The sequence below is a fragment of the Acidobacteriota bacterium genome (assembly GCA_016196035.1).
Taxonomy (GTDB): domain Bacteria; phylum Acidobacteriota; class Blastocatellia; order RBC074; family RBC074; genus JACPYM01.
The window spans coordinates 1-57,671 of sequence record JACPYM010000010.1; the positions used below are offsets into that span (position 1 = coordinate 1).

General features: G+C 58.2%; 37 protein-coding genes and 1 pseudogene (1 of these 38 running past the window's edge). 23 read left to right on the top strand and 15 right to left on the bottom strand.

All coding sequences use genetic code 11. The features are described from left to right. On the bottom strand, positions 1 to 4,212 hold a 4,212-nt coding region (locus tag HY011_03780; GenBank protein MBI3422033.1), incomplete at its 3' end, for a VCBS repeat-containing protein. A 626-nt stretch (positions 4,213 to 4,838) separates the two neighbouring features. Between HY011_03780 and HY011_03785 the strand changes: the two genes are divergently transcribed. The 9 genes from HY011_03785 to HY011_03825 all read left to right on the top strand — a co-directional run bounded on the left by HY011_03785 (position 4,839) and on the right by HY011_03825 (position 19,292). Then, on the top strand, positions 4,839 to 5,528 hold the full coding sequence (locus tag HY011_03785; protein MBI3422034.1) for a GntR family transcriptional regulator: 690 nt from the start codon (positions 4,839 to 4,841) through the stop codon (positions 5,526 to 5,528). A 117-nt stretch (positions 5,529 to 5,645) separates the two neighbouring features. Then, complete coding sequence (locus HY011_03790) at positions 5,646 to 9,206, top strand: carboxypeptidase regulatory-like domain-containing protein (protein ID MBI3422035.1); 3,561 nt, start codon at positions 5,646 to 5,648, stop codon at positions 9,204 to 9,206. Positions 9,207 to 9,312: 106 nt separating this feature from the next. Further along, positions 9,313 to 10,617, top strand: a complete 1,305-nt coding sequence (locus HY011_03795; GenBank protein ID MBI3422036.1) for an MFS transporter — start codon at positions 9,313 to 9,315, stop codon at positions 10,615 to 10,617. After that, positions 10,589 to 11,413 carry an FAD:protein FMN transferase gene (locus HY011_03800; GenBank protein MBI3422037.1) on the top strand — a complete coding sequence of 275 codons (825 nt, stop codon included), beginning with the start codon at positions 10,589 to 10,591 and terminating at the stop codon, positions 11,411 to 11,413. Before HY011_03795 ends, HY011_03800 begins: the two co-directional genes overlap by 29 nt. Continuing rightward, the gene (locus HY011_03805; GenBank protein ID MBI3422038.1) at positions 11,414 to 12,670 is read left to right on the top strand and encodes a Gfo/Idh/MocA family oxidoreductase; all 1,257 of its coding nucleotides are present in this window, start codon (positions 11,414 to 11,416) and stop codon (positions 12,668 to 12,670) included. A 232-nt stretch (positions 12,671 to 12,902) separates the two neighbouring features. Next, entirely contained in the window at positions 12,903 to 14,861 is a 1,959-nt protein-coding gene (locus HY011_03810; GenBank protein MBI3422039.1) for an FAD-dependent oxidoreductase, read from the top strand. 10 nt (positions 14,862 to 14,871) lie between these two features. Then, the gene (locus tag HY011_03815; GenBank protein ID MBI3422040.1) at positions 14,872 to 16,044 is read left to right on the top strand and encodes a mandelate racemase/muconate lactonizing enzyme family protein; all 1,173 of its coding nucleotides are present in this window, start codon (positions 14,872 to 14,874) and stop codon (positions 16,042 to 16,044) included. Between the two features lie 126 nt (positions 16,045 to 16,170). Beyond that, on the top strand, positions 16,171 to 17,064 hold the full coding sequence (locus tag HY011_03820) for a dihydrodipicolinate synthase family protein (GenBank protein MBI3422041.1): 894 nt from the start codon (positions 16,171 to 16,173) through the stop codon (positions 17,062 to 17,064). A gap of 1,646 nt (positions 17,065 to 18,710) precedes the next feature. Then, the gene (locus HY011_03825) at positions 18,711 to 19,292 is read left to right on the top strand and encodes an orotate phosphoribosyltransferase (GenBank protein ID MBI3422042.1); all 582 of its coding nucleotides are present in this window, start codon (positions 18,711 to 18,713) and stop codon (positions 19,290 to 19,292) included. A 40-nt stretch (positions 19,293 to 19,332) separates the two neighbouring features. Here HY011_03825 and HY011_03830 read toward each other — a convergent pair whose 3' ends face one another. The 4 genes from HY011_03830 to HY011_03845 form a co-directional block, all read right to left on the bottom strand. After that, positions 19,333 to 20,421: a UDP-N-acetylmuramate dehydrogenase gene (locus HY011_03830; GenBank protein ID MBI3422043.1), complete on the bottom strand. Its 1,089-nt coding sequence runs from the start codon at positions 20,419 to 20,421 to the stop codon at positions 19,333 to 19,335. Positions 20,422 to 20,448: 27 nt separating this feature from the next. Continuing rightward, entirely contained in the window at positions 20,449 to 21,072 is a 624-nt protein-coding gene (locus HY011_03835; GenBank protein ID MBI3422044.1) for a sigma-70 family RNA polymerase sigma factor, read from the bottom strand. A gap of 212 nt (positions 21,073 to 21,284) precedes the next feature. Beyond that, the gene (locus HY011_03840; protein MBI3422045.1) at positions 21,285 to 21,857 is read right to left on the bottom strand and encodes a hypothetical protein; all 573 of its coding nucleotides are present in this window, start codon (positions 21,855 to 21,857) and stop codon (positions 21,285 to 21,287) included. Continuing rightward, positions 21,854 to 22,138, bottom strand: coding sequence for a helix-turn-helix domain-containing protein (locus HY011_03845; GenBank protein MBI3422046.1), 285 nt, complete (start codon positions 22,136 to 22,138; stop codon positions 21,854 to 21,856). The genes HY011_03840 and HY011_03845 overlap by 4 nt, the downstream gene beginning before the upstream one ends. A 184-nt stretch (positions 22,139 to 22,322) precedes the next feature. Here HY011_03845 and HY011_03850 point away from each other — a divergent pair, with 184 nt between their 5' ends. The 9 genes from HY011_03850 to HY011_03890 all read left to right on the top strand — a co-directional run bounded on the left by HY011_03850 (position 22,323) and on the right by HY011_03890 (position 37,805). Then, positions 22,323 to 24,338 (top strand): winged helix-turn-helix domain-containing protein, encoded by a 2,016-nt coding sequence (locus HY011_03850; protein ID MBI3422047.1) that lies wholly within the window; start codon positions 22,323 to 22,325, stop codon positions 24,336 to 24,338. Between the two features lie 185 nt (positions 24,339 to 24,523). Next, positions 24,524 to 25,255 (top strand): tRNA pseudouridine(38-40) synthase TruA, encoded by a 732-nt coding sequence (gene truA, locus HY011_03855; GenBank protein ID MBI3422048.1) that lies wholly within the window; start codon positions 24,524 to 24,526, stop codon positions 25,253 to 25,255. 164 nt (positions 25,256 to 25,419) lie between these two features. Then, entirely contained in the window at positions 25,420 to 26,226 is an 807-nt protein-coding gene (locus tag HY011_03860) for an isoprenyl transferase (GenBank protein ID MBI3422049.1), read from the top strand. Positions 26,227 to 26,291: 65 nt separating this feature from the next. Continuing rightward, on the top strand, positions 26,292 to 27,116 hold the full coding sequence (locus HY011_03865) for a phosphatidate cytidylyltransferase (protein ID MBI3422050.1): 825 nt from the start codon (positions 26,292 to 26,294) through the stop codon (positions 27,114 to 27,116). Positions 27,117 to 27,204: 88 nt separating this feature from the next. Next, positions 27,205 to 28,404, top strand: coding sequence for a 1-deoxy-D-xylulose-5-phosphate reductoisomerase (locus tag HY011_03870; protein ID MBI3422051.1), 1,200 nt, complete (start codon positions 27,205 to 27,207; stop codon positions 28,402 to 28,404). A gap of 386 nt (positions 28,405 to 28,790) precedes the next feature. Beyond that, positions 28,791 to 29,891, top strand: coding sequence for a hypothetical protein (locus HY011_03875; GenBank protein MBI3422052.1), 1,101 nt, complete (start codon positions 28,791 to 28,793; stop codon positions 29,889 to 29,891). 343 nt (positions 29,892 to 30,234) lie between these two features. After that, positions 30,235 to 33,891, top strand: a complete 3,657-nt coding sequence (locus HY011_03880; GenBank protein MBI3422053.1) for an RHS repeat protein — start codon at positions 30,235 to 30,237, stop codon at positions 33,889 to 33,891. 315 nt (positions 33,892 to 34,206) lie between these two features. Then, a complete protein-coding gene (gene rseP, locus HY011_03885) occupies positions 34,207 to 35,544 on the top strand; it encodes an RIP metalloprotease RseP (protein MBI3422054.1) in 1,338 nt (445 codons plus the stop codon). 440 nt (positions 35,545 to 35,984) lie between these two features. Then, positions 35,985 to 37,805, top strand: coding sequence for an amino acid permease (locus HY011_03890; GenBank protein MBI3422055.1), 1,821 nt, complete (start codon positions 35,985 to 35,987; stop codon positions 37,803 to 37,805). Positions 37,806 to 38,025: 220 nt separating this feature from the next. Here the strand turns inward: HY011_03890 and HY011_03895 are convergent, their stop codons facing one another. The 10 genes and pseudogenes from HY011_03895 to bshB1 all read right to left on the bottom strand — a co-directional run bounded on the left by HY011_03895 (position 38,026) and on the right by bshB1 (position 51,730). Then, complete coding sequence (locus tag HY011_03895) at positions 38,026 to 39,312, bottom strand: hypothetical protein (protein MBI3422056.1); 1,287 nt, start codon at positions 39,310 to 39,312, stop codon at positions 38,026 to 38,028. A gap of 872 nt (positions 39,313 to 40,184) precedes the next feature. Next, positions 40,185 to 41,597, bottom strand: a complete 1,413-nt coding sequence (locus tag HY011_03900) for a hypothetical protein (protein MBI3422057.1) — start codon at positions 41,595 to 41,597, stop codon at positions 40,185 to 40,187. A gap of 56 nt (positions 41,598 to 41,653) precedes the next feature. Beyond that, positions 41,654 to 43,645 (bottom strand): annotated as a pseudogene (locus HY011_03905) (N-6 DNA methylase). Positions 43,646 to 43,676: 31 nt separating this feature from the next. After that, complete coding sequence (locus HY011_03910; GenBank protein ID MBI3422058.1) at positions 43,677 to 44,711, bottom strand: SIS domain-containing protein; 1,035 nt, start codon at positions 44,709 to 44,711, stop codon at positions 43,677 to 43,679. A gap of 69 nt (positions 44,712 to 44,780) precedes the next feature. Next, positions 44,781 to 47,642, bottom strand: a complete 2,862-nt coding sequence (locus HY011_03915) for a DUF4127 family protein (GenBank protein ID MBI3422059.1) — start codon at positions 47,640 to 47,642, stop codon at positions 44,781 to 44,783. 79 nt (positions 47,643 to 47,721) lie between these two features. Further along, entirely contained in the window at positions 47,722 to 48,732 is a 1,011-nt protein-coding gene (locus HY011_03920) for a M48 family metalloprotease (protein ID MBI3422060.1), read from the bottom strand. Between the two features lie 19 nt (positions 48,733 to 48,751). Then, positions 48,752 to 49,237: a MogA/MoaB family molybdenum cofactor biosynthesis protein gene (locus HY011_03925; protein ID MBI3422061.1), complete on the bottom strand. Its 486-nt coding sequence runs from the start codon at positions 49,235 to 49,237 to the stop codon at positions 48,752 to 48,754. A gap of 68 nt (positions 49,238 to 49,305) precedes the next feature. Beyond that, positions 49,306 to 49,746 carry an NUDIX domain-containing protein gene (locus HY011_03930; GenBank protein ID MBI3422062.1) on the bottom strand — a complete coding sequence of 147 codons (441 nt, stop codon included), beginning with the start codon at positions 49,744 to 49,746 and terminating at the stop codon, positions 49,306 to 49,308. Between the two features lie 18 nt (positions 49,747 to 49,764). Further along, positions 49,765 to 50,901 (bottom strand): N-acetyl-alpha-D-glucosaminyl L-malate synthase BshA, encoded by a 1,137-nt coding sequence (bshA, locus tag HY011_03935; GenBank protein MBI3422063.1) that lies wholly within the window; start codon positions 50,899 to 50,901, stop codon positions 49,765 to 49,767. Between the two features lie 79 nt (positions 50,902 to 50,980). Continuing rightward, positions 50,981 to 51,730, bottom strand: coding sequence for a bacillithiol biosynthesis deacetylase BshB1 (bshB1, locus tag HY011_03940; protein ID MBI3422064.1), 750 nt, complete (start codon positions 51,728 to 51,730; stop codon positions 50,981 to 50,983). Between the two features lie 663 nt (positions 51,731 to 52,393). On the opposite strand from bshB1, the gene HY011_03945 reads away from it, so the two are divergent. The 5 genes from HY011_03945 to HY011_03965 form a co-directional block, all read left to right on the top strand. Further along, positions 52,394 to 52,810 carry a FixH family protein gene (locus HY011_03945; GenBank protein MBI3422065.1) on the top strand — a complete coding sequence of 139 codons (417 nt, stop codon included), beginning with the start codon at positions 52,394 to 52,396 and terminating at the stop codon, positions 52,808 to 52,810. A gap of 150 nt (positions 52,811 to 52,960) precedes the next feature. Beyond that, entirely contained in the window at positions 52,961 to 56,158 is a 3,198-nt protein-coding gene (locus HY011_03950) for an efflux RND transporter permease subunit (GenBank protein ID MBI3422066.1), read from the top strand. A 90-nt stretch (positions 56,159 to 56,248) separates the two neighbouring features. After that, positions 56,249 to 56,626, top strand: coding sequence for a hypothetical protein (locus HY011_03955; GenBank protein MBI3422067.1), 378 nt, complete (start codon positions 56,249 to 56,251; stop codon positions 56,624 to 56,626). A gap of 100 nt (positions 56,627 to 56,726) precedes the next feature. Next, positions 56,727 to 57,146, top strand: coding sequence for a cupredoxin domain-containing protein (locus HY011_03960; GenBank protein MBI3422068.1), 420 nt, complete (start codon positions 56,727 to 56,729; stop codon positions 57,144 to 57,146). Between the two features lie 81 nt (positions 57,147 to 57,227). Further along, positions 57,228 to 57,671, top strand: the 5' portion of a protein-coding gene (locus HY011_03965) for a hypothetical protein (protein ID MBI3422069.1). It continues 39 nt past the right edge of the window; 444 of the gene's 483 nt are visible here — the first part of the coding sequence; it begins with the start codon at positions 57,228 to 57,230; its stop codon lies off the right edge, out of view.

Here is a 57,671-nt window from a genome sequence, read left to right on the forward strand (position 1 = left end):
CCCGCTCGACAAAATCGGGATGTCGCCCGCCTGTCCCCAGACTTGCACCAGATAGGTGCCGTTCGAACTACGCAAGACATAAAACGTGCCGTTGTTGGGCCGCCAGACGCCGATGTCAACTTTGCTGTCGCCGTCATAATCGCCCGGCGTCGGCAGGTCTGTGCCCACACCCCAGGCTTGTATTTGCGTCGCGCCATTCGAGCTTTTTTGAATCAGCCAGTCGCCCGTCGCGCGCCGGAAGACGGCCAGATCGGTCTTGCCGTCGCCGTCATAATCGGCGGGCACGGGTTGATCGTTGAATTGTGCCGCGCTCGATCCCCATTGGGTGATTTGCGGCTGATTGTCCGACGAACGTTTGATGTACCAGTTGCCATCGCTGGGCCGCCAGACCGCGATGTCGGTCTTGCCGTCGCCGTCATAATCGCCGGGCACCAACAAATCGCTCGCCAGGCCCCAGGCTGTGATTTGATAGCCATTGTCAGACGAACGCTTGATATACCAATTGCCGTCGCTGGGCCTGAAGACGGCGGCATCGGTCTTGCCGTCACCGTCATAATCGCCCGGCACCGGCACATCGCCCGCCGTGCCCCAGGCAATCACCTGGTAGGCGCCATCCGACGAACGTTTGATATACCAATTGCCGTCGCCGGGCCGCCAGACAGCCAGGTCGGTTTTGTGGTCGCCGTCATAATCGCCCGACCAATTGCCGTCGCTGGGCCGCCAGACTGAAATATCGCTCTTGCCGTCGCCGTCAAAATCCGCTTTGGCCGCTTGCACCAGCAGCGCCGCATTGACCGTGGCGGTTGAATTCAATGTGCCATCCGCCTTGGGCAACGTTGTGGGGCTGGCGGGTGCGAGGCTCTTTTCAGCCGTCCGGTTCAACGTTTCGTTGGGGGCCGCCGCGCCGCCGCTATTCTGCCCGCTATAGACCACCTGCTTGACCTGGTCGGCCTGATTATAGGCATAGCTCAGCCCGAAGACTTTCCCGGCCAGCCCGCTGAAGGTGCGCGTCTCGCTCTGCAATTGGCGGAAGCTGTTATAGGCGTAATTCGTTTGCCCTTCGCCATCGGTCATCCGGGTGCGCGCGCCATACTCGTCGTATTGATAACCCACGCCCGGCGTCGCGTCGCTGTAAGCCAGCGTCGTGGGCAGATTGCGTTTGTCGTAGGTGTAGGTCGTCGTCTTGCCGTTGGCGTTGGTCACGGACGCCAGCAAATCATTCGTGTTGTAGGTATAGTTCACCTCGCCCGCTTCCGGCGTCGTCTCCTTTTTCAGCAGCCCATAACCGTCATACTCGAAGGTGCGCGTCTGCGTCGGCAGGTTGCCGGCGTTATAAGTCGCCGTGTGCGTAATCATTGTCAGCCGGTCTAACTCGTCGTAGCTGTACACGGCCCTGCTATAGACGCCATCCGACGCCTGCCCGTTTGGTTCCACGGCTTCGGCCAAACGGCCAAAAGTGTCCGTCTTGGTTTCGGTGTAATTGCCCAACTCATCAGTCACACGCTTGCTCATATTGCCCGCACAGCCACAGCCTTCATAATCCACATGCACTTCGTTGTTATCCGGCTTCTTGGCCATGATCATGCGCGAAAACGTGTCGTAACTGATCGTGGTAAACAGCCAACTGGCCGAGGCGTCTTCCGCCGCAGGAGCAAAGCTGCCATTGATCGCCAGTACGTTGGACGAATCTTTGACGCGCCCCAATTTGTCGTAGGCAAACAACTGCCCGGCATATTTGCCGCTCACGGCGTCCGGGTGGTCGCTGGCTTTTTTGAATGGATGGCCCGCACCGTCCATCAAGTCCCATTTGAAGCGCACCTTACCCGACTCGATCTGTTGCTTTGTCCCGACGACTAACAGGTTGTCCCAGTAATGGGTCTCGACAAAACCACCATCAGGTCGAGTCGTCTTTTTCGGACGATCTGTGCCAGCGTCGTACTCAGTCTCGACCACTTGTTGCCACTGAGTACCGCTGGGGATGTTGAACGTCTTGCGCACATTGCCCGTGTAATAGTCGTACCAGCCGCCGGACTTGAACAAAGCGGGGTCAGTCGTCGTGAAGGGGTACACGTGCGTCGGCCCTACGTTCGCCGGTTTGTTTGCATAATTGTCCGCGTAATCAATTTGTTTGCGATTGCCTGCCGCGTCGGCTTCGCCGCGCAGGTTGCCGTTGGTGTCGTAAAAGACCCGCTTGAGGGTGCGCGTTTGGTTGGTATCGGCCACATTGGTTTGCACCACGCTGGTCAGATTGCCGCGCGTTGTAAAGGTGTTGCTGTAGGCATTCTCGTGTTGAATCACACCCGGTTCGTCTTTCAAGTATTCGGCTACCTGATTGTTGGAATCAGTATAGCTGCCGGTCTGGTCATAAACGTTTTGCACGCGTGACAGCAGCGTACCATTGCCCTTAAATACCGACACTTGCAACGGCAAGCCCAGCATGCGCGTCGCCGTTTCAGGCAACCCCGGCAAGGGCGGTAGATCATAGTTGAGGTAGGTCGTTTCGGTGTAACGGTACACACCGCCACCACTCTCCGGTTGGTCGTTCTGCCGCACCGGCAACCACATCCCATAAAATTGATCATACACCGTACTGCTTTTGCGGATCAGCGGCGACCCGCTGACCGACAGGTCCCAGATTTCCGAGGCCACCACGCGCGGATTGGAACGATAGGATAACCCGCTGTCCTGTTGATAGGTGGTAATGACGCGCTTGAGATAATTGTCCGCGCCGTATTGATAGGTCTGCAACTCCGTGGTCAACCCGTTGAGGATCGCTTGATATGTGCGTTCGCTGTTATCCGTCACGCCCCGTCCGAAATTGCCGAGAATATAGTTGTAAGTCACACCTTGCCAGTTTTCCGCCCACTCCGTCCGCGAGAGCAAAAGCGTCGGCGCATAGTATGTGTCATACCCAAACACGGTTGACGCGACTTGCCGGGCATTCTCTTGCCCGATCGCCGGCGTCCATTTGGAGATTCCCGCAATTTGCCCGTAGCTGTTAAAGGTGAACCGCATGCTCGCGCCCGTCGGATAGCTGAGGCGTGACAGCAGCCACACTTGCGGGTTATTCGACAACGCCGGATCAGTCACGCCGAAATTGGTTTGCAACGTCACCGGCGCATAATCCAGCCGCACGAAATAAAAAGCCCCTGCGGGACGCTCCTGCTTGATCCCGGTCAGGCGATTGTCGGTGTACTCAAAATCAATCCGCCGTCCCGCCGTGTCCGTCACAGAATCCAGCACCTTGCGCTCGTTGCCGGTCACAAACGTCAGCGTCTTGTAAACGATGGTGAGGTAGTTGCCATTACGGTCGGTAATCCTGGTCGGCAGCAACAGAAAATCATAGTTGCCGGACGACATCGAACTGTCGCCAAAAAGTACCTTGGTACCATTGGGGAAGCTCAAAACATGGCTGGTTTGATCGAACTGCAAATAGGTGCCGTCATAACTTTCCAACAACGTCGTCGGCCCATCCACCGCCAAGTCATGCCGCGTGCCATCCGGGGCCAGATAGATCGCGCTGGCTTTGCCCGTCACGCCATTGGCATACAACTGATTACCGGCGCCCCGGAATTGAATCGCCCCAAAGCCCAAGCGCCAGCCCGGCGCCGGAAAACCGTGATCCACATTGAAGGTCGTCCCGGCGCTGCTGGTTTGCCAAAGGTTGTTGCTGTAACTCAACGCCAACCCCACCCCCAAACCCGCGCGCCCGGCCAGATTCAAGACGGGCACACTGAGGTTAAAGCGCCGCTGCAATAAATCCACTGACAGGCCGCCCGTGACCGAGTTGCTCACCGTCGGATCAGGCGCTTGCAAGGGCAACGCGCCGACCGGCCCCGCCGCATTATCCGGTTGCACCGCGGCGGTCAAATAATTGTCGTAGCTATTCGCATTGACCGGCTTGGGGTCTTCATAACTCGCGTCGGGCCGGCTGCCTGGCTGATACGCATTGGGCGCGGCGGGTGTCGTGCCGCGCAAAGTGTCCAGATTGACGCCTGTTTGAAACAGGCCGGTCAGCTTGCGCCAAACCAAGGCCAATGCTGCTAACTGCGGGGGGGGGCTGAAGTTACGTGGATGTAGCTGATTCTTGGGCGTGGCGGCCCGGACGGCTTTGGGCTGTAGGGCCAGCAGCGGCGCGTAAAACAGACTGACGATCAACAAGGCGGTCAAAGTGTTTTGTGTGGCGGATGCACGAAATTGGCGTTGGCGCATGACTCACTCCCCTTGGCAAAGACTGACGAGAACAATCTATGTTACTCGCGGCAGTTACACTTCGACCTCTATAGGCACAAGCGAAGCTGCTGCCCGATAACACAATGTTACTTTTGCTGATGCAATAACCTCCGGCTTACCGTGCCGGATTTGAGACAGAAGCGAAAAAGAACAGGTTAAGTTAAAAGTTGTTTGGCCCGAATTGTTGAATTGCCTGCTGCGTTACACGGCTTGGGTGCACAACGCATTGGGCTGGCTTATACGCCTATGTTACTCGTCTGTCAATTGGAAAAATTTACGCAGTCGGAGTAGTTTCCACCACTGCGTTTCTGTTACTTCGTTGGGTGTTACACCGGCAAGTAAAATTTGCCTGTCAGCGTAGTGGCGCTGGCAGTGCGGTGCTGGCGTGAACCACGTGTGTCCCGGCGGAACATTCAAAGGTGGCTGTCTGTGTCGCTGGAAAGCGCGGTGTAGCTCGCAACCCTGCTTCCTGCTGAAAAATTTACAGCGGATCTTTTTCACACGCGCCAATTGACAGAACGGTTAAGCAGCTAATATATTAGCTGCTTAAATATGTACTGCTGAATTTTGGATTTGGAGCAAGCCAGGTTTGCAAGGGAAACGACATGGCGACGGCGGAACCTTTCATCATCAATAAAGCGAGAATCAGCGATCAGGTTTACGACTACTTGCGCGGTGAGATTTTGACGGGGCGTTTTGCGCCGGGCCAGCGGTTGAATCTGGAAGAACTGGTTGAGCGGCTCAAAATCTCGAAGATGCCGGTCAAAGAGGCCATCGGGCGTTTGGCGGTGGATGGCTTGCTGGATGTGCAGGCGCAGCGCGGCACCTTTGTCAGCCGGGTTGATCCGCGCGAATTGCAAGAAACCTTTGCCGTGCGTTGTGCGCTGGAGGTGCTGGCGGGTGAACTCGCCGTCGAGCGCATCAAGAAAGCTGACCTCGAAAAGTTAAGCAAGCTAATCGCCGAGATGGAGCAGTCCACCAGTCAAACCGATGTGGGCCGTCATCTGGAATTGAATTTTCAGTTTCACGGGTTGCTGGTTGAACTCGCAGACAATCGCAAGCTGATCGAGATGTATCACCGCTTGCGCACGCCCATTCAAATCGCAGGCATTCATTATCGTTCGGAAAGCTGGGTGGAGCGCGTCGCGCAGGAACAAAAGGAACATCGCGCCATCGTGCGCGCCTTACAACAAAAAGATGCGGGGGCCGTGGCGCGCGCCATCCGCGAACATCTCAAACGTGGCGGGGCTTCTTTGCTGGCAGAAGTAAAACGTTCGATCAAGCAGGATTCCTAACCGATCCCATCAATTCAACGCAACGCGCAGCAGGCGGTTTCAACCGGGAGCGTACTTTGGCGAGTGGCGGCCCCGATGAAACCGGGCTTGCTGTGCGTCCACCAATGGAGGCACAAGATGAAGCTGTTCCACCTCGTTTCCCATCGGCGAGCATTACTTAAAGGCTTGTCCCAAGGGCTGTCAATGCTGCTGCCAATGTTGCTGCTGGCTTTGCTGCTCAGTTCCACGGCACTGGCTCAACGCGGACGCGGCACCATCCTCGGCACGGTGACCGATGCCGGCGGCGCGGTCGTGCCGGGCGTGACCGTGACGATCACCAACACGGCGACCAATGTGGTGACGACGGCCATTACCAACGATGATGGCAATTATGTGACGCCGAATTTGCAGGTGGGCGCGTATTCCGTGGCCGTCACCAAGCAAGGTTTCAAAAAAGCCCTGCGCAGCGGCATCACGCTGGAAGTGGATCAGCGCGCCGAGATCAACCTGACGCTCGAAACCGGCGCGGTCAGCGAAACCATCGAAGTCAGCAGCCAGGCTTCACTGGTAGACACCACGACCGCGACTTTCGGCAAGGTCATTGAGAATCGTCGGGTGGAAGAATTGCCGGTCAATGGCCGCAACGCGCTCAGCCTGGTGTTGCTCGCGCCCGCCGTGCAATCCGGCATTGGGCCGACGGCTTCCGGTTTCGCGGATCGCGGTACCCAGATTTCTTTTATTCGCATCAACGGCAGCCCGTTTGCCGCGAACAATCTGGTGGTTGACGGTCTGAGCAGCGTCAATGCGTATGTGCCTGACGTGAATATCAACCCGAACGTAGATTCGGTGCAGGAGTTCAAAGTCCAGACCAACACGATGTCGGCGGAATACGGCTTCACGCTGGGCGGCGTGGTCAACCTCGTCACCAAAGCTGGCACGAATGCCTATCACGGCACGCTCTATGAATTCTTCCGCAATAACGCGCTCGACGCCAATTCGTGGGCGAATAACCGCGCGGTACGACCGATTCAACCGTTGCGTTATAACCAGTACGGCGGTTCGATTGGCGGGCCGCTTCGCCTGCCCGGCAAAGTGTTTGGGCCGCTGGGTTATGACGGCCGCGACCGCAGCTTTTTCTTTTACAACTACGAAGGCTATCGCTTCGTGACCAACGCTTCGGGTTTTTACACGCTGCCGACCGAGGCGTTTCGCAACGGCGACTTTTCCAAACTGGCCGATGCGACCGGCAAACCGATCATCATTTACGACCCGGTGACGACGCGGGCGAATCCGGGCGGCAATGGGTTTCTGCGCGATCCATTTCCGAACAACATCATTCCCGCCAACCGCCTCGATCCGGTCTCAAAGAACATCCTGAAATTCTATCCGCTGCCCAACCGCACGCCGGACAATGCCTTTACCAATCTGAACAATTACTTCGGCGCGGTCAGCAACAAGCGCACGCTGAGCAATCACACCGCGCGCTTTGACCATCGCTTTTCCGAAAAGAACAACTTCACGGCGCGCTATTCGTTTTATAAGCAGTACACCGATCAGGGCACCTCGAATCTTTATCCTGACCCAGTCATCCGGCAGCGCTTCGATCCCTTCCGTGGGCATAACGTAGTGCTGACCGATTTGCATAACTTCACGCCGCATCTGATTCACGAAATCCGCCTGGGCGTGGCGCGGCAAATCTTCGATTTCAAAGTCGCCAGCGCGGGTGATGGCTGGCCGCAACAACTTGGGCTGCCCGCCATCGTGCCGCCTGACACCTTCCCGGCGGTCAGCAACGGCTTGCCCGGATTTCAAACCGGCACCGTGGGCAAACGCGGCAGCTCGGTTTGGCAGTTGTTTGATTCGCTGACCTGGTTGCGCGGCAATCACACGCTGAAATTCGGCACCGAATCACGGCTGACACAAGCCAATAATCTGCAAAAGAGTTCGCCTTCAGGTTCGTTCAACTTCCCGACCACGCTTACCGATAACGCCGCGCCCGTGGCCGGCAATCGCATCAACACGGGGAATCAATTTGCCACATTTTTGCTGGGCACAGTCGGCAGCGCGTCGGTGACGACGCACCTGGGCGAATCCGAAGTCGGCAAAGCTTATGGATTTTACGGCAACGATGACTGGAAGATTCGCCGCAATCTGAGCCTCAACCTGGGCTTGCGTTACGATTATCAGCAACAACCATATGAACGGCGTTGTGGCACTTCGATGTTCAACCCGTTCGTGACCAATCCGACCAACGGATTGAAAGGGGCGACGCAATACGCCTGTGTGGATTACGGGCGCACCTTCTCTGAGACTGATAAAAACGACCTGGCCCCGCGCGTAGGCTTTTCGTGGGATGTGCGCGGCAATCAGAAAACCGTCGTGCGTGGCGGGTACGGCATCTTTATGGCGTCGGTGTTTTCGTTTTATGTGGGCAATTTCGACAGTACCAACGGCTTTGCCGGAACCTCGACCGCCTACAATCCGCCGAATGGCAACAACCTGCTGACGGCGTTCCAATTCAAGGACGGGTTCCCCTTCGTTCCCAACCAGCCGCAAGGCGCGAAGCTGGGGCCGAATCTGTTTGCGACTTCGAGTACTTCCTTCCGCGAACAAATTGCGCGCACGCCCATGTCGCAGCAATGGAATCTGTCGTTGCAACAGCAATTGGGCGGCGGTTTTTTGGTTGAAGTCGCCTATTCGGCCAACCACGGCACGCATCTGCTGACGGGCAATTACGATTTGAATCAGGCTGATCCGGCGCTGGTGCGGCAATTCGGGTTGGCGGGTCAGTTGACCAACAACGTGGCCAATCCATTTGTGGGCAAAGTACCGGGTGCGTTTGGCGGCGCGACCATCACACAAGCGCAGGCGATACGCCCCTTTCCTTATGTCGGCGGCATCACCGTGCAATCGCCGCATCAAGGCAACTCCATCTATCACGCACTGTTAGTGTCAGCCGAAAAGCGTTTTTCGAAAGGCTTCACGCTGCTGGCGTCCTATACCTTCGCCAAGCTGATCAGCGATTCGATCTACAACGGATTGAACTTTATCGGCTCGGAAGGTGGCAACGAATTCGGCTACCAAAACGGTTTGTACAACCGCCGCGCCGAACGCGCCGAAGACCCCTCCAATGTGCCGCACCGGCTGGTGGTGAGTGGATTGTTTGAACTGCCCTTCGGTGCAGGCAAACGTTTCGATTTCAAAAATGGCGTGGCGAACAACATCCTGGGCGGCTGGCAACTCAACACTATCACAACGATTGTGCAGGGCACGCCGCTGGTCGTGCGCGGCGCGAACAACGGCTTGGCGAATCGTCCCGATTGGGTTGGCAGCTTGGAATTGCCCAGCGGATTCACCGACGCCAACCCGCAACGCGGCGTGCAATGGTTCAACACGGCGGCGTTTCTGAATCCGGCGTTGTATACCTTTGGCAACACGCCGCGCGCGATCAGCCAGTTCCGCAATCCGGGCGCGGTGATCGTTGATCTGTCCGTATTCAAGACCTTCAGGATCACCGAAAAGCTGAAGCTGCAATTCCGCGCCGAAGCGTTCAACGCGCCAAACCACGTCAACCTGGGCACACCGAATACATCATTTGGCGCAGGCCCGAATGGGCAGAATAACAATGATGCGTTTGGGCGCATCACCGGTTCGCGCGATCCGCGCTTGATGCAGCTTGGGCTGAAATTGATTTTCTAAGCGCATTTCTTTGTCAGTGGGGGGAGATAGAAATCGCCTTGCGATGGCTATCTCCCTTTTGGTTAAACAAGAGAAGAGACGAATCGGTAGAATTGCTTCATACCGAATGAACAAGCCAGTCAACAACCTGCGTTGGTGGATTGCCGGGCTGGTCTTTCTGAGTACGGTCATCAATTACATTGACCGGCAAACACTAGCGGTGCTATCGCCGACCCTGACCAGGGAATTGCATCTGACGGATATTCAGTACGGCTGGATTTCACAGGCCTTTCTGATTCCCTACACGTCTATGTATATCGTCGCAGGCCTCCTGTTGGATCGCTACGGTACCAAGCGCGTGTTTAGCCTGGCGGCGGCGTGGTGGTCGCTGGCGGCGATGTTGCACGCGGCGGTCAGCAGCGCGGTTGGCTTCGGCGCGTTTCGATTTTTGTTAGGCACGGCGGAATCGGCCAACTTCGTTGCCGCGCAAAAGGTCGCGGCGGAATGGTTCCCGCCCAAAGATCGCGGCACGCTCAACGGTCTGGTGCAGGCGGGCAGCGTGACGGGCGCGATACTGACGCCGCCGCTGGTCGTCTGGCTGGCGGCGAGTTATGGCTGGCGCTACGCGTTTTTGATCACCGGCGGCGTTGGTTTGTTATGGGTGCTGGCGTGGCAATGGTTTTATCATCTGCCACAGGATCATCCGCTGATCACGGAAGAAGAGAAGGCGTTGATCAATGAAGGGGTGCCCGCCAACAGCGCGGCCAAGCCTGGCTGGCGACAGTTCTTTCGCTATCCGCAAACCTGGGGCTTGATCCTAGCCCGCGTGATTTCCGATCCGGTTTGGTGGTTTTATCTTTTCTGGCTGCCGAAATACCTGACCGAAGCGCGCGGCCTGACGAACAAACAGATGGGACTGGTGCTGTGGATTCCGTATCTGGTGTCGGATGTCGGTTCGATTTTCGGCGGCTGGTATTCGGGCAAACTGATCGTGCGCGGCCAGGGCATCGTCAAGGCGCGCCAGACCGTGATGCGGTGGTCGGCGTTGCTGATGCCGCTTGGCATACTGCTGGTCTGGCGTCCGCCGATGCCGCTGACGATGGCGTTGATCAGCCTGAGTCTGTTTGCGCATTCCAGTTGGAAGACCAACTTGGTGACGCTGACGGTGGACATCTTCCCGCGTCAGGTAATCGGTACCGTCCACGGTATTGTGGCGATGGGCGGCGGCATTGGCGGCGCGATCATCACGCCGCTGGCCGGTTACATCATCGCGTGGTACGGCTACAAACCCTTGTTGCTGGTGATGGGGATTTTGCATCCGCTGGCGTACCTATGCACGCATCGCTTGGTGCGCGGCGAAGCGGTGTTGTTCGGCGAAGTGCGGCCCGCGCCTGAGATTCCAGATGGAAGCCCAAGCGTTGTACAAAATTGATTGCCAGCGCGCCTGTGAAGCGATGGGCACACGCTTTGAACTGTTCTTGCGCGGTGCGGACGCGGAACATCTGGATTCCGTCGCCGTTGCCGTGCTGGAAGAGATTCAGCGCTTGGACGCAACGCTTTCACGCTTTGACCCGCGCAGCGAAATCGCCCGCCTCAATCGTGACGCGGCACGCAAACCAATTCGTGTTGATCGCGAATTGTTCGCGCTGCTCGCACGCTGTCAACAGGCGCGCGTGTTGACCGGCGGATACTTTGATGTGACCAAAGGCGCGGCGTTAGCGCTGGAAGCGGAAACCGGTTCGGTGCGGTTGTCGCCGGCGGAGGCGTATATTGATTTGGGCGCGGTGGGCAAAGGCTATGCGCTGGATTGTGGCCGCGCAATTCTGCAACGCTTCGGCGTGACGAGCGCGCTGTTGCACGGCGGCGCGAGTTCCGTGCTGGCGGTTGGCGCTGATGCCTGGCCCGTTGCGTTGCGGCATCCGCAAACGCCCGAACACAGCGCCGGGCGCATTGCCTTGGCCGAGCGCGCGCTGTCCTGCTCTGCCGTGCGGCACGTGGGGCAGGCGCAATCCGATGTGGTAAATCCGCTGACGGGCGCGGCACTCAACGGCGATGACGCCTGTGTGGTGCTGGCGGCAAGCGCCACAGAGGCCGAAGTCTTTTCAACCGCCTTGCTGGCGATGGGGCGCGCGGCGGCGGCGCAATATCTGGCCGCTCACGCAGAATTGAATTTGGCTGTGGGCTGGCTTGAACCGAGCGGCACGGTCTGTTGGTTAAAGGAAACCTGAATGACCCTCACGCGCAGAACCTTTTTGGGAACGGCTGGGGCCGCGTTGACGGCCAATGCGTTGCCGCGCGCCGATGAGCCGCCCGTGCGTGTGGCCGTGATCGGCACCGGCGGACGCGGGTCAGATTTGATCCGCGCGTTGACAACCATCGAGAGCGTGACGCTCTGCGGCGTTTGCGACGATTACCCGCCGCATCTGGAACAGGGCACGAAATACGCCGGGCCGCAGGCGCAACCGTTCAGCGATTACCGCAAGTTACTGGACGACTTGAAACCGCAGGCCGTCGCTATCGCCGTGCCGCTTTCTCTGCATTACCAAATCGCCGCCGCTTGCCTTGCTGCCGGGTGCGACGTCTTTCTGGAAAAGACGATGTGTTACACCGTGGACGAAGCGAAACGGTTGGCCGCGCAGGTCGCGGCGTCCAAGCGCGTCTTTCAAGTCGGCCTGCAACGCCGCGCCAATGCGATTTATAAACAGGCCCAGGCAATGGTCGCCGCCGGCATGATCGGCCAGGTGACTTCCATCAAAGCGCAATGGCATCGCAACAATTCGTGGCGGCGGCCCGTGCCTGTGCCGAAAAGCGATGCGAACTGGACGCGGCTGGAGCGGCGGCTGAACTGGCGCTTGTACAAGGCGTCATCGCGCGGGTTGATGGCCGAACTCGGCAGTCACCAGATGGATGTCGTCAACTGGTTTCTGGGCACGCACCCCAAACGCGTGATTGCTGCGGGCGGCATTGAATACTTCCGCGATGGGCGCGAGGTCTATGACAACATCAGTTGCCTGTACGAATACGAATTGAAAGACCCGGCGGGCAAAGCCTATACCGTGCGCGCAAATTACACTTCGCTCTGCAACAACGCTTACGAAGGTGCGTCGGAATTGATTATGGGCACGAAAGGCAGCTTGTATCTGACCAGCGCCAAGGGGTTGCTCTATCAGGAAAAGGGCACCGATGCGGTCAGTTGGGAAGGCGGCCAAGATCAACAAGCCGCCGCTGCCAACGCCGCCGTCGTGACCGCAGGCAAGACGCTAAAGCTGTCGAACGACCCCTGGGCGCAGCGCGGCGCGCCGTTTGAAATTGACATCGCCGAAGGCAACGACACGCGTGATGAATTGGTAGCGTTCATTGACCACGTGCGCCGCCAGGATCAGAAAACGATCTGTGATGTGAATGTCGGGCTGCTGGATTGCGCGACGATTCTGATAGCTAACCAGTCTGTCGAGAGCGGCGGCTGGGTTGAGTTTCCAAAATAATTCTTGCGGTAAATTTTCCGGTGACGGCAGTTCAGAGTTCACGCTTCAGCGTGTGAGTGGCGGCCCGCAAACACGCTGAAGCGTGAACTCTGAACGTGTGTTCCCTTGCCAGCCCCGAATTATTTACCGCAAGAAATAATCTGCCCACGAAAGCACACAAAGGGAACACGAAGAGAGAAATAAAACTTCGTGTCACTTCGTGGGAGAAAATTTCACCGCAAGTGAGGACACAATGAAACGCCGAGACTTTTTAACGACCGCTGCTGCCGGGGCGACCGGCTATTCGATGTTTATCAAGGTGGATGCGCTGGCTGATCCGCAGGATAAGCGCTCCGCTGAGGAGATTCGGCAGGAAATGCAACGCCTCGCGCCCACGGGCAATCTTGCCGCCGCGCCGTTCGAACGCAATATGAAGTTGGTCGAATTGAATTGCGACGTGCTGGTCGCGGGCGGCGGTCTGGCGGGTGTGCTGGCGGCGGTCAGCGCGGCGCGGCACGGCGCCAAAGTCGTGCTGGTGCAGGATCGTTCGCGGCTCGGCGGCAACTCGTCCAGCGAGATCAAAATGCACGTCGTCGGCGCGAACAATCACAAGGGGCGTCCCGGCTGGCGCGAAGGTGGCTTACTGGAAGAATTTCGTTTGGACGACGCGGCGAACAATCCGCAACGCTGCTGGGAACTGTGGGACTTGCTGCTCTATGACAAAGTCGTCAGCGAACCGAACATCACCTTGCTGCTTGAAACCACGCTCTATAACGCCGAAGTCAAAGACGGTCTGATCCAGCGCGTGCAGGCGCGTTGCGACCGCACGGAACACATTTATCGCATCACCTCAAAACTGTTTGCCGATTGCACGGGCGACAGCCGCCTGGGTGTGGAAGCAGGCGCGGAATATCGCGTCGGCCACGAAGCTCGCGCACAGCACGGCGAATCGCTCGCGCCCGAAACCGCCGATAACAAAACGCAAGGTTGCAGCATCCTGTTCACCTCGCGCGATTTCGGCAAACCGATGCCCTTCACGCCACCGAAGTGGGCGCGCAAGATCACCGAAAAAGATTTGAAAGCGCGCGGCATCAATTCATGGGAGTACGGCTATTGGTGGATCGAATGGGGCGGCCATATCAACACGATCCGTGACAACGAACGCATTCGCTTTGAATTGCTGGGCATCGTGATGGGTGTGTGGGGTTACATCAAAAACTCCGGCAAGTATCCGTCTGCGGCCAGTTGGGCGATGGATTGGGTCGGCATGCTGCCCGGCAAACGCGAAGCGCGCCGCCTGGTCGGTGATCACATGCTGACGCAAATGGATTTGATGGGCTTGAACGGCGAATTTGAAGACGCCGTCTGCATTGGCGGCTGGAATCTGGATGAGCATCCGCCGACGGGCTTTGAAAATCCGGAGTTGCCGCCTTTCGTTTCGATCAAACTGCCGGGCGTCTACAACATTCCGTTTCGCAGCTTGTACAGCAAAAACGTCCGCAATCTGCTGATGGCCGGGCGCAACATCAGCGCGACGCACACAGCGTTTAGTTCAACGCGCGTGATGGGCACTTGCGCCGTCGAAGGGCAGGCCGTTGGCACCGCTGCCGCGTTGTGCGTCAAACACGGCCTGTTGCCGCGTGGCCTGTATGAAGACAAGGCCAAGTTGAAAGCTTACCAACAGACGTTGCTGCGGGACGATCAGTCCATCAAGGGCGTGAAGAACGAAGACCCGCTTGATCTGGCGCGCACCGCCGCCGTGACGGCTTCGGGCGAAGATGCGAATTGCCAAGCGGCCAACGTGCTGAACGGCTGGACGCGCATTTTGCCCGGGTATGACAACCAATGGGCCGCGTCGCTGGGCGAAAATGGGGCCTGGCTGGAATTAGCCTGGGACAAGCCGCAAACAATCAAACAGCTTCAACTCATCTTTGATTCCGGTTTCATTCGCGAACTGACGTTGTCGTCTTCGGCGGAGGCCAACAAGGGCATCATTCGCGCGCCGCAGCCTGAAACCGTTAAGCGGTATTCAGTGCAGTACCAATCCGATGATGGGAAAGAGTGGACGGAGTTGGTCAGCGTGAAAGGCAATCACCAGCGATTGCGGCGGCATCAGTTCGCGCCGGTCGCGGCCAAACGCATGCGCATTCACGTCAACGAAACCAACGGCGACAAGCTGGCGCGCATTTTTGAGGTGCGCTGTTACGCATAATTGGGCGGGAATGAAAATCACCAGCATCACCGCCTATGCGGTCAAAATTCCGCGCGACTTCACAACGGCACGCGGCACGGCCGGTTCGCCCACGCCGCTGGTGGAATCAGACAATGCTTATCGCTGGGCAACGAGCTACCCAACGATTTATTCAACGCGGATCGAAACCGCGCTGATCAAAATCACCACCGACAGCGGCCTGATCGGCTGGGGCGAAGCGCAAGCGCCCGTCGCGCCCGAAGTCGTCTGCACCATCATTCGCACGATTCTGGCGCCGCTGCTGCTGGGCGAAAACCCGCTGGCGCACGAAAAGTTGTGGTCGTTGATGTACGCGGCGATGCGCGTGCGTGGGCATACGACATCGTTTCTGGTGGACGCCATCGCGGGCATTGACATGGCGTTGTGGGACATCAAGGGCAAGGCGCTCAAGGCGCGCGTTTGCGATTTGTTGGGCGGGCCGTTCAAAGACGAACTGCCTGCCTACATTTCCGGGCTATCGGGCGTGGATGACGAAGCGCGTATTCAGCAGGCGCGCGGCTTTCAGGAACGCGGGTTCACGGCCTTCAAGCTGTTTATGGATGGCGAAGCGGAGGCGACCTTGCGGCTGATTGACAGCTTGCGGGCGGTGTTGGGCGGCCAGGCGCAAATCTTTGTGGATGTGCTGTGGCGCTTCGATCCGGCACGAGCGGTGCGCTTTGGCAAACAGCTTGACGTGCGCGGCACCGGTTGGTTTGAAGCGCCGCTCAAGCCCGAAGATGTCGCCGGGCATGCGCGGCTGGCCGAAAGCCTTGAGACGCCCATCGCCATTGGCGAAAGCTACCGCACACGTTGGGAGATGCAGCCCTTCTTTGCAGCGGGCGCGGTTGAAATCTTTCAACCTGACATCGGGCGCAGCGGCATTACCGAAGGCATGAAACTATCGGCGCTGGCTGAATTGCACAATGTGCCTATCGCCTTTCACGTCAGCATCGGTCTGGGTGTGCAAATCGCGGCGGCCTTGCACGTCGCCGCTTCAATTCCGAATTTGTTGTATGTCGAATGCAATCCCCAGGTCTGGCAAGTCGCCGAGAGCTTGCTGAAGACTGCGTTGCCCGTGGGCCAGGGCGTCGTGGGCATCCCGGCGGGCGCTGGCCTCGGCGTTGAGATTGACGAAGAAAAATTGCTGCCTTTCATTGCGAAATAACCGATGAAAAGCGTGGTGCCGCTGTCCGACAAGCTGCCAGCTCGTCGCGGACTCTGAGTTGCACCTCTTCCGCAGACCACGACAAGCTGGCAGCTTGTCGGACATTTTCTGAGGAGCCTGGCTGGAATGAGTGAGCCTTACCAAGGGATTTTCCCGATTGCGCTGACAACCTTCGATGCACATTACGAAGTGGATGAGCAAAGTCAGCTCGGGTTGATCAATTACTTGATTGAATGCGGTGTGCATGGCATCGCGATTTTCGGCAACGCCAGCGAAGGTTATGCGCTGAGCGAAGCCGAAAAGGGAAGACTGCTGCCGCTGATTATCAAAGAAGTGCGGCGCCGCGTGCCGGTCTTCGTTTCGACTGGGCATACAGGCACGCACGTCGCCGTGCAAATTTCAAAAGCCGCGCAGGACGCTGGGGCGGATGGGTTGATGATTCTGCCGCCCTATTTTCTGAAGCCTGCGGCTGATGACCTAATTGGCTATTACAAGGCGATTTCTGCTGCCGTGAGCATTCCGATCATGATTCAGGATGCGCCCTTGCTGACCGGCGTGAATATCAGCGCGGCCCAGATGGCGCGGCTGGCCAGGGAATGCGCCAACGTGCGCTACACCAAAGTCGAAGCGCCGCCGACCGCCTTGAAAGTGAGCGAAGTGAAACAGGTCTGTGGCGACGTGCTGACGATTTTCGGCGGCTTGAACGGGCAGTTCTTTCTGGAAGAGTTGCAGCGCGGCGCGCGCGGCACAATGCCGGGCAGCGATATGCTGCCGATGTTCGTCAAGGTTTGGGATTCGTTTCTGGCGGGTAAATACAAGGAAGCACGCGCCGCGTTCAATCGTCACTTGCCGCTGATTCGCTTTGAATTGCAACCGGGGCTGGGCGTCTCGGCGATGAAGCACAATCTGAAAGCCGCCGGAATTATTAAACACGCGACAGTGCGTCCGCCGACGCGCACGCTGGATGGGACTGGGGTTGAAGAACTGCGACAACTGACCGAAGACATAGGGTGCGGCTAGCGGCTTACCCCACCTCAAAAACAGCAATAGGCCGACGGCATTCCAAGGGAATTACCAACGGCCTATTTTGTTGCTGGGGTGAGGACCCGATTCGCACCGAAGTGCGAACAGTTCGTTGTTTGAGGCCCTGGACTCTAATGCGGGAAGAGTCCTGTGTTGCGGGAAAAGGGAATCAGGTGGCGGGCCTCAGAGCTACGGGCATACCGGACGGGATGTCGGTTGCCTGACGTGGCCAGTGCAGTGGGGAACTACAGCATGTCAGAAACGAATTGTAGAGTTTATTTTCAGGAAACTTGTTGGTCACGATGTGCGGCTCAACCGGTCTGAAATAAGTGAAGCGCAAGCCGCGTCGCTCAGTGTGCCCCGTAACCCAAGCGGCGCAACTTGCGCTTCTGAAAACCGTGATTGCTGACCAAAACCGACCCCCGTGTCTTTCTTTCAGCCAGCCGCCACGGTTTATAACCGAGAGGAGTGATAACTGTGGTTCGATAGGTTTCGACCGCGGACTGCGTCAATTGATGTGCCCCGTTATCCAACTGACGCAGCCCAGCGATCGAAGAATGCAATTGCCAGCTAAAATCCGACCCCCGTGTCTTTTCCAGCTTGCAACTGCACAATCGAGAAAACCGAAATTCAAAAAGCCGTGACAAAAACTCGTTGCTTCACTCGACTCCATCGGAAAAATGAGCGATCCGCAAGCGGTGCCGCCCGATGTGCCCCGTAACCCGGACGACACCGCTTGCGAATCTTAAAATGTAGCTGCCAACCCAAATTCGACCCCCGTGTCATTCAAAGTTGACAGCTACAAACCGAGAGGAGTGATGGTAAATCGTGTGCTCTGAAACTCAACTCAAGTAGAGAAAGGAACCAGCCCGCAGGTTGCGTCACCCAGTGTGCCCCGTAACCCAAGTGGCGTAACCTGCGAACTGATAAAGCGTAGTTGCCCGTCAAAATCCGACCCCCGTGTCTTAACTCTGACTGGTAACTACGAAACCGAGAGGAGTGATGAGCAATAAACTCGTGCGAATCGGGAAGAGCGCGCCGCGCGTCAGACGCCTGCGCTGTTGGTGAGGTTAACGCTATGCATCGAGCAGCTTCTCACGCCCCTCCCGCCTGGTAAAAATCTTGGCATTGTTGTTGATGCCGGGTTGCAAGGGACTTCAAAAATCTTGTCTCGCCGTTACTTTGTTCATCCCTTGTGCCTGACCATAGAGCAACGACCGTGCCAGCGCTTGCCAAAGCTGCATTGCGGTTTTGAAAAATGTGGCAATTGCTGCAATGACTGGATTTTTGGTGTGGATTTCGCAGCGTCTTAGGAAAGCAGTGCCGTAACGAGCGCGTCACGAATTGCTGACAAGCCCCAGCGCTGTCCACGATGAAAGACATCTGCGGTTGTCGCTGTCCACGAATGGCGACAACGAATGGCGACAGGCAACAGATGGGTACAACTCTATCACTGAAGCCGCATGCGCTGGTCGCCACACAGGCAACAGAGAGTGCGCCACCAAATCTGCCGTGCGCCAAACGTTTCTTCATGCGGAAGACCTATGGAATAATCCGGTGACGGAAATTCAATCTCTCTCGACAGGTAAACCCAAACCCAAACAAACCCGAACCCAAACAAACCCGAACCCAAACAAACAATGATGACGAATGAAGAAGTCCTGCAAATTTTTGAAGCGAATCACGCCCTGCTGAGCGGGCATTTTCTGCTCACCTCCGGGTTGCATAGTCCGCGTTACTTGCAATGTGCGCTGGTGCTGCAACAGCCGCGCATTGCCGAGCGGCTTTGCGCGGCCCTAGCCGCCAAAGCGCAAGCCGATGTTCGCATCGGGGCCATTGATCTGGTCGTCGCTCCGGCGCTGGGCGGCGTCATCGTGGCGCATGAAACGGCGCGGGCGTTGGGGCTGCGCGCGCTCTTTACTGAACGGCAAGAGGGCGGCATGAAACTGCGACGCGGGTTTGCCATCCAGCCCGGCGAACGCTGCCTGGTGGTGGAAGATGTGGTGACGACGGGCGGTTCCACGCGCGAAGTGATGGAGTTGGTCACGCAACTCGGCGGCATCGTGGCCGGGGCGGGATCATTGATTGATCGCAGTGGCGGCGCGGTGGATTTAGGCGTTCCGCGCCATGCCCTGGCAGTCTTGGCAGTGCCCACCTGGAGGCCGGAAGAGTGTCCGTTGTGCCAAGAAGGTTCGACGGCGATCAAGCCGGGAAGCAGGCAGTGACCGCGAACGCGGCCTCAGCGGGGGCAAGTTGAGGAACGTCTCAAGCCGGTTCCTGCGCAAAGCCAAGCAGGATTGGTTCAGGTTTAAGCTCCAAGCCAAACCGTGCTTGCACGCGCGCCTGAATCTCGCGCATCAGTTCGATGATTTCGCTGGCGCGCGCGCCGCCGCGATTGATGAGGGCCAGCGAATGCTTACTCGACAGCCCGACATTGCCGTGCGTGTAACCTTTGGCAAAGCCCGCCTGTTCGATCAGCCAGGCCGCCGGAATTTTGACCTGTTCATGGGCTGCCGCGTAATGCGGGAAGGTTTCTTCAGTCTTTAGTATACCCGCCACCCGCGCTTTCGTTTCCAGCGCGCTAAATTCCGTCGCCGCGAGAACCGGATTTTTGAAGAAGGAGCCGGCGCTGCGCGTGTCCGGGTCAGCAGGGTCGAGCACCATCGCTTTGCGGCGGCGAATGGTCAGCACCGCCGCGCGCACATCGGCCAGCGTTGGCGTAGTGGCTGAATCCGCCAAAAACTGCCTGACGTCGGCATACCGCAAGGCCGGCGCACCATTCACGCGCAGCATATATGTCACAGCCAGGACGATGAAGCGCTCACGTTCAAGCGTGTTGAAGCGGCTCTGGCGATACCCGAATTGGCAGGCGGCGTTGCTCAATGCAATGATCTGCTCTGACTGCCGATCAAAGGCCCGCACGCTCGTGATGGTTTCGCAGACTTCCTGACCATACGCGCCGACGTTTTGCACGGGTGTGCCGCCCACAGAGCCGGGAATGCCACTCAGACATTCAAGGCCTGCCCAGCCTTGCGCGACACAGTGCGCCACAAACGCATCCCAGGGTTCGCCCGCCGCCGCCGTCACACGGGCACCATTGGTTTCAAGCTGTGCTTCAATTCCGCGCAACGCAATGTGCAGCACCAGACCCGGAAAGCCCGCATCGGCGATCACCAGATTGCTGCCGCCGCCAAGCACAAAGACAGGCAATTCACGTTGCGCGGCAAAGGCGAGCGCCGCTGGAATCTCATGTTCTTGCGTGATGGTCGCAAAGAAACGTGCCGCGCCGCCGACGCCCAAGGTAGTCAGGGGCGCGAGCGGGACGTGTTGTCGTATGAATGCGGGTGGTTGCATGGGGGCCGCATTATCCCGGAGTCACGGTTACGGCTGCAAATGTGCTTTGAGGGTGCGCATACCGGCGGCGAGTTGGCTTTTGATTTCGGCGGGCGCGCGGCCCAATTGGCTGGCGATTTCGGTATAAGTCAGCCCTGCAAAGCAGGCCAATTCCAATGCGCGGCGTTGTTCGACAGGCAAATGCAGCAGGGCTTGGCGCACGCGCTGACGCCGCTCGGCGACCACGCTATTTTCGGAGCACGCTGCCGTCTGCCCAGATTCGGCGGACGGATTTGCGGGCGGATTTACAGAAAGCGGAGTTGGCATGGCGGTTGGTCGTGGCAGTGCGCGCAAGCGTTCCAACCCCAGCTTGCGCGCCAATAGCAGCAACCAAGTGAGCGGGCAGGTTCGCTGGGAAAGCGGCGCAGGTTCGGCTTGTCCGGTTTGTTGCCAGACCTGTTTATAAACTTCCGCCAGCACGGTTTCAGCCGTGGCGCGTTCCGGCAGCAGAGTGAGCAACAGGCCGAACACCTGGCGATGCGTTTGCTCGTAAAATGCGGATAGCGCCGCCTGTTCACGGCGCGCTATTCCGTCCATTAAGTCCGCGAGCATGCCCTGCCACGCTTGCGGAGTGATGTTCATTGCCTGGTAGCGAATGGCACTGGTCAGCATAAGGTTTCCTCTCCTCTTTGACCGACTGTCGTTTGTGAGAGCGGCGGCCCTCACTTGGCTAAGCGGGATCGCGCTGCGAAAAAGGTCATGCTGCCGAAATTTTTGCTGGAATGACGGCGAAGCTGAGGGCTAGTCGAAACGCTAACCCTCAGCTTTGTAAAGCCGGGCAGTTGGGACGGCGGTGCGCGTTGGACGCCTACCGCAAGGTTCGCTTAATGATTGATCTCGACTTGCAGCTTTTTGCCGCGTTGCGCCCCGTCAAGCGTGACCAGTTCGTTCCCTTCCAGGTCGAAAATCTTGACTTGATCCTGCGTGGTTAATTCATCCAGTTTCTCGTTGAGCTTGATGGTCAGTGAAATCTTTAAGGTGCCATCCAGGTGAAAGATGTCGGTGAAGGTCAGTTGCACAAAGGTCGCCGCGAAGGTGCGGTCGCCAATGCGTGCCCAGGTGCCGTGCCCTGGATTGCCAAGTGCGGGGATGGGCGGGCCTGCCGCCGAAAACAGCGCCGTGCCATCGGCCATAAACGTCAGTAAGGATGGGAACGACGGGCCTGCATCGGGGCCGCCGGGCGTCACTGTCGCGACCCAGGTGCCCACGAAGGCTTTGATCTGCGCCTGTTTGACCTGTTCGAGAACCTCCAGAATGCCGCCACCGGCTGCCGCCTGCGGGGTGATGGACGTTTCATGCGTCTCCACGGTTTGCGCATAGGTGGAGGGCGGGGTGATGAATGCGCTCAGGGCCAAGAGGGCCGTGAACATTGCGAAGAGGGTTTTGCTGTGTTTCATAAAGTTGCTCCTTTCAAGCTTGCTTCAATTAAAGGTGGAAACGAAGACGGACAGACGAACAGTTGGTTGTCGCTCGTTTCCAGATAATGCATCTGACCGGTTTCGACCCAACGATAGACCGCGCGCACGCTGACACCGGCCAACGCGGCGGCTTCTTCCGGGGTGAGCAGCACCACCGGGGCCGGGCAGCTTGGACAAAAAACGGGCGCGGGCGGCGTGGCGTTTGGCCATACCAGGCGTCTGCGCTCGACCGTAATTTCAATCCGCCGGGTTCGGTTCATGGTGTTTGCGTCAGGTCATTCAGGTTCGGTTCCGGTCTTGGGTTTGGGCTGGTGGCGGTGCTACAGTGTGCGCCGAACCGGCCTCACGCCGGGGCCGCTTGGCCTCGACGCGGCGCAAGATGCGGCAAAGCCGGGGCTAAAATCTTTAAGCCCGGCGGCTAAACTTCCTAAAGTTGTGAAAGCGATGGAAAACAAAATAGTTCCGCGCTTCTATGAGTTCGATTCCTTTCGCCTGGATGGGCGCAAGCGGGTCTTGTTGCGCGCCGGAGCACCGGTGGCACTGACCCCGCGTGCCCTGGATTTGCTATTCGCGCTGGTCGAACGGCGCGGCCAGGTGGTCGAAAAGGACGAATTGCTGACCCTGCTCTGGCCGGATTCGGTGGTGGAAGAAAACAATCTGACGGTCAACGTCTCAGCCTTGCGCAAAGCGCTGGGTGCGGGGCCGGGCGAACGGCGCTACATCGTGACCGTGCCCGGACGCGGCTATCGCTTTGTAGCCGATGTGGCTGAAATCGTCGAAGAGGATTCGGCCTTGCTGCCCGCCGCCGCTTCCACGCTGGTCGTCGAAGAGTCGAAGGTGCGGCTGGTGATTGAAGAAGAGATTTTGGACGGGGAAGTGAGGGGGGGCGAGACGGGGAGATTGAGAGACGGGGAGAAATTAAAACTTCCTGGCAGCGCGCTAGCGGCTCGCCCCGTCGCCCCATCCCCCACGCGCCCCGTCGTGTTTCTCGCCTTGCTGGGTCTGCTGTTGGCGGGCGGCATCTACTGGCGTAGCAAGAGCCAATCCGCAGTCCACCTCGCGGAAGGGCCGCCATCCGCCATCAAAACGCTCGCCGTCCTACCCTTCAAGCCGCTGGTGGCCGAGGGGCGGGATGATTATCTGCAAATGGGGATGGCCGATGTGTTGATCACGCGGCTCAGCCGGCTGCGACAGATGGTCGTGCGCCCGTTGTCAGCCAGTCGCAAATACACGGCACTCGAACAGGATGCGCTGGCCGCCGGGCGCGAGTTGAAAGTGGATGCCGTGCTCGACGGGCATATCCAGCGTGCCGGGGAACGCGTGCGCGTGACGGTGCGGCTGGTCAACGTCAATGACGGCGCGACGCTCTGGGCAGAAACACTGGACGAGAAAGACGCCGATCTGTTCACGGTTGAAGACCGGTTGTCGGAGAAGCTGGTGGCCGCCTTTGCGCTTAACCTTTCACCCGCCGAACGTCAGTTGCTGACCCGGCGTTACACCGCGAACGGCGAGGCTTATCAGGCTTATCTGCGGGGCCGTTACTTTTGGAGCAAGTGGACAAAGGCCTCGCTGGAAAAGGCCACTGAAGCCTTCGAGCAGGCGCTCAAGGCCGATCCCGACTACGCCCCGGCGCATGCGGGCGTCGCCGATGCCTGGAATCTGCTGGGCTATCTGGGCTTCTTGCCGCCGCGCGAGGCTTTTCCGAAATCCGAGGCTGCCGCGTTGCGCGCCTTGCAACTCGACGACACGCTGGGCGAAGCCCACCTCTCCCTGGCGAAGACCAAACTTTTTTACGCCTGGGATTGGCCCGCGTGTGAACGTGAGATTGGCCGCGCCCTCGAACTCAGCCCCAACTTTGCCGATACGCACGGGCTGAATGGCGCATACTTGCTCGCCATGGGGCGTTTGGATGAAGCGCTCGTCGCCCGGCGGCGTGCGCAGGAACTCGATCCGACCTCGCCGCTGTTTACGACAGCGGTGGGCTGGGCCTACTTTTATCAACGCCGCTACGACCAGGCCATCACGTGGTATCGCAAAGCATTTGAACTCGATCCCACGTTCGCGCTGGCGCACGATGACCTCAGCAACGCGCTGTTTCTAAAAGGTGAGGCGGAACAGGCCCTGGCCGAAGTGCTCAAGTTCCGCGCGTTGACAGGTGAGAGCCAAGCCCATCTCACCGCCTTGCAGCAAGCCTTTGCCGCCGAGGGCAAACTGGGATATTGGCGCAAAGAGCTGGAGTTGGCGGAAGAACGGGCGAGGCAGGGCGCGCCGCTGGGAGCTTGGCGCATGGCTCGTATCAACGCCGAACTCGGCGACCACGATCAATCGTTCGTGTGGTTGAATCGAGCGTATGAAGAGCGGGCGAGCATGTTGGCTTTTCTCAAGACAGTGCCGCTGTTTGGAAATCTGCACACGGATCCACGCTTTGCCGAACTATTGCGGCGTATCGGTCACACCTAGAGCGGTTGGTGATTGCAGATATGGGACGGTGGTGCCGGGACAGTACCGCGCGCGTCAGCAAGCGGCGCAGCAAGTCAGGCCCAGCGGCATTAACGCGCCGTCTCCGCTTGCTGACGCGCGCGGTACTGTCCCACATCGCATTTTTCTCTTACACCGAGGTGCAAACCGATCTACATATCCATTCAATGAACTATCGCATCACCGTCGCTTACGACGGCACAAACTATTGCGGCTGGCAGATGCAACTTGACCGCCCGACGGTGCAGGGCGTCCTGGCCGAAGTCTTGCAACGTTTTGCGCGTGTGCCTGTGGTGACACATGGCGCGGGGCGCACTGACGCGGGCGTGCATGCCGAAGGGCAAGTCGTCTCGTTCAAGCTGGACAAAGTTTGGGAAGGCGCGGCCTTGCGGCGCGCGCTCAATGCCAATCTGCCGTTGGATATTCGCGTGCTGGAAGCGGCACAGGCCGAAGAGCGCTTTCATCCGCGCATTTATGCCAAAGGCAAAACATATCGCTATCAGCTTTACAATGCTGACGTGATGCATCCGTTGTGGGAACGCTACGCCTGGCATTTTCCTTACCAGCTTGAGCCGGCGCGCTTGATGGAAGAGGCGCGGCAGTTGTTGGGCACGCATGACTTCAGCGCGTTTACGACCAGCGATTGCGAAACCAAAACGCGGGTGCGCACGCTCAGCGAGATTTGGCTGGAAAGCGCTGGCCCCTTGCTCAAGTTCTGGTTTCGCGGCGACGGCTTTCTGCGCTATCAAGTGCGCACGATGATTGGCGCATTGGTGGCAGCCAACCGGGATCGCTTGCCCGCCGGTTCAATCATAGATTTGTTACAGAGCAAAGACCGCACGTGGGCGGGCGCACCCGCGCCGGCCAAAGGGTTGACGCTGGTAAAAGTCGAGTATTAGTATGCGGCGCTTGTCATACGGCAGTCCGTCGTTGCATCGAGAACTCATCCACGAAGGAATCAGGGAAGAATTCAGCAGAAACGCGAAGCACGCTGTAACAAACCTTCGTATTGATTCGTGCGGCTTTGTGGGGACAAGCACGTTGCCGCAACAATAGGAACAGCATGTTAGAGGATTTCGCAGGCATCATCGAACCGGGTTCGCGCGACGAACAGTTGTTGCGCCAGCTTGATTTTACCCGGTTGCCGCGCCACCTCGCCGTGATTATGGACGGCAATGGACGCTGGGCCAAGAAACGCTTTCTGCCGCGTGTCGCCGGCCATCGCGCCGGTGTCGAAGCTGTGCGCGCGACCGTGGATACTTGCGCGCGTTTGGGGATCGAGGCGCTCACCTTATACGCCTTCTCGGTTGAAAACTGGAAGCGCCCGCCTTTCGAAATCGAAGCCTTGATGACCTTCCTGAAAGAATATCTGCGCAAAGAGATCGAGAATATTCACCGCGAAAACATTCGTTTCCAAACCATCGGGCGCACACGCGAATTGGATGAATCGGTGCAATTTGAACTGCGTTCGGCAATGCATAAGACGGCGCACAACACCGGCATGGTGCTCAACGTTGCGCTCAATTACGGCGGGCGCGTTGAATTGGTGGATGCCTGCCGCCGCCTGTTGGAACAATGCCAGCGTGAAGGCCGCACGCCCGATTCGCTGACTGAAAGCGATCTGGCGCGGCAACTTTATACGGCGAATCTGCCCGACCCTGACTTGCTGGTGCGCACGAGCGGCGAATTCCGCGTGAGCAATTTTCTGTTGTGGCAGATCGCGTATGCCGAGATTTATGTGACCGATGTGCTCTGGCCCGATTTCCGGCGGCCCGATTTGTTCGCCGCCATTTTGGATTATCAAAAGCGCGAACGCCGCTACGGCGGTCTGGTGACAGAACCGCAACGCGCAGTTGTCAGCAGGGGCTAGAGGCTAGGGACTTGAGGCTAGAGACAGCCTTAGCCCCTAGCCCCCAGCCCCTAGCCCCTACCTTTATGGCACGTGTACTGACCGCCATTATTTTCCTGCCTTTCCTTTTCGCCGCGCTCTGGCTCGGTTCCCCGATCTATTTTGTGACACTGGCCGCGCTCGCCATTGTGCTGGGCCTGGTCGAGTATTACCGGCTGGCGAAAGCGGGCGGGGAAGCGCAGGGTTTAATCGCAGCGGCGGGAATCATCGCCGCTTTTTATTTTGGGCGGCACGATCTGGTGGCCGCGATTTTGGCCGCGCTGGTGGTCTTTGAATTGCTGGCGCAATTGTTCGGCAATCTCGATAGCGAAGACTTGTCGCACGTCTTGCCCGCAGCGGCGGAGCGCTTATTTGGCGTGCTCTATGTCGCGTTGCTGGGCGGTTACATCATCGCGCTGCGCACGGCGGGTGGCGATGATTTGCATTTGCCCGCCAAATTACTGACGCTCTTTTTCATTGTCGTGTTTGCGGGTGACACAGCCGCTTACTACACTGGCCGCACGCTGGGGAAACGCAAACTCGCGCCGCGCATCAGTCCGGGCAAAACGGTCGAAGGCGCCATCGGCGGCTTGGCTGGCAATGTCATCGCCGCGCTGATCGCGCATTACACCTTCTTCCCCGAATTGAAATTGACGCACGCCGTGCCGCTGGCGTTGGTCATGGGCTTTTTAGGCGCGACCGGCGACCTCTGCGAATCCATGTTGAAACGCGGCGCGAAAGCCAAAGACGCAGGGCGCCTGATCCCCGGACACGGCGGCGTGCTCGACCGGCTCGACAGCATGCTCTTTAACGCGCCGCTGCTCTATTACTACTATCAGGTCTTTCTGAAATCAGTAGTCAGTAGTCAGTAGTCGGTAGTCAGTAGCTTGAGCATACTGTTGCGGTCATCGCTCAAGCTACTGACTACCGACTGCTGACTACTGACTACCGACCACTGTTATGAAACAGCTTGCGATTCTAGGTTCGACGGGTTCGATTGGCTGCAACACGCTGCGCGTGGTGGAGGCGCTCAACGGCGCCTTCGGCATAGCGGCGTTGGGCGCGGGATCGAATGTCGAAGTGCTGGCCGAGCAAATCGTCCGGCATCAACCGCGTCTGGTTTCGGTGTCGGATGAAGCGAGTGCGGAAAAGTTGCGCTACGAATTGAGCCAGCGCAATGTGACCCGGTTGCCGCAAATCAGCATTGGCGTTGACGGTTTGATCGAAGTCGCGACCTGCGTCGAAGCGGAGATTGTCGTGGGCGCGGTTGTAGGCGCGCTCGGCCTATTGCCGACCTATCGCGCGTTGGAATTGGGCAAACGTGTCGCGCTGGCGAACAAAGAAACGCTGGTCATCGCGGGCGAATTGATGACCAAAGCCGCCGCCAAATCAGGCGCGGAACTCTTGCCGGTGGATAGTGAGCACAACGCACTGCACCAATGTTTGCGCGGCGAAAAGCGCGCAGAATTGAAACGGCTGATCCTCACCGCCTCGGGCGGCCCGTTTCGCACCGCCAGCAAAGGTGAGATCGAAAATGCCACGCGCGCGCAGGCCCTCAAACATCCGACTTGGCAAATGGGCGCCAAGATCACAATTGATTCGGCCACGCTGATGAACAAAGGCCTCGAAGTGATCGAGGCGCGCTGGCTCTTTCAATGCTCCGCCGACGAAATTGACATCGTCGTGCACCCGCAATCGGTCGTGCATTCGCTGGTTGAAATGGTGGACGGTTCGATCATCGCGCAATTGGGCGTCACCGACATGCGCCACGCGATTCAATACGCACTGACTTATCCGGCGCGCCACCCGGCAGATTTACCGCCGCTCGATCTGATGGCCTTGAGCAAACTGGAATTCTTTGCGCCCGACCCGGACAAATTCCCCTGCCTGCGGCTGGCCTACCAAGCCTTGCGCGCGGGCGGGACGATGCCCGCTGTGCTCAATGCGGCGAACGAGATTGCCGTCGCGGCGTTTTTGGCAGAGCGCATCCGCTTCGGCGACATCCCGCGTTTGATCGAGGCTGCCTGCAACGCGCACACGTTGCAGCCCGCCGTTGACCTGGAAACCGTCTTGGCCGCCGATCAATGGGCGCGCGATTGGGTCACCCAACAGATTGGTTTGCAGTCTGGCGGGCAGGCAAGTAGCGCGGTTCGTGCCTGACATTTATCGAGTTGCATTGCCAGCGCAAGATGGCCGTGCTAGATTCCCGTCGCTTCGCACCGGTCATCGAACGAAGCAGTGGGAGCATCAAGTCCAACACTTCCGCCCTTGCGCAGACAGTACAGCCGTACAGCCGCGCGCAAGCCCGATGACAAGTTTTCAGCAAAGCGTTTTCCCAAGCCGACAAAGCAGTTGCCCAACATTCACGAACAGTTAATCTGACCTGTCTTTAAGGAGGAGCCATGCCAAAGATTACTCGCCAACATCCGTTCACCGGGATTCCGGTTTTCTTCTCAACTGTCAGCACAATGCTTGCCGCAAAAGGCGCTACGCTGGCCCTGCTTGCCCCCCCCCCCCAGTGTAAAAAGTCACGCAAGCTAGACCGCTTGTACAGTCGTGCGGTAGAGCGCTTTGCCAAGCAAGCAATCGCCATCATCCTGACGTTGGTCTTGGCGCTGCCGCCAACCACCTTTGCCACACCACTGGTTCCGAACGCGGGCTTTGCTTCATCAATTTTGGGTTTGCTCTTTCAGCAATCGCACCTGCCGCCGCGCCGTCCGGATCGGAACCCGCCGCCCGTTGCGCCGCCTGCGCGCCCCAAGCCAGCGAAGGTAACGCCACGTCCACACACCAACGCCGAGTGGCAAAACACGCTCAATCAACGGCAAGCGCGCGTGGTCAGATTGAAAACCACTCGCTCACAAGACATCACTTTGGTGTCGGGCCAGCGCCTCATTTTGCCCGTTATCCCCGTGGATGCGCAGGACAACCCGCTCGACGGTATACAACCTGTCTTCACCACCAGTGATAACAAAGTGGCGCTCGTCTTCAACGGCGCGCTGAGCGCGGGCAATCCTGGCAGGGCCGAAATCACCGCGCGCGTCGGCGCACACACTTTGCAATTTCACGTCACGGTTTTGAAAGCAGAGCGGACGCCGCCCCGCACGCAAGGCACGCCAAACAACAAGGTCGGCTGGAACAGAGGTGCGGCTCAGCCATTACCCCAAGGTAAGTCACAAGCCGGGCCGCGTATCGTGAAAGCGGCGTGGCGGCCAAACGAAAATTCGGCATCACTGAAAACGCCGATTGCCGGACGCCGCGCCGCCAGTGCCAGCGTGTTGTTAAATAACCCGCCGGAAGATTTCGCCACGGTCAACCCTTATGCGACTGGCGCACCGCCGCATCGCACCGAGGCAGGCGCCAATAATCCGCCCGCCGCCGTCCCAGGCACCGAACATCCGGGCAGCGCGAATTTCACCTTCGGGATTCCGCTGGTCAATCTGGAAGGCCGCGCATTGGATGTGGCATTGGGGCTGACTTACAACAGCCTGGTCTGGAAGGAAAACGGCTCGAACAATTTTTACTTCGATGATGAAAGCTGGCTCGCGCCGGGGTTCGGGCTGGGATATGGCAGCCTTGAGCATTTACGACAGCGTTGGTTACCTTCAACCCAATTACCTGCTAGTACTCCATCAAGCTGTAAGTGATGGATGCTGAGAGCGCATCCGGGATGTAGGGCGGGATTAAATCCCGCCCTACATCCCTCATTTTCAGCTTGATGGAGTACTAGAGGGCGATGGCACATATCATGCCTTTGACAGAAAGAACACCGGTTCATTCGGGTTCATCCCACGCACAACTGATGGCAGCTTTATTAAATTTGTCGATCCCCTTCCTGGGCGACGCAATCGTCAACCGCAAGACACGCTCTGTTCAACGGTCTATCCGGACGGCACGCGCATAGATTATGGGGCGGGAATTCAGATCGGCCCGACTGAAACCACCCCAGGTGATCCAACTTACTATGCCAAACTGTTCAAGCTCTGGCCGGTGCGCATTGCTGACCGCAACGGCAATTACATTGACATTTACTACCAGAACGGCGTTGGGCCGAAGATCTCCTACATCTGGGACACGTTAGGCCGGATGATTTGTTTCAATTACGACGACACAGGCAAATTGGTCACGCTAAGCGTGCCCGCCTATGATGGACAGTCGGGGCGATTGCAGGTCGCACGCTTCTATTACGAAGCCTTGACGATCAATCCCAGTTTCACTGGCAGCGTCCTGCCTGCTCCACCCAGCACGCGGCAAATGCTCAAATATATTTACCTGAACGGCACGCAGACGGGTTGGCAATTCGATTACTCAAGTTACGGGATGATCTATCGCACAAAACAATTGCGCGGCATGGCGGTCAGTGGCGAGGATTTGACTGTGACAGGTAGTGTGACCAACATCGGTCAAGTGGCGGCCACGACCGAATACAACTATCCAACCACGCCCAGCAATTTGAGCGCCGTGCCGAAATACACACAGCGCACTGACACTTGGGCCGGGCAAACCACCGCGCCAATGGTCTATCAATTTGCGATAGACACGGCAAACGATAAAACCACGATCACCGCACCGGACGGCACCACTACCGAAACCACCAAATACAGTTACAACGGCTGCCTGGCCGGTTGCATCCCCGGCTTTATCAAACAGGTAACGGTCAAGCAGGGCGCAACAACACTGGCGACGACGCTGTATGAATATGAGCAGCCCACCGGCAGCAATGGCGATGACCGCATCAAGAAAATCACTTTTACCAATGAGGCTGGCAAGGTGCGCGTCACCGAATTCGAAATTTACGACAGCTTTAACAACGTCAAGAAGCTGGTCGAACGCGGCTACGACGGCAATATCATCCGGCGCATCGAGACAAATTACGAAACCGGGTCGGGCTGGCTCAACCGCTGGTTGTTACGGTTGCCCAGCACGGTGGCCATTTATGATCAGCGCGGGGTGCTGTCAGCTTACACAAAGTATTATTACGACAATCAAGACGTCGGGGTGAGCGGGCAGTTGTTGCTGCCACGCAGTAATGCATATGGTTACGATGATGTGCTCTATCACTGTCACACTTACGACCCTTATGGAGCAATGGAGTACTTTTACTATGACTATTGCCCTGATTACTGTTTTAATTGGGGGGTTCCTTATGATCCGGCTACCGATTATCGCGGTAATCTGACCAAGGTGGAGCGTTACCCAGTGCCAACAGCGCCCAGCAACCCGCCACCCAACGACCTCAATACCACCAAATTCAAGTACGACATCGCAGGCAACGTTGTCGAGGAATCGGCCAGTTGTTGCAAGCTGCGCGAGTACACCTACATCAAAGCAAACGAATATACCTGGCCGACGGAAATCAAGCGTGGCAACGCCGGACAATTGACGACGCAAATCGATTATGACCGCAATACCGGCCTCGTGCGGCGAGCATCTGACGAGAGCAACCAATACACCAATTACGATTATCACCCGTTCAACCTGCGGCTCTTGTCTGTTGTGCGTCCCGATGGCGGCGAGACGACATACGATTACCAGGACGGTCTGTTCAACGACCCGGACGCCGCGCATCAGCATAGTTTCGTGTCCACGCGCGTTTGGCGAGAGGGCGGCATATACACCGAACGCACCCAGTTTTATGAAGGGCGCGGCAATCTGGCACGCAGCCTGGGTCATTACTATTACGACTGGGGTTTGGGCCAAACCTATTGGTCGGTCACCGATTACGAATACGACCTGATGGGCCGGCTGTTGGCCGTCAGCAACCCGCATTACGGCACGGCCAGCGACCCCAGTTTGATTCCGCGCACTCCCTCTAACTCTCCTGACCAATGGACACGCTATGCCTATGACTATTTGGGCCGCTCACTTGGCGTGCAAACGCAGGACGGCACGGCCACCAGCATTGATTACACGATCGCGTCCAGCGACCCCGGCATGGTCGAGACGGTCACCGATCAGGCAGGCAAACAGCGCCGCCGCACGCTGGATGCGCTGGGCCGCGTGCTGGAAGTGCAAGAGCCGGTTTACAGCAGCGGTTCGCTGACCAGTCCCACGCCAGGGGCTCCCCTGCAACAACCCTTAAGTACCACCTATGAATATGACGGTTTGAACAATGTCATCAAGCTGACACAAGGCACGCAGACACGCTATTTCAAATATGACGGCTTGGGCCGCCTGACGCACGAGCGTCACGTCGAACAGGACGCCCCGCACAGCGCCAGCGATCCGCTGACCAACAACAGCTACTGGTCGAAGAAGATCGTTTACAACACGGATGGGTTGGTGATGGACGTTTGGGATGCGTGCAACATTCAGACGCATTTCACCTATGACGGGCTGAACCGGGTCAAGGACGCCACTTACACCGGCGGTACAGTTGCGACGCCAAAGGTGACGTACAACTACGACCAAGTGGCTGCCGGTTATTACAACAACGGGCGGCTGACCGAAGTCATCACCGACGCCGTCAGTACGACCGGGCAAAGGAGCGAAGCCGAAACCCAAGTAATCGTCCCGCTGACCAAACAGAAATACGATTACGACCGCATGGGTCACGTCCAACACCAGCAACAGACGGTCGGCACGGTTACTGCGGCGATCAATTACGCCTACAACCAAGCCGGGCAATTGACCACGTTGACTTATCCATCGGCGCGCGCCGTGCAAAACCAGTACGAAGCGGGCGACGGACTGGAGCGGGTTGACGATTACGACCATGCTTATGTCGGCGACATCCGCTACACCGCGCACGGGGCCTTGCAACAGCAGCAAGCTGGCAATGGTTTGCTGCAACAGCGCACCTACAACAACCGGCTGCAGGTCAGCAGAATCGAATTGCTGGATGAGAAGAATAGCTCATGGCAACGTTACGATTACCTGTATGGCAAGACGGATATGTCCACCGGCGCTGTGAACCCCAACCTGAACAACGGTCAACTGGCGCGTGTCGAGGGCTTCATCAACGGTGTCAAAAAGCAGCAGACACGCTATGAATACGACGGCCTGGGCCGGCTGTCGCGCGCGGCGGAATATCGCGGCGATAACGGCAATCTGGTCTGGCGCGATCATTACCAGCACGACCGTTATGGCAACCGCTGGCAATCGAGTAGTGAAAATACCGGGCGGCCTTACGTTGATGTTTATCAGAGCGATTACGACCAGGCGACGAACCGCTTTGTTACGCCGACGTGGCAATACGACGCGGCGGGCAATCTGACCGTAGACCCCACCTTTGGCGAGCAGAGCCACGTCTACGATGCGAAGGGGCGCGCCGTCTCAACGACTCCATTGGCGACGCAACAAGTGGTTTCGTCCGCTGTGTATGACGGTCTGGGCCAGTGCGTTCAGACGACGGAAGGCAGCGTGACGCGGCGGCAGGTTTACGATGCGACGGGGATGGTACTGGCTGAATACGAAAACGGTGTGCTCAAACGCGAGTGCATTTACGGCAACGGCGAACTGGTAGCGACGGTGGAACCGGCCAGCGTCAACGTGGTGTGCTACATGCTGAACGATCAGCAAGGCTCGCGCGTGGTGACGGATGATAACGAGTTGGTTAAGACGTGGCACGATTACTTCCCACTTGGCGAAGATATCTGGTTGGCGGTTGGGGTCGTCAGTTCACACACGCATGGCCTAGTTGCATAATGCCGCGAACCACCTCGCCATACTGCCCGCTTAGGCGGCTTAACCTATACAAAATAAATAATTTTTGGCTACAGTGAAAAGGCCGTAATGATTCACCGAATGCCTCCACTCAGCGATGTCCAACCCTGTTTCCCCCTAGTTTGACACGCCTTTTCACGTCCAATAAACTGCCGGATGGCTGGGCTTGGTGCGGTACCAAGATCATTTTTTTGCCGATCTGGTGCGGTCATCTGGCTGAAGTCGTTTCCGGTTTATGAGCTGTCTGTGTAGTCATCAGTCCTACTGGTTAGCGCGTTGGCAGCGAAGGAGAATGCAGTGAGTTTCTACAATATGGTCGTGCCGTTTGTCGTCATTCTGTGCGCGATGGTGGTGATCCACGAGTTCGGTCATTTTATCGTCGCCAAGCTGTTGGGCATTCCCGCCGAGGTGTTCTCAGTCGGTTTTGGCCCGCGCTTGTTCGGCTTCAAACTGGGCGAAACCGATTTCCGCTTCAGCGCGATTCCGTTGGGCGGCTATGTGCGCTTCAAGGGCGAAAACATGGAGATGATCCAGGGCAAGAGCGAGGCGGACGTGGACGAATTTCTGGCGTATCCCGGCTGGAAGCGCTTGCTGGTCGCGCTGGCCGGGCCGGTGTTCAACATCGTGACCGCGATTCTGATTCCGGCGGCGGCGATCATGATCGGGTTCCAGGACGATGTGTATAACGCCCAGAAAGTGGTCATCGGCGAAGTCACGCCGGGTTCGACGGCGGAACAGGCGGGCTTGCAGAAAGGCGACCGCATCGTGGCTTACCGCGATCACCAGCATCCGACCTGGCAGGATTTTCAGGAAGACGTACTGGTCCGCTTTGACGAAGAGATTCCGCTGACTGTCGAGCGCAACGGGCAGTTGCTGCAACTGCGGGTAAAACCCCGCGTTGAAAAGATCGGGAATGACAGCATCGGCAGAGTTGATCTGGACCCGCCGATTACGCATGTCATCGTGAATGGCGTTGGCGCCGCGACGCCCGCTGAAAAGGCGGGGCTAAAGGCCGGTGACAAGCTGACGGCCATCAATGGCGCGCCGATTACCGCTTGGAGCCAGTTCCGCCGCACCGTGCAAGAGGGCAAAGAAGTCGCGCTGGCGGTTGAGCGTGGCGGCCAAAATCTCGCCGTGAAGCTCACCCCTGAAAAGCAGGGCGACCAATATATGATCGGCATCTCGCGCAGCTTCAACACGGTGCTGATCAAAACGAGTTCGATTTCAGAGGCCCTCACGTATGGCTGGGCCTTCAACGTGCGGATCATGCAAATGACCGGCGTGGTCTTCAAACAGATGATCAACGGACGCCGTTCGGCCCGCGATGTCATCGGCGGCCCGTTGCGGATCGCGAAAGAAACGGCGAATACCTACGAAGCCGCTGGCTGGGGCGGCATCATCCGGTTGATGGGCTTGCTCAGTTTGAATCTGGGCATCTTTAATTTGCTGCCGATTCCCGTGCTGGATGGCGGCATGATCCTGCTGATTCTGGTCGAATGGATTTTGGGGTTGGTGGGTCTGACGCTGACGATGAACATGCGCGAGCGTTTCCAGCAAGTCGGCTTCGTGCTGGTGTTGCTCTTGATGGGTTTTGTGATGGTCAACGATTCGGTTTCGCTCTTTTGGCCGCGGTAGTTCACTGACTGACGGTTCTCCTTTCTAAAACTCACCGGCGAGCGGCGCCAAACCGCTCGCCTTTTTCTTTACCGGCAGGCGGCTGGCCAGGGCGCGCGGCCTTGACCGTCTGGTGGTGGCTCAAAGAGGAGAGGTCTTGCCGCAGATGACCGCTGAAAAACGCGGATCAAACCTGTTAGCCGTTCAATTGATCTGCGTTGGTCTGCGTTGGTCTGCGTTGGTCTGCGTTGATCTGCGGCCTGGCTCTCTCCCCATTGACCCACTACCGACCGTCTATTGACCAGTTGGGGACTTGCGTTTAGAGTACGCCGCAATCTAGCGCGAAAACTTTTCAACCAACACAGGCAATCGCCAAATCGCAGTAGCACAGATTCCTGCACGGTGCCGGACCCGCAACAGCGGCAAAGCCGGCTGTCTACGTATCAATCTGAGGAGGACTCATGTCACTTTTTGCAACGAAGCCTATTGATCAGATTATCGCCGAGGCTCAGGAAACCGGCGAACATACTTTGAAGAAAGCGCTGACCGCGCTGGATCTGACCATGCTCGGCATTGGCGCGATCATCGGGACAGGCATCTTCGTGCTGACGGGGCAGGCCGCCGGTAAACACGCTGGGCCGGCGGTCGTGATCTCGATGATCCTGGCCGGCATCGCCAGCGCGTTTGCGGCGCTGTGCTATTCGGAGTTTGCCGCGAGCGTCCCGATCTCCGGTTCGGCCTATGCCTACGGCTACGGCACGCTCGGCGAATTTGTGGCGTGGATCATCGGCTGGGATTTGATTCTGGAATATGCCTTCGGCGCGGCCACCGTGGCGGTCGGCTGGTCGGGGTATCTGGTCAGTTTGCTCAAAGACTTTCACATTACATTCCCGGCGCGCTTAAGCGTGGGGCCGTGGAATACGGTGACGCTGGCGGATGGCAGCACCGTCTCAGGCATCATCAATTTGCCCGGCTTGTTGATCGCTGTTGGCGTGACGCTTTTGCTGATCAAAGGCATCAAGGAATCCGCGTCCTTCAATTCGATCATCGTCATGGTCAAGGTGGTGGTGGTGCTGCTGTTTATTGTCGCGGGTGTCGGTTATGTCAACAAACACAATCTGGGCATGGGTTGTGCGCCCGGCACGCCGGGTTGCGCGGAATTTATGCCCTTCGGGTTCGGCGGCGTCATCACCGGGGCGGCGGTAATTTTCTTCGCCTACATCGGCTTTGATGCTGTGTCCACCGCCGCGCAGGAATCAAAGAATCCCCAACGCGACATGCCCATCGGCATTCTCGGTTCGCTGGCGATCTGCACGGTGCTTTACATCCTGGTGGCGGGCATCATGGTTGGGCTGGTGGATTACAAGCTGTTGACCAATGCGGCGGCGCCCATCGCCGTGGCGATTGACGCAGCCTTGCAACAAGCCCAAGGCACGACGATGGGAACGATCCTGAAAGTCTTCCCGACCATCATCAAAGTTGGCGCCGTCTTGGGCCTGAGTTCGACGATGGTCGTGATGGTGATGGGGCAGCCGCGCGTTTTCTATTCGATGTCCAAAGACGGCTTGCTGCCGACCTGGGCGGCCAAGGTGCATCCGAAATACCGCACGCCGCACATCACGACGGCCATCACCGGCACCATCGTGGCGATTCTGGCGGGCTTCGTGCCCATCAGCCTGCTGGGCGAACTCGTCAGCATCGGCACCCTCTTCGCGTTCGTGATCGTGGGCACGGGCATCATCATCCTGCGCAGCACCAACCCCGATATGCCGCGTCCGTTCAAAGTACCGCTCTCGCCGTTCGTGCCCATCGGCACGGTGCTTTCGGCGGCGTACTTGATGAATAGCTTGCCGCTGGATACCTGGATTCGGCTGATTGATTGGATGTCCATCGGCTTGGTGATTTACTTTGCCTACAGCTACTCCAACAGCAAGCTCAGCGCCACTGGGACGCGTACCTCCACCGCGACGACAGCGGCTGCGGGCTACACGCCGCCGGTTGCGGCCTTGGTCGGCATCGGTGCCACCATCCTGCTGACGGTTTGGCAGGTGAATAAATACATCCCCAATGCCGGGCTGGTTGATCACGGCATACGGCTGTTCTTCTGGATCGTGGTGGGCGTGCTGGTGGTGATGCTGATGTATGGCAAAAAGGACGGCAGCGTTGGACGTAGCGCGCAGGTCAAAACGATTGGCTTGCTGGTGTCGCTAGTGAATATGGCGGTGTGGATCGGCATCACGTATTGGTTCTTTGCCCATTACGCCGAGATGAAGACCCATTGATTGGGCAAACCAGAAAGCTTGTTAGAAAAGGAAACGGCGGCCAGTCATTGGCCGCCGTTTCCTTACTTTGGCTGGGCGGAACCTTTGGAGTGCGGGCGGCACAGGCCGCCGCTTTGGTAATCTCTTTGAATATCCGTGCATTCGAGTGGACTACCAAAGCGGCGGCCTGTGCCGCCCGCACTCCAAAGACGCGGTGCGTCGAAATACGCAGAGGCGTCAGTTATTTTGCCAAATAGTTCCGATGCACCCAGGCGTCATTGCGGGCGCGGTCACGCACCTCAAACACGACATTCTTTTCCGACTCGTGTTTGACCATCCGCGTGCGCGGCCGCAGCGTTTTCACTTCAGCTTTGCCACTCTCGGCATCGCGGAAAAAAGCCTGTGCCAGATCGGTCCTCACCGGTTCGAACTTTCCGCTTTCGTCAAATTCGGCAAAGGCCTCGACGGCACTGGCCTCCAGCAGTTTCGGCCACAGCTTTTTGAACAGCGCGTTTGACGCATAAACATCGGCGCTGTTGAGCTGTCCGTTGATGGCGAAGACATAGCCGGTCACGTCCGGTTTGCCCGCGATGATCGCAGCGAGTTGGTTGACGTAATCAGCAGAAGATTCCTTGACGTTTTTGTTTTCCAAGGTCAGTTGCAAACTCGTCGGCGAAGCTTGCGAAACGACCGCAGTCAAGCCTGATTGTTCGGCCAGCATCAAGCTCGCGCTGGGAGCAGAAAGCACGCCTTGACTGATCCTGACGGTATTCTGGCCTCTCTCGGCAGCGTTCATTGGCGGCACAGGTGTGGCAGGCGGCGGAGCAAACTGCCCCGCGCGGAAACCTGAAGCGCTGCCACCACCAGCCCCCATCGCTCTCCCGCCAGCCACGCCGCCCGGCACGCCTTTCGCCGCCACATAATTTTTCGCCAGCTTGGCCTGCGCCACGCTGACGTTTTCCCAAACCTCGCTTTGCGATTGCGAATTGCGCGCGGCCAGCTTCAGCCCTTTCGTCGCCAGCATCTTGTCCGAAGCGCTGAAGGCCGTCACCGCTTCCCGTCCGCGCTGGCTCCAGCGGCTGTGTTCAACGCAAAACGCATCAATCTGGATGCGACCCGATTTTGGCGGCAGGATCAGGTCGAGCGCCAACACGCGGTCTTGCTGCCCGCCTTTGACGATGTCGCCGGCCTGCACAAAGACCTCTTCGGTCGAACGGTTTTGGATGGTCAGTTCGTTGACGTCGCCGGTCTCGCGCACGACGACTTTCTTTTGCCGCATGGCTTCCTGCAAGGTCAAATACGTCTTGCCGCCGGTTTGTCCTGCTTGATTCGCGCCGTGCACCAGAAAGACGCTCAGGTTCTTGTGCGTGAAGGGGCCTGAAAGCTTGTACGGCGAGTTTTGTGCTGCCGCGCCGGTGTTGGCAGTTGATTGCCCATTGCGTTGCTGGGCCTGTGATTGCGCCAAGCCGCCCAGCGCCAGACACACAGCGGCCAACGTGAATGCGAAGAACATCAATTTTCGTTGCATACTTCCTCCCTGCCGAGAAAACAGGTTGCGAACACAGACAGCCCGCGCGCGCCTGCAAAAGCGGACTTGCCCAAGATGGATGATGAGATGCGCAAGCGGGAGTTGGCGCCCACGCGCGTTGGGTTGTGTGAAGTTTGCGGGAAGTGTTTGCGCATGTCTGCCGCTCAGACACGCGCGCTGAAAAACAGTTCACCGCGCCCAGTTGGAATTTCAGTTGGCGCTTGGTTGAACAGCTTCTATCGGCCCGATGTGGTTTGAACAATCGAGCAGACGCTTCTTGCATGGCTTTTGTTCCGAGCGGTGGAAATTGGTGGTGAGGGGCAGAACGTATAGCGAACCTAAATCGGTTGTGGAACAAGATGGTATCTTGTTCCGCTGAATTAGGAAAAAGATACCATCTTGTTCCACAACCCAATCACATTTCCCATAGCGTTGTATGGTCGTGACGTGTAGCGGCAAGCTGATTTTAGCCCGGTGTTTCAAAGCTTTGTCATTACCTAAACCTTGCACGATTTCAGCCCGCGAACGCGGGCGGCAGCATAAAGCCTGGGGTGAAGGCGTTAGCCGAAACCCCAGGTCGTGCGCAAAATTGAATTTTCCAGCCCACGAAGTGGGCGACAGACATTGATTGGCTGGCGACGCTCTGCCGCCCGCGTTCGCGGGCTTAGCTCATAATCGCCAATGTTCCCAGGGTTCCGCGCGCTGGCGCGCTGCACCCTGGGCTTTATGCTGACGCCCGCATTCGCGGGCTAAAAACCAAGGCGCACGTTTCGCGCATAAGTTTGGGTAACGACAAGGCATTGAAACATCCGGCTACAATCAGCCGCCGCGCTGTGGCGAAGCAGTCAAGCCCGCCTTCCATTTTGCACACGTTATTCCGCCAGCCACCGCAGCGCCGCCGCTTCGTCTTGTTCGATGGCGAGTTCGACGGCGCGTTTGGCGGATTCAAGGATTGAATTGGATTGCTGCCGTAAGGCGAATGACTGTTGGATCATTTTGCTGATTCGCGCCTGCAAATCGCTAGTTGCGGACGATGGCGCGTAAACCAGAAAACGGCCAATTTGATGCGGGTAAAGTTCCAATTGCCCGGAAGAGCCGCACTGATATTTTTCGCTCTGCATTTGCCCGGCAATAGAGTTGAGGTAGAGCATCAGATAGTACGGATCGCAAAGTTCGTGGCTGACTCGGATCATGGTTACGTGATTATCCGCCACGGCTGGCAAGTCGTGATCGTAGATTGAGGCGCGCCCTAGTGTGCCTCGCCCTGTGCCGTTGATAAGCACATCGTCGCGTTGCAAACGGCCCTTGCTGGTTTGGGTGGTTTGGTAAAACTCCAGACTGGTGCATTCGGATTCGTCTAGTAAAACGCCGTGAGGCCGAACAGCTTTGCTGGCGATGACGAAGACCTTGCCGCCTTCGACGAACTCAGGTTGCACGCCGCGATGGATCTCTTCGCGGCAAAGAGTCAGCAACTCGACCGCTCCTTTCTTGCTCAACCGGATTGCCAGTTCTTGATGGCGCGGCTCGTAAAATTCAGCGTCGAGCCGTTCACCATTGGTGAATACTTCTTTGAACGATTTGATCGCGCTCTGTTCGTCCGGCGGCTGCCAGTCGCGCAAGCCCAGTTCCGCCAGCAGCAGGCGTTCGGCGTCGGCGTAGAGGGCTTGGCTTTGTACCAGTTTCTGATGGGCGGCTTTGAATACTTGTTCAACTCGAGTTTGAAAGCCTTCTGATTGAATCGGAATTAATAGCTTTTCGAGTTGCCAGATAAACGTATGTTGTTGAACGCTCCCGACTGGCAAGCGCCTCATCTGCGCTTTGCCATGCTCGCTACATAGAAAAGTACAAAGGAAGTACGGATTTAGACCTGAGGATGTCGTGATCTTTGCAATGTCTTGATTGGAATTAACAGGGTAATGCCAATCGTTCATTGCAACCGCCGCATTGCCCACTGTACCGGACATTGTAAGCAAGACCATTCCCGGTCGGACTTCAGATTTCCAAAGTAACGCGTTTGCAGCTTCGTCTATGTAAAGGCAATCGTTGAAGTCAACGACTCCATCTTTGATATTTTGCCCGCGTAAGAAAGGGGTTCCGTTTTCAAGGTAGTCAATCTCATTGCAGAGGGAATAGGCTCCAAAGCTCTTGATACTTTTACGCAAGCCCAAGAGATAAGACCAAGGCTTGCTCTTAATGAGTTTTTCATTCGCAAGAAATTCTTTCTGGTAGTAGTCGCTGTCGAGCCTAAGCACATCATTTTCACGCAAAACTTCACTCAACCTCATTTCAGCAACTTCTAGCCCGTCCAACAAAGCCTTGTACTTCGCTTCATCAAACGGGCCTACCGAAAAAAAGAGAGCTTTTCCTTCTTGGCAAACTCGATGAAGGCCTCGGCAATGCCGTCTTGCGTCTTGCCGTCAGTGTTGAACAGGTCGTGCTCCACAATCGGGTGCTGGTAGTCGTCGAGCAGCCGCGCGCCGTTGCGCGTCTCATAAATCTTCTCGCCCGAGTTGTCCTTGCCCGGTTTGCGCTGGGTGGCGAAGAAGATGTTGTAATCGTCACGGCGCGGGCAATAGCTACCGGATTGCTTATCGTCATTCCACTTCTGCACAAAGAGCACGCTAGTTTTGGTGCCGGTGTGCGGTTTGAAGGTGTTGCCGTGCAGCCCGACAACGGCCAGGATGCGGCAGCGTTCGGCGATGAATTCGCGGATGCGTTTGTCCGAAGAGTTATTGAAACGGCCTTGCGGCAACACGACCGCCATGCGCCCGCCGGGTTTCAGGAAATCCAGATTGCGTTCGATAAACAGGATGTCGCGCCCGACGGCGGATTCATTCTTGCCGTTGCCCTTGCGCCCCAATTCATATTTCGCCAGCATCCGCGTCTCTTTGATGTCACCTGCGAACGGCGGATTGGCGAGCAGCACGTCGAATTGAAAATCGCGGTAGCCGGTTTTGTCGCCGCGCAATCGCTTCAACCGTTTGAAGCCTTCGTTGTAGGTGTCGTTCCAATCCTCTTCGTCGGTGCGCTCTTCCCAGCGTTCGTAATCGAGCGTGTTCAAATGGAGCACGTTGGTCTGGCCGTCGCCCGCAATCAGGTTGAGCGTGCGCGCAACGCGGACGCTCTTCTCGTCAAAATCAATCGCAAAGACTTTCTCGTTGACGTACTTCTCGCAACGGCGCGGCTTCTTTTCGGCGGTGAACAAGTGGCTGGGTTCCTTGCCAAGATCAGCGTAAATCTGTTTCCAAACGTGAAAGATGCTGTGGACAGGGAAGCCCGACGAACCGGCGGCGGTGTCAATCAGGTATTCGTGCTCCTGTGGGTTGAGCATCTTCACGCACATATCAATCACGTAACGCGGCGTGAAATACTGACCCTTCTCGCACTTCGACGATTTGTTGACCAAGTATTCAAAGGCTTCGTCAATGACTTCCAGATTGGAGTTGAAGAACTTGACGTTTTGCAGCGAGGCGATGCAAACCGACAGATGCGAACGAGTCAGCGCGATCTTGGTATCGGGTGAAAAGACGCCCTGCCATTCCTGCTTGGCCTCTTCAAACAAGGTCTGAATCTTCTCGCGCAACTGCGCCTCGCTCTGGCCGGTGTTGCGGAATTCGAGCAAGCGTTTCGCGTCGCGCGTGCCTTCGTATTCGTCATACAGCTTGGTAAAGATCAGCTTGAAGACCTCTTCAAACACGTCCACGCCCGCGTTGGCTAAAACCTCATCCTCCATTTCCAGAATCAGGTCGCACAGCGATTTGCCCTCAGTCGTCAGCTTGTCGTGTGCAATCAGATCAGCGATGCGGAACTGTTAGTTGAGGATGTCGGCCAAGGTTTGCTTGGCCTTCGGCAGGTCGGTCAGGTCTTCAAAGAAGTTTGGGTCTTTGCGGTGGTAATAGGAAATCTGCCCGCCGTTCGTCCACACGCCGATGGGCGCGCCCGTCGCGTGGCAATACGATTTGAGCTGATCCTTGCCCTCTTTCAGCTTCGGCTTTTTGAGTTCGATGATGATGTAAGCCGAAGTCGGATGATCTTTGTCGAGGATGACAATGTCGGCTTTCTTCTTGTCCGCGCCCATCTGCACCGGCCATTCGACCGCCAGCCGGTCTTTTGCGTAGCCGTAGTCTTTGACCAAACGGCGCAAATAAAGCTGGCGCACAATCTCTTCCGGCGTCAACTTCAATTCCTTGCCGCGCACCAGACAGGGAACGAACTCAGCAGGCTTGCCCTTGAACTCTTTGACGATGATCGAAGTTTCAAAGGCTTTGATTTCGGTATCGGTGAACAGTGTGAGCGCGTAGTTCGACTCTTTGAGCAATTGACGATATTCCATCTTTCTTCCTAAAAGCAGTTTATGGGTCTGGTTAAACGGTCTTCGTCACCTTCGATAACGAACGCGGCTGATCCGGACTCAACCCTTTCGCCTCCGCCAGCAACGCGGCGAACAACTGCGCGGGGATCACATACGGAATCGGCGAGAGCAGTTCGCTGATGAGTTGCGGGATTTTGATTGCGCGGGTGGCGGCTTTGATGGCCGCCGCTTCGCTGGAAATCACGACTGTTTCGCCGCCGATCTTTTTCAACCTGGCGAGCAATTCGAGTTGGCCTTTCAACGTCGGCCCCGGTGGCGCAAAGAGAAACGCCGGGAAGCCGCGATCCATCATGGCAATCGGGCCGTGCAGGAAGTCAGCGCCCGAAAAGCGTTCGGCCACGACATAGCAGGTCTCCATCAGCTTGATGGCGAACTCATAGGTGTTCGCGTAATGCAGCCCGCGCCCGACGACGACGCAATGATTCATATAAGCATAGCGTTCGACCATCGCGGCGACCTGCGGTTGCAGTTGCAACGTGGCCGCCGCGAGTGCGGGGATGCGTGCGACCTCTGCGCCTTTGCGCACGCCGCTCAGGGCTTCGGCCAGCAGGTGGAACATCAGCAGTTGGCCGGTGTAGGTCTTGGTTGCCGCGACGCTCTTTTCGCGGCGGGCGCGAATCAGGAAAGTCTCGTCGGCCAATTCGGCCATCGCCGATTCGGCTTCGTTGGTGATCGCGAGCGTGGTCGCGCCGCAACGTTTGGCGTTTTCGAGCACCAGGTTCACATCTGCGCCCGCGCCCGATTGCGAGATGCCGATGACCAGCGCCTCGCGCAGATCGAGCTTTGCCTGATAGATCGTATGCACGGCGGGCGCGGCCAGCGAGACCGGAATGCCGGTCGTGATTTCCAACAGGTAACGGCCAAACAGCGCCGCATTGTCAGAACTGCCGCGCGCGACTAGCACGATCAGCCGCGGACGATTGGCGTTCAAGTGGGCGGCGAAGCGGGCGATTTTTTTGCTCTCTTGTTTGATTGTGCGTGCGAGCGCGTCGGGTTGCTGCTCGATCTCGGCCAGCATTAGGGACATGGGTTCTCCGGTCGTCGGTAGTCAGTGGTTAGTGGTCAGTGGTCAGAAAATACGATCAGGTTTCGCTGATTACTGCTTACCACTGCCAAGTGCCAACTGCCAACTGCCAACCGCTGCCAGTTCCCCGCGCAACAGACCGGCATCGCGGGTGGCGCCGATGGCGGCGAGCGCGGTTTGCAGCGTGGTTAATTGTTCAGCAGTAAGCGATGGTGTTGGGATGTTTGAATGCGCGCCGGGGTTGGGATTGGCACCACCAAAGGCACGCGCCCAAAGCCGCACACCGGCGCGTGAGCGTTCGTCATACAGCAGATTCAAAGCGTTTTCCAGCGCGCGTTCAGGTGCGTAGCTGCGACTCTCCCAGGCATATTCGGCGGCGGTCGCCAGCGGCAGGCGCGCGGCGTAAACCGCATTGGGCGGAATGCACAGCCAGCCGAGCGCCTCTTGCGCCAACGCGGTTGCTTCGGCGCGTTTGGCCCCTAGAAACAAACCGCCTTTCGCGTTGCTGGCGAAGCTGCCCCAGACGAGCGGGCGGCGGCCTGTCAGCTTGGTCATTTCCTGCACGCGGGTGCGGGTGTATTCGGGCAGGAAGCTTTCGCTGCCCAGCCAGACCAGCGTGACGGAGGCAGGAAGATTTGCGCCGAGTTCCTGCAAATAGGCGCTCTGTTCGGCGGCGTCCAGCGGATTGGCGGGCACGACCGACAGGCGGCAGGTGGGGCAAGCGGCCTTCAACCATTCGTCAGTGCGCCGCACGAATTGCGCCTGGGCGGCGGCCAGTGTTTTGAAGCGCGCGCGTTCGGCGTCGCGTTGCAACTGTGTGGGCGCATCATCGAACGCGAGTACGAAGTCGTTGATGCCAGTGCTGGCCAGGGCTTTGAGCTTGGCGGTCAGCGCGGCGAAATCTTCTTCGCTGCTGTAATCAAGCGTCGCGCCGGGATTGAGCGCATAAACCAGGCTGACGAAATTCTCACGCGCGACGCGCGCCAGTTCGTCAAAGCGCTCCAGTTCGTGGTTGGGGTATGGCGCGCGCCAGCGGTCGCGCCGCCAGGGATCGAATTGCGCGGCGTATACATAACGATTCATGCGCACGCGGCCCAGGCAGCGCAACCATTCCAGACGTTCGCGCGGCGTCCAGGGCGCGTCGGCAACACGTTCGACCAGGCCGCGCTGTGCGTAATCGGGGGCTTCAGTCAGGTTGACGTCTTGCGCGAGTTGGCCGTTCGCGCCCAGTTGCTCCAACTTGCCGAAGGCGTAAAACGCGCCTGACGCGCTGGGCGCGGTGATTTCGATGCGGCGCGTTTGGCCGTTGCGGCGGCTGCGGATGGCATAGCCTTCTATGTTGGCGGCATTGGCGGGTTGTCCGCTCTGATTGAGTTTGACGGTGACCTCGACGGCCTCGGCGTCGGTTTTGAACACGCGCCAATCCACCGCCTCGAAACGATTGCTGAGGCGTTCATCCAGGTTGCGTCCGTTGGTGAAATCCCAGACGGCGCGCGGAGCGGCGGGTTGCGGCATGAAATTGCCCAAGTGCGCCAGATGCGTGATGACCCGGATGTCAGGCTCGATCAGGTCTGCGGGCGTCAGAGCGTTCAGGCGAATTTGCAGCCGTTGCAACAGGGTGAGTTCAAATTCAGCACGTTCACCGGCAGCCAGCAAGACCGCGTGGATGTTGCGTTTGAACTGTTCGGCAAAGAGCTTTTCGGCGTAAGGCCGCAACTCGCCGAGCGCAAAATTTTCGGCCTGTTCGGTGTCGGTGAGCATCGCGGTCGCGGGTTTGGGTTGGGTGCGCAAAAATTTTTCGAGCGGCGCGCGCACATACAGCGGATAGGCCCAATCGCGCAAATAGCTGCCGAGCAGCAGCGCGATCTGGGTGCGTTCGGTGCGGCGCACACGTTCGAGATTGTCGCGCAGGAATTTGATCGAGAGCAACCAGGCTGTGGTTTGGGTGAGCGCGCGCGTGACGGCCTGGCTATCCGTTGCGGGTGTGGCCGCCGCCGCATAGGCGGTCACGCGGTCGAGCAGTTTACGTTGGCGCAAATTGTTGAGCAGCGCTTCCTGGCTGGCCGCCGCGTGCGACAAATCGAGCACGGCGCAACGCGCGCCCTCAGTGGCAGCCTTTTCCAGCGCATTGGCAAGGGCCGAGGTCACATTGGGCGCGGTTTGCGCAGTATGGACGAAAAGATAAAGGTCGGCGCTCTGGCCTGGCGCTGCTTCGACACCGCCGAGCAGGTTGATTTGCGCGCGGATGGTTTGCTGCAACACGGCGTTCGGTGTGGTGGAAAAGATTGCCGCCACACGGGGCGCGAAGCCGAAACGCCGGTTGAGCAACCGTGTTTGCAACAACGCGGCGGCGCTTTCGACGGTGTCGCCCAGCGCGACGCGCTTTTGCCATTGGCGCGCGGCGATTTGATTCGACAATTCCGGCGCAGCGGGCGCGACTAGCAAAAAATCGAGCAGGTTGGCTTCGACCAATTCAAAGGCCTGCGGTGTGTGTGCGGCGCTGACCGAAGCGTAGATGGGCAGGTTCGGGCGTTGGGCGCGCAGCGCGGTGAGCCAGGTTTTGACGGCCTGCGCCTGGGCATTGCCGAGCAGCGGGTCGAGTGCCAGCAAGACGCCATCCGTTTCGGCGAAATCGAAACCTTGCGCCCAACGCAAGAGCGCGGCGCTGCCCGTCAAGGCCTCCTGCGGCGGCGCATAAAGCTGATGATCGGCCAGCGCCGCCAGTTGTTTGGGCCAGGCCAGCGCGTGCCAGCGCGGGTTGTGCGGGATCAATACGAAATTGCCGGCCAGGTATGCGCGGCGCGCATTACGCAGCACGGGGCGCGTTTGCGGCCAGACATTCGCGGTCGCGAGCCAGAGGCAACTGAGCCATCCCAGCAGCCAGAAATAAAACGGCCAACGAAGGGCCGAACCGTGATGTACTGCTTGTTTCATCAATGCGTTTCGTCGTTCGTTGGCCTGTTTCATGGAGCTCTGCTGGGCGCTTTAGCTTACTGGCGGCAGACGCCCGGCGTTAGGGACGCGGGCGTTTCGGCGGCGTACTGGTAGTGGTGGGCGCGTTCCCGCGCGGACGCACGTTGCGATTGGAATTGGTCGTCGTGGTCGTCGTGGTCGTCGCGGCTTGCCCTTTGACGCGATTGAAATCGTTGCTGTTTTGCGCGCCCTTTTGATCGCTGCCACGCATGTGCTCAGAGATTTCGCGCCGCGTGTTGTCGAGGCGTTCGGTGGCGGGCGGATGACTCGCCAAAATATTGCCCACGGAACCGGCGTTGTTTTGAGTCGCCTCAGCCAGGATGCCGAACATCTCGACCATGCCGCCCGTGTTATAACCGCTGCGTTCGATGTTGTAGAGGCCCAGATAATCGGCCTCGCGTTCGGCCTCGCGGCTGTGTTTCATCAGGAAGCCGCCCGCGATGAGTCCGCCGACGGCTTGTCCCATTTCAGCGCCTTGCTGACCGCCGAAAATTGCACCCGCGATGGTCGCGCCGATGGCAAGCACGCCGAGTTTTTGCGAACGCTTGACGTTCTCCAGTCCGTGCCGCGCGACGATGTGGCCGATCTCGTGGCCAATGACGCTGGCGAGTTGGGCTTCGCTTTTGACCTGATTGATCAGGCCGGTGTGCACGTAAACATAGCCGCCCAGCGTGGCGAAGGCGTTGAGCGAATTGTCTTCAATCACCGAAAAATGCCAGGGGATGTTTGGGCGTTGCGAATCGCGCGCCAGCTTTTGCCCCAGCCGTTCGACATAATCGGCGAGCGGCCCTTGCACCAGCCGGATGGGCTTGGGCTGTTCTTGTGGCTGGCCTTGTTGCGCTTCTTGCTTGGGGGGATTCAGCAGTTGCTGATGCACCTGCGCGCCCAATTTGAGTTCGTCCTCTTCGCTCAGGTAGCCCTGGTTGGAATGGGCTTTGTCGCGAAATTTGTCGTAAACATTGGCTTGCGCCCGCGCCGTCCCCGCCAGCGAAGCCAGCAACCCCAACGCCAGCGCCAGGTACAACGGTCTTTTCCACGCATTCACTTTCATTATACGTTCCTCCAAGAATTCATTCGTTCAGCAGCGCAAGCGCGTGGGGAAGCGTGCGCGCAATGGCGGCCAGGTTTTCGCGCGCGCCGCGCACGCTGCCTGGCACATTGACGATCAGCGTGCGGCCGCGCACGCCACAGACCGCGCGCGAGAGGGCCGCGAGCGGCGTAATTTTCAAACTTTCCTGCCGCATCAATTCCGCCAGTCCGGGTGCTTCGCGTTCGATCACCTCGCGGGTGGCTTCGGGCGTGATGTCGCGCGGGGCGAGGCCCGTGCCGCCCGTGGTGACGATCAAATTCGCCAAACCGTGATCGGCGTAATAGCGCAAGCGCGCGGCAATCTGGGCGCGTTCGTCCGGCAAGATTTCGGTCGCGACAAGCTCGGCGTGCAGGGTTTGCAATTCGGCCACGACGGCGGGGCCGGACAAATCCACGCGTTCACCGCGCGCGGCGGAATCACTAATGGTCAACACGACCGCCTTGATCGTGGTTTGCTTGAGTGCCATACAGGTTCACAAAAGGGAGGGGCAGAGTGTAAGGCTTCGGCGCGGTTGATTCAACGGGGGCTGGCGCTTCATTGCCGCTCGATCAGGTCGGGCTGGCTAAGCGGCGCGTCAGCTTGCAAACTTTCGATCATGCGCCGGGTGACGATAAACAAAGGCGCAGGCAAGGCGTCCAATTTGTACCAACCCCAGCCCTCGCACTTTTCCGGCTCGCACAATTGCGCTTCACCATCTGGGGCTTCACAGACAAAATCCACGTCAATGTAATGGCGTGCGCCGTCGTCACGTGTGAAGAGATAATTGCCGACTGCCAGCAACCGCAGCCCGGTGATTTCCAGCCCCGTTTCCTCGTGCACTTCGCGCCGTGCGGCGGCCTCGAAACTTTCGCCGTATTCGATGTGACCGCCGGGCGCGGCGTAATAGCCCGCCCCGTGCGAACCGCGCCGTTTGCCCAACAACACCTGGCCGTTGCGCATGACCAAAACACCCATGCCTACAAAAGGTCTTTCCATTGTCATCATTACTTGCTGTTAGTGTTTGCCGCGCGCCACGTCAATCACACGCTCATACAGCGTGACGTATTGCGGGATGACGCGCTCGGTATTGAATTGTTCGACCGCGTGCGCGCGCCCGCGTTGGCCGAAACTGCGTTGCTTGGTTTCATCCGTCAGAATCTCGACCGCGCGCTCGGCCAACGTTTGCACATCGCCGACTTCGATCAGATAGCCGCTTTGCCCATCCAGCACGACTTCGGGCAAACCGCCGACGCGCGAGGCGATGACCGGCACTTCGCAGGCCAACGCTTCCAGCGCCGACAGGCCGAACGATTCGGTCTCGCTCGGCAAGAGCAGCAAGTCCGCGACCGACAGGTAATCGGCGATGTTGGGCACCTGGCCGACAAACAATACGCTGTCGGTCAGTCCGTACCGTTGCGCCAAGGCTTCTGCCTCCGCCCGCGTAGGGCCATCGCCGCACATCACCAAACGGGCAGAAAGCCGTGGGTGCAAGCGCGCAAAGGCATGAATGCAATCCGTGATGCGTTTGACCGGGCGGAAGTTCGAGACATGCAAGATCAGCTTTTCATCCCGCGGGGCCAGTTGGCGGCGCAAGCTTTCGTCCGGCCGCCGCTGATAATCGGCGGCGTTGATAAAGTTGGGGATGACTTCGGTCGCGGTGTAGCCAAACGTGCGCGCCGTTTCATCCGCCAGAAAGCCTGAGACGGCGGTGACCGCGTCCGATTGGGCAATCGAAAAGCGCGTGATCGGCAGAAAACTTTTGCGCGCGCCAACCAGCGTGATGTCCGTCCCGTGCAGCGTCGTCACAAAGGGCAAATAGCGTTGCGCCCGATACATCTCGCGCGCCAGATAAGCCGCCGTCGCGTGCGGAATCGCGTAATGCATGTGCAAAACGTCTAGCTTTTGTTCTTCCGCGACTTCGAGAATTTTTGAGGCCAGTGCCAGATCGTAAGGCGGGAACTCAAAGAGCGGATAGTCGAACAAGTCCACCTGATGAAACTGCACGCGGTCATCCAATGGACAGACCCGCGTCGGCAGCGCATAGCTGATGAAATGCACCGTGTGGCCGCGCGCCGCTAATTCGTGCCCCAGTTCAGAGCCGACGATGCCGCTGCCGCCGTAGGTGGGAAAGACTGTAATGCCGATGTTCATTGCAGTGGTCTGTGGTTAGTGGTCAGTGGTCAGTGGTCAGTGGTCAGCGACAGATATACGCCCGACCACTGACCACTTTTCAAGAATACAAGTTCATTTTCCGCGTCAGCAGCGCGACCGGATCGTCCACGTTCAATGCCTCGCGCACGAAAAAAGCTTCGCCATAAGCCGCGCCGATTAACGCGCCAAAGTAGCGGTCGCGCGCGTCCATTTCGCGCAGGAATTGATCGCTGCTGACGCGCGATTGCGGTTCCTTGCTCTTGGCGTTGAAAAATTGCGAGGTGTGGGCGCGGATGGCTTCCCACTTGCGCGTGAAGGTGGCGCTGATGTCTACGATAAAGGTCGGCGCGACGGTGCGGGGGAGAAGGAAATAGGCGACACAGTTCGGTCGCCAGCGTTCGAGCTTTGGTTTGGCGTCGTATTTCGCCAAGCCCGCCAGATGGGCGGCTTCGCGCACCAGTTGCGCGGTGTGGGCATGGTCAGGGTGCGGGTCATCCCAGTATTGCGTCAACACCAGACGCGGACGCCAGCGGCGCAACACGCGCACCAGTTTCGTGCGTGACTCTTCGTTGACCCAAATGTGCGCATCGCCCAAATCCAGGTTTTCGCGCATGGAAAGCCCCAGCAATTGTGCCGCGCGGGCTGCTTCAAAAGCGCGGATTTCCGGGGTGCCGCGTGTGCTCGCTTCGCCGCGCGTCAGATCGAGGACGCCGGTTTTATAACCCTGCTGCGCCAGTTTGATGAGCGTTCCTCCGGCGGACAATTCCACATCGTCGGGATGTGCCGCGATGGCTAGGACATCGAGTTGTGTCTGGCCGCTAACATTCATCGCGCGCGCAGGGTAGCACAGACGGTGCGTTTGGGCAGCCGGGCCAGGGGCGAATACTTGCGTTGACGCGCATGGAGTCTCGGCTATAAGCTAGCGCCGTGAACATCATCGGGCGCTTCACAATTCTACTTTTGGCGGTGGCTTTATTCAGCCACCTGAGCGTGGCGCTCTTGCCGTATGGCGGGGCAGCCGACGCCTGTGAGTCGGATTGTTGTGCGAGCGCGCACCAGATGGCGCAGATGGCCAATACGCCAGCCATCGCCGCCGGGTTATGCTGCGTGCTTGATTGTCCGCCGGATGCAGAAGTTTTGCCACTGGTTACGCTCAGCAATCCAGTTCCACAGCCGCTGTCAGGCTTGCTCAGCGCAGCGCCGCCAGCGCAGTTTTCAATTTCACCATACACAAGAACTCCCCGCACGCCACCGCGCTATTTACGGGATGCCTCCAGCCGCTACCTGAAAACCGGCGCACTCCTGATTTAAGGGGCGGAGTGTGTCCACTTTCCACTAACGCAACCACCAATCAGTTTTTCAGAATGGTTCGCTGAAGTTTGTTTGGCAGGCGCTGATGGCCGGTTGACAGAGTGTTTTGAGCTTTGCTCAGCACCTGCCATTGGGCCATGCCATTGGACATAGTTGCCAGCTATTCTGATGAGGAAAATCCATGCAGACAAAATCCGTCACGCTACTTTTTCTGAGTGTGCTGGCCTTCGCCGCCGCCTGTCGTACCGGTTCACCAACGGGCGAACAAACCATCAAATCCACCAAAGTGGGCGAGCTGACCGTTACCCTCGCCAACTCGACCGGCCAGGTTACTCATGGCGAGAATGATCTGACACTTTCGTTTACCGATGCCTCCGGCAAATTGGTAGACGTCGGCGCGGCCTCGCTCAGCTTCCACATGGCCGGGATGGGTTCGATGGCTGAGATGAATGACCGCGCCACGCTCACCACCACCGACACGCCCGGCAAATACCGCGCGCATATCAAAGTCGAAATGGGGGGCACCTGGGAAGCCCAAATCGCTTATCAAGGCCCGCAAGGCACCGGCAAGGCGAGCATGAACGTGCAGACGAAATGAGACCATCGCAGTCAGTGGTTAGTAGTCAGTAGTCGGTAGAAGAGGTCTCAACGGACATCGGTTACCGGCTACTGACTACCGGCTACTGACTACTGACTACTGACTACTGACTACTGACTACTGACTACTGACTACTGACTACTGACTACCATGATTAACCGCATCATTGAATTTTCGCTGAAGAATCGCTTCATCGTCGTGGCGGCGTATGTGCTGCTGGCGGGCTGGGGGTATTGGGCGCTGCTGCACACGCCGATTGATGCGATTCCCGATTTGTCGGACAACCAGGTCATCGTCTTCACCGACTGGGTAGGCCGTTCGCCGCAAGAGGTCGAAGACCAGGTGACTTATCCGCTCTCGACGGCATTGCAGGGATTGCCGGGCGTGCGCGCGGTGCGCGGGCAATCGGCGTTCGGGTTCTCGATGATCAATGTGATCTTTGAGGATGCGATTGATTTGTACTGGGCGCGCACGCGCGTGCTGGAACGTCTGAACCTGATCACCGCGCAATTGCCGACAGGGGCCGCGCCGACGCTGGGGCCGGATGCTTCGGGCGTCGGGCAGATTTTCTGGTACACGTTGGAAGGAGCGGGGCAAAGCCTGCGCGATTTGCGTTCATTGCAGGATTGGTTCGTGCGCTACCAACTCAACTCGGTGCCCGGCGTGGCCGAGGTCGCTTCGGTCGGCGGGCACGTCCAGCAATACCAAATTGACGTAGACCCGAACCGGCTGCGCGCCTATGCGATTCCGTTCTCGATGGTGGCCGAAGCCGTGCGGCGCAGCAACTCCAATGTCGGCGGCAACGTGATCGAACAGAACGGCCAGTGGTCGGTCGTGCGCGGCGTCGGGCTGATCGAATCCACTGGCGACATTGAGAACATCGTGATCGGTTCATCTTCCGGTGAAAGAGGCGGCACGCCCGTGTACGTGCGCAACGTCGCGGCGGTCAAACTCGGCAATGCTTTCCGCGTCGGCGTGCTCGACCGCGATGGCAAAGAGGCGGTGGGCGGCGTGGTCATTGCGCGCTACGGCGTCAATGCGCTCGAAGTCATCAACGGCGTCAAAGAAAAGCTCAAAGCCATCGAAGCCGGACTGCCGCACGGCGTGCGCATCGTGCCGTTTTATGACCGGACGGAATTGATCCTGCGCGCGACCGAAACGCTCAAACGCGCGCTGATCGAAGAGTTATTGCTGGTCACGCTGGCGCACATCATTTTCCTTTTCCATTTTCGCTCCATCCTGATCGTCACGATCCCGTTGCCACTGGCCGTGCTGGTGTCTTTCCTGTTTATGCGTTACCTCGGCATCAGTTCGAATCTGATGTCGCTGGCCGGGATTGCGATTGCGATTGGCGTGCTGGTTGATGCGGGCATCGTCGTGACCGAAAACGCCTTTCGCCAAATCGAAAAGAAAGGCGTCGCGCCCACAGACCGGCGGCGCGTTTGGGTGACGGTGCTCGAAGCGACCCAACTGGTGGGCCGCCCGATCTTCTTTTCGATGACGATCATCATCCTGGCGTTCATCCCTGTCTTTGCGCTGACGGGCCGCGAGGGGAAGCTGTTTCATCCGCTGGCCTTCACCAAAACCTTTGCGATGGCGGGCGCGACGCTCATCGCGATCACGCTGGTGCCCGTGCTTTGCACCTTGTTGCTGGGCGGAAAGTTTCACGCCGAAGACGACAATCTGGTGATGCGCGCTTTGCACAAGCTCTATCGCCCGGCGCTGCGGTTCGCGCTGGCGCATCGCGCGCTGACGCTTTTGCTGGCGGCGGTGCTGTTCGCGGGCGCGCTTTATCGGGCCACACACATCGGCAGCGAATTCATGCCGGAACTTAACGAAGGCGAAGCGATGTACATGCCGATCACCGATCCGGCGATTTCAATAGACGAGGCGTTGCGCGTGATGCAGATGCAGGATCGCACGCTCAAATCCTTTCCCGAAGTCGCCTGGGTAGTCGGCAAGGCGGGCCGCGCCGAAACCTCGACCGATCCCGCGCCGGTGAACATGAACGAAACCCTCGTCCATCTGAAACCGCCCGCCGAATGGCGGCCCGGCATGACGCGCGAAAAACTGATCGCCGAGATGGACGCGAAACTCACCATGCCCGGCGTCCAAAACATCTGGACGCAGCCCATCATCAACCGCATCGAGATGCTGACCACCGGCATCCGCACCGAGGTCGGCGTCAAAATTTACGGCAGCAATTTGCAGGAGTTGGAACGGCTTTCAAACGAAGCCGCCGCCGCGCTACGCACCGTGCCGGGCGCGGGCAACGTCTCGCCCGAACCGCTGACCGGCGCGCCTTACGTTGACATCAAACTCGACCGGCAGGCGGCGGCGCGTTACGGCATCGGCGTGCAGGCGATTCAGGAGGTCATTGATATGGGCATCGGCGAAAGCAATTTGACCGTGACCATCGAGGGGCGCAAACGGTTCCCGGTGCGCGTGCGTTACGCGCCGCAATACCGCACGACGCCTGAATCGCTGGGGCAATTGCTGGTGTCCGCGCCGAACGGGATGCAGATTCCGCTCGCGCAATTGGCGACGATTCGTTCGACGCAGGGCGCTTCGATGATCGCCAGCGAGAACGGGCTGTTGCGCGGGACGGTGCTGCTCAACGTGCGCGGGCGCGACGTGGGCAGCTTTGTCGAAGAGGCCAAACCGCTGCTCATCAACCGCGTGCCGTTGCCGCCGGGTTATTACTTTGAATGGAGCGGGCAATATGAAAACCAGCAACGCGCCCGCGCCCGGTTGCAACTGGTCTTGCCGCTCGTGCTGGTCGTGATTTTTGTGCTGCTCTATTTGACCTACAACTCATTTATTGAAGCCGCGCACGTCTTGCTGGCCGTGCCGTTTGCGCTGACGGGTGGCGTCTATTTGGTCGCGGCGCTCGGCTACAACTTTTCGGTGGCGGTCTGGGTCGGCTTCATCGCGCTGTTCGGCACGGCGGTGCAAACGGGCATGGTGATGGTGATTTATTTGAATGAAGCGGTCGAACGCAAACGGGCCGAACTGGGCGGCCTGACGCACGACACCTTGCAACAGGCGGTGATGGAAGGCGCGGTCTTGCGCCTGCGGCCAAAGGTCATGACCGTCTCGACCGTCGTCGCGGGGTTGTTGCCGATTATGTGGAGTCACAGCGCGGGCGCGGAGGTGATGAAACCGCTCGCCGCGCCGGTATTGGGCGGCATGGTTTCGTCGTTGTTGCACGTGCTGATCGTCACGCCGGTGATCTTTTCGTGGCTGCACGAGCGCAAGCTCAAAAGGGAGGCAGTCAAGGCGACGGTCAATGAACAACTATCCGACACTGGCAATGAGCCGGTGGCAATTGATGATGGTCAGGGATGAAGCAGTGGCGAAGCCTCAGACGTGGAGACCCGCTCCCGGCTGGACGGCTTCAAAGACTAACAACCTACTCAACTTTAAGGAGATATAAAGATGAAGAACAAAATTGCATTTCCGAGCCTGATCGCAGCGCTCTTGCTAATGACCTTGGCAGTCTGGGCGCACGACCCGGTGAAACTTTCCGGCTACCTGGTAGACACGGCATGCGCGGCAGATCACGTCAAAGACAGTGCGGAAGCCGCGACTAAGTTTGCCGCTGAGCATACCAAGTCCTGCGGACTGATGGAGGAGTGCGTCAAGAGCGGCTACGGCGTCTTCAGCGACGGGAAGTGGTATCCCTTCGATGACAAAGGAAACCAATTGGCTAAAGCGATCCTCGACAAAACCCAGCGGACGGATCACATCAAGATCACCGTCGAAGGCATGAAGCACGACGGAAAAATTCTCGTGCAGAAGATGACTGCGGAGTGAATAGCTCGTCCAGGCAAGGCGGAAGGGGTTGGTTAAGCACACTAGCCCTTTCGCGCTGCGCTTATTCCCAGAGTCAGAATTCAAACTTAGGAGAAAAACCATGAAGCACAAAACAACCAAAGTACTGGGCGGGGCGCTGCTGCTTGCCGCCCTCACGCTCTCAACCGCCGCCTTCGGCGAATGGCAGGCGAGCGGCAAGGCAAACCCATACGCCAACCGCACGCCAGCGCCGCCCGCACAAACAACGCCGCAAGACGGCGTGCAGACTGCGACCATCGAAGTCACGGGCAAGGGCTTTGAGCCAGCCAGCCTAAAGCTGCAAGTGGGCACACCGGCCAAAGTGACGTTCACCAGAAAGACGGACGAGACCTGCGCCAAAGAGGTCGTCATCAAGGATTACAACCTCAAGCGCGCGCTGCCGCTCGATGAAGCGGTGACGCTCGAATTCACGCCGCGCAAAGGCGAATTCAGCTTTGCCTGCGGGATGAACATGCTCAAGGGCAAACTGATCGTGGAATGAACCGCGTGGGCTGCGACATCTCTCAACGACCGGCATTGACCGGCTATGACCGAATTTCAACAACCAACCAAAGGGGAAGTTATGAACACAAAGATCGAAGCAATTTCAATGAGCCTGCTGCTCGCATTGTCACTGGGCGTTTTCAGCCTCGTGGCGGCGGCGCAGGACAAGCCGGGGCAGATGGATAAGATGGACGGGATGAAGATGGGCCAGATGAAGATGAAGCCGAAGATGGAGATGGTGATCGGCAAAAAGGGCATTCTCAACTTCACTTCGTCATTCCACGCGGGCGACACCGTGCTGAAGTCAGGCACGTATCAGGTGCAGCACGTCGAGGAAGGCAGCGATCATCACATCATCGTGTTGAAAGAAGTGCCGTCAGGCCAGGGCTTCCGCGGCGGCAATACGATGGCGGGCAAAGAGGCCGCCCGGCTGCACTGCAAATTCGAGCCGTCGGAAAAGAAGTGGAGCAACACGACGGTAATGCTGCGCACCAACGACAAAGGCGAAAAGGAAATCGCCGAG

Bases quoted from the DNA above. Each gene is read 5' to 3' on its own strand.
- HY011_03785 (MBI3422034.1), top strand. From the start codon at position 4,839: ATGGCGACGGCGGAACCTTTCATCATCAATAAAGCGAGAATCAGCGAT.
- HY011_03790 (MBI3422035.1), top strand. From the start codon at position 5,646: ATGAAGCTGTTCCACCTCGTTTCCCATCGGCGAGCATTACTTAAAGGC.
- HY011_03795 (MBI3422036.1), top strand. From the start codon at position 9,313: ATGAACAAGCCAGTCAACAACCTGCGTTGGTGGATTGCCGGGCTGGTC.
- HY011_03800 (MBI3422037.1), top strand. From the start codon at position 10,589: ATGGAAGCCCAAGCGTTGTACAAAATTGATTGCCAGCGCGCCTGTGAA.
- HY011_03805 (MBI3422038.1), top strand. From the start codon at position 11,414: ATGACCCTCACGCGCAGAACCTTTTTGGGAACGGCTGGGGCCGCGTTG.
- HY011_03810 (MBI3422039.1), top strand. From the start codon at position 12,903: ATGAAACGCCGAGACTTTTTAACGACCGCTGCTGCCGGGGCGACCGGC.
- HY011_03815 (MBI3422040.1), top strand. From the start codon at position 14,872: ATGAAAATCACCAGCATCACCGCCTATGCGGTCAAAATTCCGCGCGAC.
- HY011_03820 (MBI3422041.1), top strand. From the start codon at position 16,171: ATGAGTGAGCCTTACCAAGGGATTTTCCCGATTGCGCTGACAACCTTC.
- HY011_03825 (MBI3422042.1), top strand. From the start codon at position 18,711: ATGACGAATGAAGAAGTCCTGCAAATTTTTGAAGCGAATCACGCCCTG.
- HY011_03830 (MBI3422043.1), bottom strand. From the start codon at position 20,421: ATGCAACCACCCGCATTCATACGACAACACGTCCCGCTCGCGCCCCTG.
- HY011_03835 (MBI3422044.1), bottom strand. From the start codon at position 21,072: ATGCTGACCAGTGCCATTCGCTACCAGGCAATGAACATCACTCCGCAA.
- HY011_03840 (MBI3422045.1), bottom strand. From the start codon at position 21,857: ATGAAACACAGCAAAACCCTCTTCGCAATGTTCACGGCCCTCTTGGCC.
- HY011_03845 (MBI3422046.1), bottom strand. From the start codon at position 22,138: ATGAACCGAACCCGGCGGATTGAAATTACGGTCGAGCGCAGACGCCTG.
- HY011_03850 (MBI3422047.1), top strand. From the start codon at position 22,323: ATGGAAAACAAAATAGTTCCGCGCTTCTATGAGTTCGATTCCTTTCGC.
- truA (MBI3422048.1), top strand. From the start codon at position 24,524: ATGAACTATCGCATCACCGTCGCTTACGACGGCACAAACTATTGCGGC.
- HY011_03860 (MBI3422049.1), top strand. From the start codon at position 25,420: ATGTTAGAGGATTTCGCAGGCATCATCGAACCGGGTTCGCGCGACGAA.
- HY011_03865 (MBI3422050.1), top strand. From the start codon at position 26,292: ATGGCACGTGTACTGACCGCCATTATTTTCCTGCCTTTCCTTTTCGCC.
- HY011_03870 (MBI3422051.1), top strand. From the start codon at position 27,205: ATGAAACAGCTTGCGATTCTAGGTTCGACGGGTTCGATTGGCTGCAAC.
- HY011_03890 (MBI3422055.1), top strand. From the start codon at position 35,985: ATGTCACTTTTTGCAACGAAGCCTATTGATCAGATTATCGCCGAGGCT.
- HY011_03895 (MBI3422056.1), bottom strand. From the start codon at position 39,312: ATGCAACGAAAATTGATGTTCTTCGCATTCACGTTGGCCGCTGTGTGT.
- HY011_03900 (MBI3422057.1), bottom strand. From the start codon at position 41,597: ATGAGGTTGAGTGAAGTTTTGCGTGAAAATGATGTGCTTAGGCTCGAC.
- HY011_03910 (MBI3422058.1), bottom strand. From the start codon at position 44,711: ATGTCCCTAATGCTGGCCGAGATCGAGCAGCAACCCGACGCGCTCGCA.
- HY011_03915 (MBI3422059.1), bottom strand. From the start codon at position 47,642: ATGAAACAAGCAGTACATCACGGTTCGGCCCTTCGTTGGCCGTTTTAT.
- HY011_03920 (MBI3422060.1), bottom strand. From the start codon at position 48,732: ATGAAAGTGAATGCGTGGAAAAGACCGTTGTACCTGGCGCTGGCGTTG.
- HY011_03925 (MBI3422061.1), bottom strand. From the start codon at position 49,237: ATGGCACTCAAGCAAACCACGATCAAGGCGGTCGTGTTGACCATTAGT.
- HY011_03930 (MBI3422062.1), bottom strand. From the start codon at position 49,746: ATGGAAAGACCTTTTGTAGGCATGGGTGTTTTGGTCATGCGCAACGGC.
- bshA (MBI3422063.1), bottom strand. From the start codon at position 50,901: ATGAACATCGGCATTACAGTCTTTCCCACCTACGGCGGCAGCGGCATC.
- bshB1 (MBI3422064.1), bottom strand. From the start codon at position 51,730: ATGAATGTTAGCGGCCAGACACAACTCGATGTCCTAGCCATCGCGGCA.
- HY011_03945 (MBI3422065.1), top strand. From the start codon at position 52,394: ATGCAGACAAAATCCGTCACGCTACTTTTTCTGAGTGTGCTGGCCTTC.
- HY011_03950 (MBI3422066.1), top strand. From the start codon at position 52,961: ATGATTAACCGCATCATTGAATTTTCGCTGAAGAATCGCTTCATCGTC.
- HY011_03955 (MBI3422067.1), top strand. From the start codon at position 56,249: ATGAAGAACAAAATTGCATTTCCGAGCCTGATCGCAGCGCTCTTGCTA.
- HY011_03960 (MBI3422068.1), top strand. From the start codon at position 56,727: ATGAAGCACAAAACAACCAAAGTACTGGGCGGGGCGCTGCTGCTTGCC.